The following is a 54,020-nucleotide window of genomic DNA, read 5'->3' on the forward strand; positions in this document are numbered from 1 at the left end:
CGGCGCGATCGAGCGCGGCGGCGCGGGCCGCGCTCGGCATGGCCGCGAGCCGGCGCTGGGCAGTGCGCGCAGCCAGGGCGAGCGCCGTCACCAGCGCGGCGGGATCGGCAGCCTCGGCGGGCGTGAGGGCGGCGGTCATGGCGGTCATCCGCCCGCCCTAGCACCGCGCGGCGCGCGTGTCAGGCCCGCACCCCGATCCGCCCCGCAGGGCAGCGATTCGCCGCAGGGGAACGGGGGATTCGCACCTGCCGCAGGGCGCGTCTTGCAGCGCTTTTGCAAACGTTGATCGATTCGCCGCGATTCCGCATCGGCTCACCTAAGAGAGCAACTTAGGATTCGACCATAGAGGGCCTCCCTGATAGCTCCACCGCCCGGGGCACAACAAAAAAACCGGGGCCGCAATCTTGTCACTCAGAGATACCGCACATGCGTGGGGCGACCGGCTGCGGCATTGGTTCCCCGACCGCGAGTTCTTCATGCGCGCCGACGGGCAGGTGCGCTTCATCAAGGTCTCCTCGCAGCTCCAGATGCGCGTTGCCGGCGGCGTGGTCGTGCTGGCCTTGCTGTGGCTGGTCGCACTGGGCGTGATGGCCTGGGGCCAGTACCGCGCCGAGGCCGATCTTGCCTCCTTCGTCGAAGAGAAAGCCCGGGTCGCCAAGGCGGGCGAGCGGCTCAAGGAATATGGCGGCAATCTCGACAAGGTGGTCGATGATCTCAAGGAGCGGCAGGACTTCCTCGACGAGATGGCCCGGATGCTGCCCGAAGACATGGTCAAGGAAGGCGCGGCAAGCGGCACGATCACGGATTCGACCCGCGAGGCCGGCGAGACGGTCAAGAAGGTCAGCGCGCTGATCCCCGAGGCCCGCGGCCTTGCCGAACTCGAAGCCCGCCAGCTCGCCTATGTCGAGCGCCTCACCCGCTTTGCCGATGCCCGCGCGCGCCGCGCCGAGGCGGCAATGCGCAAGCTCAACCTCGATCCCCAGACCATGGCCCGCCAGGCGCAGGCGGCGATGGGCGGCCCCTTCGAGGCGCTGTCCGCCGCCGATCTCGACCCGCGTTTCGAACGGCTCGGCCTGTCGCTCGCCCGCATGACGGTGTTCGAGCGCGCGCTGGACGGCATCCCGCAGGTCGTGCCCGCCAGCATCCAGTCGATCACCTCGGGCTTCGGTTTCCGTCGCGATCCGTTCAACGGGCGCGGGGCAATGCATGCCGGGATCGACTTCAAGGGCCCGATCGGCTCGCCGATCTTCGCCGCCGCCGATGGCCGCGTGACCTTTGCCGGACGCAAATCGGGCTATGGCAATGCGATCGAGATCACCCACGCTAACGGAATGTTGACCCGCTACGCCCACTTGTCGCGGATCGATGTGCGGGTCGGTCAGGCGGTCGCGGCGGGCACGACGATCGGCGGGCTCGGCTCGACCGGACGCTCGACCGGTCCGCACTTGCATTTCGAAGTCCGCATCAATGACCGCGCGATCAATCCGCGCCCGTTTCTGGAGGCAGCCCCCGATGTTCTCAAGGAAGTCCGCGCAGCCGGATCCGGTTCCCCTGCCACCCGCCGCAGCGCCGCGGCCCGTTAACAGGAGCAGCATGATGGCCTCTGGCTCGACCTTTTCGGTGATCGGTGCGGATGTGACCATCACCGGCAACCTTAGCGCTTCGGCCGATCTGCATATCGACGGCACGGTGCTCGGCGATATCACCTGCGCCAGCCTCGTGCAGGGCGAGAAGAGCACGATCAACGGCGCGGTGGTGGCCGATAGCGCGCGGCTCGCGGGCAAGGTGACCGGGTCGATCACCGCCAAGGAGCTGGTGATCCTCAAGACCGCGCGGATCGAGGGCGATGTGCATTATGACGCGCTGACCATCGAACAGGGCGCCGAGGTCGACGGGCGCTTTGCCCCCAACGGCCGCGCCGCCCCGGCAGCTCCGGTCGCGGCAGCCGCCAAGCCCGTGCTCGAAATGGGCGCCGAAGCGGCGGAATAAGCCTGGCTCGCCCCCTCCCGCAAGCGGAAGAGGGGACCGGAGTCAGAGCACCTCGGCCCTCAGGGTCTTGCGATCCAGCTTGCCGATCATCGTCTTGGGCAGGCTTTCGCGCACCACCACCATGTCGACCCGCTCGTGCTTGCCGATGCGGGCGTTGAGCCAGTGTGCGAGTTCCTCGCCGGTGGCGCCGGCGCCTTCGTTCAGCGTCACATAGGCGCGCGGCACCTCGCCGCGATAGTCCTCGGGAACGCCGATCACCAGCGCCTCCTTCACGGCGGGGTGTTCGAGGATCACGTCCTCGACCACGCTCGGGAAGACCTTGAAGCCGCCCACCGCGATCATGTCCTTGATGCGGTCGACGATCTCGAGGAAGCCCTCGGCATCGATCCGCGCGACATCGCCGGTGCGCAGGTAGCGCTTGGCATCGATGGTGACGAAGGTTTCGGCATCGGTTTCGGGGCGGTTCCAGTAGCCGCGCATCACCTGCGGACCGTGGACTGCCAGCTCCCCGGGCTCGCCTTCCGGGGCAAGCCGCGCGGCGTCCTCCTTGTCGAGCAGCACCACCTGCGTCCCCGGCACCAGCTGGCCGATCGTCCCGCGCTTGCGGATGCCGTCATAGGGATTGGCCGAGACCACGCCCGAACTTTCGGTGAGGCCGTAGCCCTCACAGATGCGCACGCCGGTGACCGCCTCGAATTTTTCATGGACCGGTCCGGGCATCGGCGCGCCGCTGGAGATGCAGACTTTCAGACTGCCGAGATCGGTCTTCGCCAGATCGGGGTGATCGAGGATCGCCTGGAACATCGTCGGCACGCCGGGAAAGCCGGTGCAGCGGTAGCGCTGGATCGTTGCGAGCACTTGGCGGGTCTCGAACCGCGGCACCATCGCGATCGCGGCGCCCGTCACCATCGCGTGATTGAGCAGCGCGGTGTTGGCGAAGACGTGGAAGAACGGCAGCGCGCCCATGAACACCTCGCCCGCCGGATTGCCGAAGGGGTTGAGCGCGGCGACCTGCTGGGCGTTCACCGAAAGCTGGTCATGCCCCAGCATCGCGCCCTTGGGCCGCCCGGTGGTGCAGCCGGTATATTGCAGCAGGGCAAGATCGGCGGGGGTAACCTCGACCGGCACCGGATTGCCCGCCGGGGTCATTTCGGTCCAGCTCTTGATGGTCGGACCGTAAGCCACCGCGGCGATCTGGCTGCGCTTGAGGAGCCGGAGTGCCAGCCCCTTGTACCACGGCAGCTGGTCGGCAAGGCTGCCCACCACCAGCGTCTCGAGCGCCGAGGCGCCCAGCACCTTGCTCGCGGTCTTGTAGAGTTCGGGCACATCGACCGTCACCAGCACCCGGGTGCCGCTGTCGCCGACTTGCCAGCTCAGCTCCTCGACCGAATAGAGCGGCGAGAAGTTCACCACCACCGCGCCCGCCATCATCGCCCCGTAATAGGCGGCGGCGTAGATCGGGACATTGGGCAGGAACAGACCGACGCGGTCGCCCTTCTGGATGCCGATGGTCTGGAGCCCGAGGGCAAAGGCCTTGGCCTGCTTGTGGATCTGGGCGTAGCTGTAGGTCCGCCCGAGGAAATGCAGGAACGGCGCCTGCGGGTTCATCGCCAGCGTGCGTTCGAGCAGTGCGGGCAGGCTCGCGGGCGCGAAGGTCGTCTCGAGCGGGAGCGGGTGATGATAGGCGGTTGCGACGCTACTGACAGTCATGTCAATAATACTGGCGCACAAGCGAAACTGCCCGGGGGGCCTGCGCCAGAGAGCGAAATCCCGTCAGGCCGTGCCCGACACGGGGACCAAGTCAAACGTGAGTGGGACAGAGCAATTTCGGCCCGCCAAAGGACGGGCCGCGAGCGCACGCGCGCGAGCCGCAGGCGCTCAAGCCCGCAGGGCTTGAAACAGCGCCGAGGATGTGCCCGCGGAGGCGGGCACACACACAAGGGCTTCTCAGATAAACCCGCTCTCGGGGTCGATCTTCTCTTCGGCAGCCTCGGCTTCGCGTTTGCGGGCGAGCCAGGCTTCGGCCTCGGCTTCCTGCGCGGCCTGGGCTGCGGCCTTGTGGGTCGCATCGCGCTCGGCGCGCAGTTCCTCGATCAGCTTTTCGCGGTCGTTGCGCACCGGTGCGGCGGCGCCGTCCGCGTCTTCGGTGATCCCGGCGCGTTTGGCGGCCTTGGCAACCATCGCGTCCAGTTCACGCTGGGAACAAAGCCCGAGCGTCACCGGATCCTTGGGCTGGATGTTCTGGATGTTCCAGTGCGAGCGGTCGCGGATCGCGCCGATGGTGTTGCGGGTGGTGCCGATCAGCTTGGAGATCTGCGCATCCGACACCTCGGGGTGGTTGCGCAGGATCCAGGCGATGCCGTCGGGCTTGTCCTGACGCTTCGAGACCGGGGTGTAGCGCGGGCCCTTGGTGCGGGTCACCTCGACGGGCGCCTTGTGCATCTTGAGCGAGTAGGCGGGATCGGCCTGGCCTTTCTCGATCTCGCCTTGCGTCAATTCGCCCGAGTGGACCGGATCGCGGCCGGTATACTTGCTGCCCGCAAGGTCATCGGCCATCGCCTGCACTTCGAGGATGTGGAGGCCGCAGAACTCGGCGATCTGCTCGAAGGAGAGCGCGGTGTTGTCCACCAGCCAGGTCGCGGTGGCATGCGGCATCAGCGGCTTGGGCTGATCCTTGGTCGCCATGGGGGAATCTCCGTTGAAAATGAAAGGGCCGCCCCTTTCGGAGCGGCCGCCTTGCCAGCGCAGATAAGCGAAACCGTGCCAAACGGCAAGAAATGGATTCAGAATACGTCCGGCGTTTGAAGGCTGACAGCCTCGTCCTCTTCGAGCGCCACCAGTCCGGTCAGGAACTGCCGCGTCGCCGCGTCCCAGCTGAAGCTTGCGCCATAGCTCGCGCACAGCTTGCGGTCGCAATAGCGTGCGGCGTCGATCGCGCGGGTCAGGTCCTCGTGCATCGCCCCGACCTCGCTGGTGACGATGTCGAGCGGGCCGGGCACCGGAAAGGCGGCGACCGGCGTGCCGCAGGCGAGCGCCTCGATCATCACGAGACCGAAGGTGTCGGTGCGGCTCGGGAAGACGAACACATCCGCCCCGGCATAGCAGCCGGCGAGTTCCACGCCGCTCTTCTTGCCGAGGAAGCGCGCTTGGGGAAATTTCGCCTCGAGCGCCGCGCGGGCCGGGCCGTCGCCGACCACCACCTTGGTGCCGGGATAGGGGCAGGCGAGGAAGGCCTCGATATTCTTCTCGACCGCGATGCGCCCGACATAGAGCAGGATCGGTCCTTCAAGACCGGCATATTCGGGCGGCGGCGGGGCCTCGGGGGAGAAGCACGAAAGATCGACCCCCCGGCTCCAGTGGGTGAGCTGGGTCAGGCCCTGCTGCCGCAATTGCGCGCGGATCGTCTCGGTGGCGACCATGATGCGCTGCGCGGGGCGGTGGAACCAGCGGATATAGGGCCAGAAGACGCTCGCCGGCAGGCCGGTGCGGCGCGCGAGGTAATCGGGGAACTGGGTGTGGTAGGCGGTGGTGAAGGGCACCTTGCGGCGCAGGCAGTAACGCCTTGCGGCAAAGCCCAGGGGCCCCTCGGTCGCGATATGCACCGCTTCGGGCGCGATCTTCGCGAGCTGCCGCCCGACTGACCCCGGCGCGGTCAGCGCGAGGCGGATTTCGGGATAGGTCGGCGCGGGAACCGAGGGATAGCCCTCGGGGCTGATGACCGTGACCTCATGCCCCCAGGCGCGCAGCACGTCGCAGGTCGTCGAGAGTGTGCGCACCACCCCGTTGGTCTGCGGGTGCCAGGCATCGGTGACGATCGCGATCGATGCGGGGACAAGCCCCGCGGGCGCGATCGATGCGGGCACAAGCCCCGCGGGCGCGATCGATGCCGGGGCGGGAGAGGCACTGTCGGTCGGGATCGTCGCCAGCCGGTTCACGCCGCCTCGCGCGCCGGGCCCGCGACGGGCGCCCCGCCGTCGGCCGGATCGCCCGCACCCTCGGCGCGGCGCTTCATCTCTTCGGGCCAGTGGAGGATTTCCATGCGGCCGTCATGATGTTCGACCAGCGCGTTGCAGCCTTCCACCCAGTCGCCATCGTTCCAGTATTCGATCGCCTTGCCGTTGTGATCGAACATGCGGAATTCGGCGGTGTGGATGTGGCCGCACACCACGCCATCGACGCCGCGCTCGCCGGCGGCGCGGGCGACGACTTCCTCGTACTTGCCGATGAACTCGACCGCGTTCTTGACCTTGTGCTTGGCCGCCTTGCTGAGCGACCAGTAGGGCTTGCCCATCCAGCGCCGCACGGTGTTCACCGCGACGTTGCACTTCATCATGAAGTGGTAGGCATGGTCGCCCACGAAGGCGAGCCAGCGGTGCGAGAGCATCACCGCGTCGAACTCGTCGCCGTGGAGCACCATCAGGCGGCGACCGTCGGCGGTGTCGTGGAAGGCGGCGCGGCGGATTTCGATCCCGCCGAAGTTGAGGCCGGTGAACTGGCGGAACATCTCGTCGTGGTTGCCCGGGATGTAGACCACCCGGGTGCCGCGGCGGGCGCGCTTCATGATGCGCCACACGATGTCGTTGTGCGCGGAAGGCCAGTAAAACTTCTTCTTGAGGCGCCAGCCGTCGATGATGTCGCCGACCAGATACATGGTCTGGCTGTCGGTATGATCGAGGAAGTCGATCAGCATGTCGGCGTTGCAGCCCTTGGTGCCGAGGTGCACGTCGCTGATCCAGATCGTCCGATAGGAACGCCGCGAGTTGCCCTCGGGTTCGGGGATGCGCGGAGCGGCCGTGGGGAAGCTGGCAATATTGTCGCTGATCAGGTCGGAGAGTTCGGCACTGGTCATGGGTAACCCTTGAGTGTCATTTCCCGTCCGATCCCCATGGCAGCCAATTGTTACAGCCGACTCACAGACAAATGACGGTTTCGCGTCATTTTCCGAAAGGTGGACGAGTCAATCGTGACCCATGCAGGCCCATTGCTGACCAGAATATGACTATTGCACGACAAATCAAGGGCCCGCGCGGGCTGTCCGTCGATCGGCCCCGTCAGTCCATCGGGACGAAGCCCGGCAGCGCCCGGACCCGTTCGATCCACGCGGCGACGGCCGGATAATCCGCAAGCGCAAACCCGCCCTCGCCTGCCACATGGGTGTAGGCGAACAGCGTGATATCAGCGAGGCTCGGCGCCGCGCCGCAGAAAAACGTGCGCGGTTCCAGATGTTTGTCCATCACAGCCAGCGCCGCCTCGCCGCCTGCGGTCTTGCCGGGGATGGCGGCCAGCTGTTCGGGCGACAGGTTCGCCTCGCCGATGATCGCCAACCAGAAGCGCAAGGTCGCGATGTTGGGCTCGTGGCTATATTGCTCGAAGCACATCCAGCGCAGGCAATCGGCCTGGGCAAAGCGCTCCGCCGGGATCAGCGACGTCCCCTGCGCGAGGTACCAGCAGGCCGCGTTGCTCTCCGGCAAATACAGCGCGCCCTCGCCCGCGCCGATCTGCAGGACGGGGATTCGCCCGTTGGCATTCACCTGCGACAGGAATGCGGGGGTGCGCGTCTCGCCCCTGGTGATGTCATAGGCCCGCCGCGCCAGCGGCAGGCCGAGCAGCGCGGCGGTCAGCACGATCTTGTAGCAATTCCCGCTGCGGGGGTCTTCGTGAAGGGTGAGGGTATCAGCCACCCGCCACTTCCAGCACGATCTTGCCGATATGCTCGCGCGCTTCCATCCGCGCGTGGGCGGCGGCGGCTTCGGCGAGGGGGAAGCTCATGTCCATCACCGGCGCGATCTCGCCTTCGGCGAAGAGCGGCCAGGCGTTCTCGGCGATCTCGTCGGCGAGCGCGGCCTTGAAGGCGTCAGAGCGCGGGCGCAGGGTCGATCCGGTCAGCGTCAGGCGGCGCATCATCACCTGCGCCATGTTGATCTCGGCCCGCGCGCCGCCCAGCACGGCGATGGTGACGTGGCGGCCATCCTCGGCGAGGCATTTGAGGTTTTTCGCGACATAATCGCCCGAGACCATGTCGAGCACGATGTCGACGCCCTTGCCCCCGGTGTGCGCCATCACCGCTTCGGCATAGTCCTGCTGGCGGTAGTTGATGGCAAGATCGGCGCCGATGCGGGTGGCGGCGGCGCATTTGGCATCGTCGCCGCAAGTGACGATGACCTGCATGTCGAACGCCTTGGCGAGGCTGATCGCCATCGTGCCGATGCCCGAGGTGCCGCCGTGGACCAGCACGGTCTCCCCGTCGCGCGCAAGGCCGCGTTCGAACAGGTTGTGCCACACGGTGAACAGCGTTTCGGGAACCGCCGCCGCCTCGGCGAGCAGCATGCCGTCCGGCACCAGCAGGCAGTGCTGCCAGTGCGCCGCGCAATATTCGGCATAGCCCCCGCCCGGGGTGAGCGCGGCGACACGCTGCCCGATCATCTCGCGCGGGACCTCGGAGCCGACCGCGACGATCTCGCCCGAGACTTCGAGCCCGAGTAGCGGCGAGGCGCCCGGCGGCGGGGGGTAGAGCCCGGCGCGCTGGAGGCAATCGGGGCGGTTGACCCCGGCATAGGCGACCCGGATCAGCACATCATCGGGCCGCAGGCGCGGGACCGGCGCGGTCTGGATGCGCAGCACCTCGGGCCCGCCCGGCGCGTCAAAGCCAATCGATCGCATGGTTTCCGGAAGGCCCGATCCCTCGCTAACCCCCATTTTGTCGTCCCCGAAGTGGCGTATTAACCAATGTAGCTTCGGCGAATAACCGTCTCGCCGATTGACAGCAAGCCGCTTGGGGCGGATGCTGCACGGCAATGGAAGAACCCGATCGCCCAAGGCCTGTCGGAGATGCCGCCTCGAGGCTCGCGTCCGAGGACCTCGGCCCCTACTCGCAGGCCGAGCTGGACGAGCGGATCGCGGTGTTGGAGGCGGAAATCGCGCGGGTTTCAGCCCACCGGGCCAAGGCCGCCGCGCACCGCGCCGCCGCCGACGCGCTGTTCGGGAAGGGGGGTGGATGATCCCCCTTCGCATTTCCCTCGTAACTCGCCTTAGGGATTCGCAATTCCCTCTCCCCCACCCATATTGCGCTCGACCGGCTCTCTCCGCCCCCTCGCCACGGGCATCCACCCGCTGAAAGGCCTCTCCCATGCCCAGCTTCGCCCAGAACCTCGAACGCACGCTGCACAACGCGCTCGGCAACGCGTCCGAACGGCGGCACGAATATGCCACGCTCGAACACCTGCTGCTGGCGCTGATCGACGATGAGGACGCGGCCGCCGTGATGGCCGCCTGCGGGGTCGACTTTGCCGAACTGGGCGAGGTCGTGAAGCAGTATCTCGACCAGGAATACCAGAGCCTCAAGACCGAGGACGGCGCCGATCCGCAGCCCACCGCCGGGTTCCAGCGGGTGATCCAGCGCGCGATCCTGCATGTCCAGTCCTCGGGCAAGGACACCGTCACCGGCGCCAACGTGCTGGTCGCGCTGTTTTCCGAGCGCGATTCCTACGCGGTCTACTTCCTCCAGCAGCAGGACATGAGCCGCCTGGATGCGGTCAGCTACATCAGCCACGGCATCGGCAAGGGCGGCCGGCAGATCGAAAGCAAGACCCCGCAGGGCACCGACAAGGCCGAAGAAGCCGCGCAGACCAAGCAGGAAGGCGGCAACAAGAAGGAAACCGCGCTCGACCAGTTCACCGTCAATCTCAACGCCAAGGCGGAAAGTGGCAAGATCGATCCGCTGATCGGGCGCGGGCCCGAGGTTGACCGGACGATCCAGATCCTGTGCCGCCGCTCGAAGAACAACCCGCTCTACGTGGGCGATCCCGGCGTCGGCAAGACCGCGATCGCCGAGGGTCTCGCGCGCAAGATCGTCGAGGGCGACGTGCCCGAAGTGCTCGCCGAGGCGGTGATCTACTCGCTCGACATGGGCGCGCTGCTCGCCGGCACGCGCTACCGCGGCGACTTCGAGGAGCGGCTGAAGCAGGTCGTCTCCGAGCTCGAGGGCATGCCCCATGCGGCGCTGTTCATCGACGAGATCCACACCGTGATCGGCGCGGGCGCGACCAGCGGGGGGGCGATGGACGCCTCGAACCTGTTGAAGCCTGCCCTGTCGTCGGGCGCGATCCGCTGCATCGGCTCGACCACCTACAAGGAGTTCCGCAACCACTTCGAAAAGGACCGCGCCCTGCTGCGCCGGTTCCAGAAGATCGACGTGAACGAACCCACGATCGAAGACACGATCAAGATCCTGAAGGGCCTCAGGACCGCCTTCGAGGATCACCACAAGGTCAAGTACACCCCCGACGCGATCAAGACCGCGGTCGAGCTGTCGGCGCGCTACATCAATGACCGCAAGCTCCCCGACAAGGCGATCGACGTGATCGACGAGGTCGGCGCGATGCAGATGCTGGTGCCGCCCAGCCGCCGCAAGAAGACCATCACCGCGCGCGAGATCGAACAGGTGATCGCGACGATGGCGCGCATCCCCCCCAAGTCGGTGAGCAAGGACGACAAGAAGGCGCTCGAGAACCTCGAACGCGATCTGAAGCACGTGGTGTTCGGGCAGGACGATGCGATCGTGCGCCTCGCCACCGCCATGAAGCTCAGCCGTGCAGGGCTTCGCGATCCCGACAAGCCGATCGGGAGCTTCCTGTTCTCCGGCCCCACCGGCGTCGGCAAGACCGAAGTCGCGCGCCAGCTCGCCACCATCATGGGGATCGAGCTGAAGCGCTTCGACATGTCGGAATATATGGAGCGCCACTCGGTCTCCCGCCTGATCGGCGCGCCTCCGGGCTATGTCGGCTATGACCAGGGCGGCCTCCTCACCGACGCGGTCGACCAGAACCCGCATTGCGTGCTGCTGCTGGACGAGATCGAGAAGGCCCACCCGGACCTCTACAACATCCTCTTGCAGGTGATGGATAACGGCCGCCTCACCGATCACCACGGCAAGACGGTCGATTTCCGCAATGTGGTCCTGATCATGACCACCAATGCGGGCGCGGCCGATATGGCGCGGCAGGGCATCGGCTTTGGCGACGTATCGAAGGAAGATGCGGGCGACGAGGCGGTGAAGAAGATGTTCACCCCCGAATTCCGCAACCGCCTCGATGCGATCGTGCCCTTCGCCTATCTCGGCAAGAGCATCGTTGCGCGCGTGGTCGACAAGTTCATCCTCCAGCTCGAATTGCAGCTGGCCGAACAGAACGTCCACATCCAGTTCGACAGCGACGCCCGCGCGTGGCTCGCCGACAGGGGCTATGACAAGCTCTACGGCGCCCGCCCGATGGCCCGCCTGATCCAGGAAAAGATCAAGCAGCCGCTCGCCGAGGAACTGCTGTTCGGCAAGCTCTCCGAAGGCGGCGAGGTCCATGTCAGCATCAAGGACGGCAAGCCCGCCTTCGAGATGACCCCGGCCCCGCCCAAGGTGAAGCCGGCCAAGAAGGTCTCGGTCAAGAAGAAGGGCGCTGCGGCCAAGAAGCCCGAGACCGAGACTGACGAAGGCTGATGCGCTCCGGACTGACGTTACTGGCGGCGGCGGGGGTGCTTGTGGGCACCGCCGCCGCTCCCGCATTCGCCCAGCCCGCCGAGCTCGCGCCCGAAGGCATGGCCGCACACCTTGCCGAGGTCGGCAGCTGGCGCTTCGCCACCCGCGAGCGCGACAGCAAGGGCCAGCCGGTCTGCTCGGAAGTGTGGCGCTTCAACGCCGACGGCACCGCGCTGGTCGAAAGCGGGGCGGAGCGCGTCACCAAAAGCTGGCGCACGGCCGAGGACGATGGCGAGCGCTGGCTCTACACCACCTCGCTCGCCACCAACGGCGCGCCCGATTGCACCGGGGGCACGAGCGATCCGGCGCGCTACCCGCGCGCGGAATCGGGCTTCGTGCTGATGTTCTTCAACAGCGGCATCGCGCTCACCTGCGCCCCGCCCGAGGTGGTGCAGGGCCCCGACGGCAAGCCGGTCAAGTTCGTCAGCGACGAAAGCTGCTGGGGCACGCTCGCGCCGCTGCCCAACGGCTGAGCCACTTGCCCACCCCCAACCCCTCCCGCAAGCGGGAGGGGGACTGGTTGGCGCTGATACTCCCCTCCCGCTTGCGGGAGGGGCCGGGGGTGGGAATGTCTCGGAACTCAAATCACCCCATTCCCGTATCCCTCCCATGACCGCCCCGCCCTTCTCCTGGATCCGGCCCGAGCCGTGGGGCATCCACATCGTCCCCGCCGACGCCTGGGTCGATCCCTCGCGGCCCGTGCCCCGCGCGCTGGTCACCCATGGCCACGCGGACCACGCCCGCGGCGGGCACGGCATCACCATCGCCACCCCCGCGACGCTCGCGATCATGGAATTGCGCTACCAGACCCGCGAAGGGGCCTCGCCGGCCGAATATGGCGAGAGCCTCGACATCGGCGGCGGCGTGACGGCGACCTGGCTGCCTGCAGGCCACGTGCTCGGCTCTGCGCAGATCCTGCTCGAGCACGCGGGCGAGCGCGTCATCATCACCGGCGACTACAAGCGCGCCCCCGATCCGACCTGCGAAGCCTTCGCCGTCACCCCCTGCGACATCTTCATCACCGAGGCGACCTTCGGCCTGCCCCTGTTCACCCATCCCCCCATCGGCGAGGAGATCGCCAAGCTGCTCGACGCGCGTGTCGAAAATCCCGATTCCTGCATCCTCGTCGGCGCCTATGCGCTGGGCAAGGCGCAGCGGGTGATCGCGGAACTGCGGGCGGCGGGGCACACCGAGACGATCTGGCTCCACGGCGCGATGGAGGCGATGTGCCGGCTGTATGAAGAACACGGCGTCGTGCTGGGCGATCTGCGTCTGGTCAGCGATGCGCCATCGAAAGACGCGATGCGCGGGCAGATCGTGGTCGCCCCGCCCTCGGCGCTCAATGACCGCTGGAGCCGCCGCCTGCCCGAACCCGTCACCGCGATGGCGTCAGGCTGGATGCGCGTCCGCCAGCGCGCCCGCCAACGCGGGGTCGAACTGCCGCTGGTCATCTCCGACCATGCCGACTGGGGCGAACTGACCCGCACCATCGGCGAGGTCAACCCGGCCGAGACCTGGATCACCCATGGCCGCGAGGAAGCGCTGCTGCGCTGGTGCGAGCTGAACCAGCGCCGCGCCCGCGCGCTGGCGCTGGTGGGATACGAGGACGAGGATGATTGAGGGGGTGGGCAAATCCTCCCCCACCGGGGGAGGGAGACCGCGACCCGCAAGGTCGGGGTGGAGGGGCGAACGCCGCTCGCCCCTCCACCATGCTGCGCATGCTCCCCCTCCCCGTTCCGGGGAGGATGACTTACTTGATCGCGGCCAGATCGGCGGCGATCTTGGTCAGCATCTCGTCGGTGATGAGGCCCTGCGAGAAGGGGGCGAGCGCCTTGAGGCTGAGCGCCTTGAACTGGTCATAGGCCGGGTGCTGGGTGATGTCCTGCCCGCCGAAATTCGCGGTCACCACCGCCTTGGCGCGCTCGTCGGCCATCAGGGATTCGATCGGGATGTCGATGGTGAAGGCCGGGGCCGGCGCGGGGGTCGCGGTGTCTTGCGCCAGCACGGCGGCAGGGGCGGTCACGGCGGCAAGAGCAAGGCCGAGGGCGGCGAGAGGCGCAAACTTCATGAAGCGGTTTCCTTGATGGCAAATGGGCTGACACGAATGTCAGCAACGCGCTCTAGCGGATTTATGTGGCCGCGCAATGAACGGGTGGGGCGTTCAGGGGGCGGGGCCTGATGGAGGAATTCGCCGCCCTGCTCGATGCGCTGGTCTACACCACCAGCCGCAACCGCAAGCTGGCGCTGATCGCGGCCTATCTGCGGCAAGCCCCCGATCCCGACCGCGGCTGGGCGCTCGCCGCGCTGACCGACGGGCTCGATTTTCCGGCGGTGAAGTCCGCGACGATCCGGGGCCTGATGATGGAGCGGGTCGATCCGGTGCTGTGGGCGCTGAGCCGCGATTTCGTCGGCGATACGGCCGAGACCGCGAGCCTCTTGTGGCCGGAACCGCAGGACGCGCAGCCGCAGCCGCCGCTTTCGCTGGTCGCGGTGGTCGAGCGTCTCTCCGCCCTGACCCGCACCAGCGCCCCGCGCGAGTTGCCCGCGCTGTTCGACCGGCTCGACGCGCGGGGCCGCTATGCGCTGATCAAGCTCGCCACCGGAGGGATGCGCGTGGGCGTGTCGGCCCGCCTCGCCAAGACCGCTTTCGCGCAGGCCTTCGGGGTCGCGGTCGAGGAGGTCGAGGAATATTGGCACGCGCTCGCCCCGCCCTATGCCGAGCTCTTCGCCTGGGCGGCAGGCGGCGGCCCTGCCCCCGACCTTGCCCATACCCCGCGCTTCCGCCCCTTCATGCTCGCCCACCCGCTCGAGGACGGAGTGGTCGATCTGGCGGATTACGCCGCCGAGTGGAAGTGGGACGGGATCCGGGTGCAATTGGTCAGGGCCACCAATCACGAAGGGCGCGGGGAGACGCGGGTCTATTCGCGCTCGGGCGACGATATCTCGGCGACCTTCCCCGAACTGCTCGATGTTTTGCCGATGGATGCCGTGCTCGATGGCGAATTGCTGGTGCGCGGCAGCGCGCAGGGGGGCGAGGCGGGCGGCGCGGCCAGCTTCAACGCGCTCCAGCAGCGGCTCGGGAGGAAGACCGTCTCCAAGGCGATGCTGCGCGATTATCCCGCCTTCGTGCGGCTCTATGACGTGCTGCTGCTGGAAGGCGAGGACTGGCGCGAGGCCCCGTGGAAGTCGCGCCGCGCAACTCTCGAAGCCGTGATGCCGCTCCTGCCGGCCAGCCATTTCGACCTGTCGCAACTGGTCGAGGCCGAGAATTTCGAAGCCCTCGCCCGCATCCGCGATAGCGCGCGCGACGAGGCGATCGAGGGCCTGATGCTCAAGCACCGCGACAGCCCCTACATCGCGGGCCGCAAGGTCGCGCTGTGGTACAAGTGGAAGCGCGATCCGCTGCTGGTCGATTGCGTGGTGATGTATGCCCAGCGCGGGAGCGGCAAGCGCTCGAGCTTCTACAGCGATTACACCTTCGGCTGCTGGGACGGCGATCCCGATGCCGGGGCCGAGCTGCTCCCCGTCGGCAAGGCCTATTCGGGCTTCACCGACGAGGAGCTGAAGAAGCTCGACCGTTTCGTGCGGCAGAACACGCTGAACAAGTTCGGCCCGGTGCGCGAAGTGGCGCGCAGCCTCGTGTTCGAGGTCGCCTTCGATTCGGTCCACGCCTCGAAGCGCCACAAGTCCGGTCTTGCGATGCGCTTCCCCCGCATCCACCGCATCCGCTGGGACAAGCCCGCGCACGAGGCGGACCGGATCGCGAGTCTTCGTGCGCTCATCAAGGATTAGCTGATCCTCGGCGCGGGTCTTCCGCCGGACTGTGTCCGGCTCCGGGTGCCTGCGGGCGGGCGGTCGCCCTTGCCGCCCCAGGGGCCGAAATGGGGGCGCTGATCAAGGATTGACGCACGGCCCTGCGGCGCCCATCAAGTTGCAAATAGCAACGGAGAAATGCCCATGTCCTATGCCACCGCCGCGCTTGCCACCTATGCCAACATGCTCGGCACGCTCGATCACCTCGTCACCAAGGCGGAAGGCCACGCGAACGGCGAGGCGCTGCTGCAAGCCCGGCTCGCCGCGGATATGTTCCCGCTCGAAACCCAGATCCGCTTCACGATCGATCAGGTGGTGACCGCGCTGAACCGGCTCGGCAATGCCGGGATCGCCGCCGACAACAGTGACATCACCACCTTCGCCGAGACCCATGCGCGCATCGCCGCCGTGCGTGAGCTGGTGGCGAACACCGATCCCGCCACCTGGCCGGCGAGCGGCGATACGGTGGATTTCACCCTCCCCAACGGCATGGCCTTCGCGATGCAGGCGCACGAATATTGCCGCGACTGGACCACGCCGCAGTTCTACTTCCACCTGATGGCCGCCTATGCGATCCTGCGCGCCGAGGGCGTGCCGCTCGGCAAGATCGATTATGTCGGCTACATGATGCGCTACATGAAGCAGCCCGCGCCCGCCGCCTGAGGAGACCGCCCCGACAATGCACCGCTATGACCCCGCCCGCCAACGCCTCGCGCTCGGTCTTGCGGGGCTGGCGGGGCTGGTCGATGCGACGGGGTTCGTTGTGGCGGGGGGCTATTTCACCTCCTTCATGTCGGGCAACACCACGCGGATGGGGGTCGAACTGGCGCAATCCCCTGCGCTGGCGCTCGCCCCGCTGGAGCTGATCGCGGGGTTCCTGGCCGGCGTGACCGGGGGCGCGCTGGTCGGGCGGCGGGTGCGGGGGCGGCACAAGCGGGTGCTGCTCGGGTTGGTCGCGGTGCTGCTGACGGCGGGCGCAGGACTGCTGGCGGCGGGGCTTGCGGTGCCCTTCCTCGCTCTGGCCGCAATGGCGATGGGCCTCGCCAACAATGTCTTCGTGGGCGATGATGGCGAGGTGACCGTGGGCGTCACCTACATGACCGGGGCGCTGGTGCGCTTCGGGCAGGGGCTCGCGGCCAGACTGGCGGGCGAGCCGGCCGAATCCACCCGCGGCTATGGCCGCTTGTGGAGCGCGCTGGCGCTGGGCGCTGCGGCGGGCGGCGCGCTGTGTCTGGTCGCGCCGCTGTGGTCCGCCGCCCTGGCCGCTTTCGCTGCTCTGGCGCTGTGGGGCCTCGCCTTCGCGGTCGAAGGCTAGAGGTCCACCGCCAGCAGCTTCTCCCGCGAAGTCGCGCCGCGCAACACGCTCACCCGCGAGGGCGCCAGCCCGAGCGCCCGCGCCACCACCTGAAGCACCGCCGCGTTGGCCGCACCCTTGTCGGCAGGGGCGCGCACCTTGACCAGCACGGCATCGGGGGCGAGCGTCACGCTTTCCTCGCGCGCGGCGGGGGTGACCTTCACCGCCAGCCGGCCATCGGCGCCGATCCGCGCCCGCAAGGCCCCGGCATCCGGCAGCACCGCCGGAGCGCGCGCCATCAGGCCAGTGCCGCCGCCACCGCCGCCGCGTGAGCCTTGGCGTTCTCGGCATAATGCGCCGTCCCGATCCGCATCCCCATGATCGCCGCCTCGTCGAGATCGCGCATCTTCCTCGCCGGGCGCCCGCCCCACAGCTCGCGCGGCTCGATCACCTTGCCCTCGGTCAGCATCGCGCCTGCCGCGAGCATCGCGTCGCTGCCGATCACCGCCTTGTTCATCACGATCGCGCCGAGGCCGACAAAGCCGCGGTCATGGATCGTGCAGCCGTGCACCATCGCCATGTGGCCGATCAGCACATCATCGCCGATCACCAGCGGCGAGCCCTCGGGATCGCCCGGGCGCGGCGGGTCGCAGTGAAGGATGCTCCCGTCCTGCACGTTCGTCCGCTTGCCGATGCGGATCGTGAACACGTCGGCGCGCAGCACGCAATTGTACCAGACCGAGGAGCCCTCCCCGATCCCGACATCGCCGATGATCGTGCAGCCGGGAGCGATGAAGGCGCTCTCGTGGATGCGCGGCGTCTTGCCGTGGATCGGGATGATGTTGACGCCGGGTCTATTCATGGGGACTCCCCTCAGTGGAAATTGGTCCAGATCAGATGCGGCAGGATCGAGGCATAGTCGTCGCGCCACACCTCGGCGGCGGGCGACGCGAGCGGGCGCCACTTGCCGTCCGCCGTCAGCGCCCTCAGCAGCGCCGGATCGCGCGACATCGCCACCCAGGTCGATCCGGTCTGGCCCTGCCCGGTGGGGATGTCGATCCGCACCGCGGAGGAAAGCTTGCCCTCCTTCGCCAGCGCCGAGAGCACCGGCTCCAGCCGGATGAAGCGGTTGGAGATGTGCATCAGCAGCAGGCCATCGGGGGCGAGTGTGCGGAAATAGCCCTCCTGCGCCTCGCGCGTCATCAGGTGGAGCGGGATCGCATCGGAGGAGAAGGCGTCGACCACCAGAATGTCGAAACTCGCCGCCGGAAGCTTTTCGAGTTGCAGGCGCGCATCGCCGATGATCGTGGGCGCTTGCGGAGCGCAGCTGTTCATGAAGGTGAACTGCCCGCGGGTCGAATAGGCGAGCACCGCCGGGTCGATCTCGAAGAAGGTCCAGGTCTGGCCCGGCCGCTTGTAGCAGGCGAGCGTGCCGACCCCGAGCCCGACGACGCCGATCCGCGCCTTTTCGCCGAACAACGCCGGCGCTTTCGCCAGCGCCAGGCCGACGCCCGCCTCGCGCCCGTAATAGGTGGTCGGCTCGAGGCGGCCATCGTCATCGAGCCGCTGCACCCCGTGGAGCGTGGTGCCGTGGATCAGCTGCCTGAGGCCGTCGGTCCCGTCGCGCACGGTGTAGATCCCGAAATAGCTGCGGCTGCGCAGCCCGGCGAGGCTGGTCTGCGCCTGCACCATCGCGCCGAGCGCCGCGATCAGCGCGGCGCAGGCGGCAACAAACGCCCAGCGCCGCGCGGCGAGCAGCACCGCGGCAAGGATCAGCGCGGCGAAGATCGCGAGGTCGATGGCGCCCCATTCGTCGTTCAGCATCGAACGGTCGAACAGCCGCAGCGCACCGATGAACAGTGCAAAGAGCAGCGCGATGATCCCGAGGCGCGCGCCCTGCTCGCTCGGGAACAGCCTGGCGAGCAGGCCCGACCAGATGCCGAGCGGCAGCAGCGCGGCGGCGGCGAGGATCAGGATCGGGTGCTCCCACGTCCAGTCGAACACCAGCGGGGCGATCAGCGCGGTGAACAGCCCGCCCAGCACGCCGCCCGCCGACATCACGAGGTAGAACTGGGTGAGGCGCGCAGGCTCGGGCCGGTCCTCGTAGAGCCGGGCGTGGAGCGCCACCGCGACCACGAACAGCAGCGTCAGGCTCGCCGCGACCGCAAGCAGGCTCGGGCGCGAGGAGCCGAGCATCGCCAGCGCGCCGGCGGCCGCGATCACCACCGGGGCGGCCAGGGTCATGATCCGCGCAGCCCCGCGCTTCTCGGCAAAGGCGATCGAGAAGGACAGGAGGTAGAGCCCGAGCGGGATCACCCACAAGAGCGGCATCGCGAAGATATCGGTGGTGAGGTGCGTGGTGGTCGAGAGCATCAGCCCCGAAGGCACCGCCGAAAGCGCCAGCCACAGCGCGATGCGCCTGGCATCGGGGGCGGGTCCGGCCGCGGTCTCGGCAGCAGCCGCGATTGCGGCGGGGGCCGGCGCGGTACGGCGGGCCAGCGCGACCAGCGCCACCAGCAGCACCAGCGCGCCGTAGCCGAAGGCCCAGTAGCGGCTTTGCTCGACCAGCGGCAGCAGCGGCTCGACCAGCAGGGGATAGGCGAGCAGGCCCGCAAAGCTCCCGAGGTTGGAGGCGGCATAGAGCGGATAGGGATCGCCCGCCTTGGGGTGCGCGGCGAACCATTGCTGCATCAGCGGGGCCTGCGCCGAGACGACGAAGAACACCGGACCGATCGTCAGCAGGAACAGCCAGGGCACCCACAGCGCCTCCTGCCCGGCTTCCGGCGGGGCCAGCGCGGGCAGCGCGATGGGCAGCGTGAAGGCGGCGGCGACCAGCAGCGCGAGGTGCACCAGCGCCTGCCGCCCGACCGCGGGGCGCGAGAGCGCGTGGGCATAGGCATAGCCGCCCAGCAGCAGCGCCTGATAGACCAGCATCGCGCTGTTCCAGACATTCGGCGCACCCCCGAGCCGCGGCAGCGCAAGGCGCGCGACCAGCGGCTGGACGAGGAACAGGAGGAAGCTGCCGGTCAGGATCGTCACCGCGAACAGCCAGCGGCGCGGAGACGCGGCAGGCGCGCCGGAAAGGTCGTCAGTCAAAAGCTCGGTCCCCATTGCCCCCGCGTGCCCATTGCGCGCGCGTCAATCCGTATTGGATCGTCGGGTTATACGCGGGTGACATTGCCGGATCGTTGAAATCAAGCGCGGGCGCGCGGCTCATGCCCAGTTTCTCCATCAAGCGCCAGCTGCCGAGGTTGTTTTCGATGGTGAGCGCGACGATCAGCGGCGCGCGGTGGGTGGCAAAGCCCCACGCGATCACCGCGCGCATCGCCTCGTGGGCGTAGCCCCGCCGCCAGCGGTCTTCGCGCACCAGCCAGCCGATCTCGTGGTCCCGGCCCGCATTGGGCGCGAGCGGGTGGGCGACATGGCGCAGCCCGCAATGGCCGACGATTGCGCCGCTCTCGCGCTCGGTCATCAGCATGAAGCCGAAGCCGTGCGCGGCAAAGCTCGCGCGCGAGGCTTCGTGCTTGGCCGCAATCACCTCGCGCGGCTGCACCCCGCCCAGATACCGCATCACCGCCGGGGTGTTGAGCAGGGTCATGTGCGCATCGAGATCGTCCTCGCCGATCTGGCGCAGGATCAGGCGGGGGGTGGCGAGCACGGGCGCCGTCACGCGGGGGCCTCCCACGTATCGCGGGCGATGGCATAGGCGATGATGCGCGGGTTTGCGGGGTCGAATTCGGGGCTGTCGAAATCCAGATCGGCGCGCCGCTCCATCCCCAGCCGCAGCATCAGCCCCCAGCTGGCGGTGTTGCGCTCCACCGTCAGCGCGATCACCTCCCCGGCGCCGAAGCGGGTGAAGGCGAGATCGAGCGCCGCCGCGGCGGCCTCGCGTGCATAGCCCTTGCCCCAGGCATCCTCGCGCAGCCGCCAGCCGACCTCCATCAACCCCTGTAGTCCGCCCGGCTGGTTCGAGCGCTTGAGGCCGCAGAAGCCGAGCAGCGCGCCGTCCGCGCGGCGTTCCACCACCCAGAAGGTGTGGCCGTGACCGGCAAGGTCGCTCTCGATCCGCGCCCGGAGCGCCGCCTGCCCGCTCTCGTCCATCACCCCGCCGAGCCAGCGCATCACCGGCGGCGTGTTGGTGGCGGCAAAGAACACCGGCCAGTCGCCCGGGCGCCAGTCGCGCAGAATGAGGCGGACGGTGTCGTGGCGGAACTCAGGCATGAGGGGCCTCGAGCGACCATACGGTGGTGGGGTTATCCTCTGGCGGATAGTCGGGATCGTCATAGCCAAGTCCGGGCCGGAAGGTGAAGCCGAGGCGCTGCATCATCCGGGTCGATCCGGCGTTGGACTGGCTGGTCTGCGCGAAGATGCGGGGCAAGCCCAATTCCCCGAAGGCGAAGCCGAGGGCCCGCCCGGCCGCCTCGGTCGCATAGCCCTTGCCCCAGTGATCTTGCGCAAAGGTCCAGCCGATCTCGCGCTCGCCCCTGAGGGCGGGCGGGGCGGCGGGGGAGCGGACGTGGAACAGACCGACGCGGCCTGCCCGCGTCAAATCATCACGCAGCCACACCGTCCAGCGCCGGTGCCCGTCAGGCGCGGCAAAGGCGGCGATATCGGCGGCGAGGCCCGCTTCGACCTCCTCCGGAGAGCGCACCCCTGCCAGGTGGCGCATGACGCCCGCGGTGTTGATGGCGGCGAGCAGCCACGGCAGGTCGTCTGCCGCCGGAGGGCGCAGGATCAGGCGCGGCGTCTGAAGCGTCTCCGCCTCAACCATTCAGCAGGCGGGCGGCGTGGGCGGCGTGATAGGTGAGCACCCCGCTGCACCCGGCGCGCTTGAAGGCGAGCAGCGTCTCCAGCACCAGCGCGTCGCGGTCCCCCGCGCCGGCTGCCGCTGCGGCCTCGATCATCGCGTATTCGCCGGACACCTGATAGGCGAACACCGGCACGCCGAATTCGGCCTTCACCCGCGCGGCGATATCGAGATAGGCAAGGCCCGGCTTCACCATCACGCTGTCGGCCCCCTCGGCAAGGTCCATGGCGACTTCGCGCAGCGCCTCCTCGCCGTTGGCGGGGTCCATCTGGTAGGTCTTCTTGTCGCCCTTCAGGAGCCCCCCCGATCCCACCGCGTCGCGGAACGGGCCGTAGAAGGCGCTCGCATATTTGGCGGCATAGCTCATGATCTGGACATTGGCGTGGCCGTTCATCTCCAGCGCGCGGCGGATCGCGCCGATGCGGCCGTCCATCATGTCGCTGGGCGCGATGATGTCCGCCCCGGCGTTGGCCTGATTGACCGCCTGATCGACCAGCGCCGCCACGGTGTCGTCATTGACGACATAGCCCGCGTCATCGACCAGCCCGTCCTGCCCGTGGGAGGTGTAGGGATCGAGCGCCACGTCGGTCAGCACGCCGATGGAATCCCCGCAGGCATCCTTGATGGCGCGGATCGCCCGGCACATCAGGTTGTCGGGGTTGTGCGCCTCGCCCCCGTCATCGCTGCGCAGCTCCCTTGGCGTGTTGGGGAACAGCGCGACCACCGGAATGCCAAGCGCGACGGCCTCCTTCGCGCGGGCGACGATGCCGTCGACCGACCAGCGCGAGACGCCCGGCAGCGTGGCGATCGGCTCCTCGACGCCTTCGCCCGAAGTCACGAACAGCGGCCAGATCAGGTCGGCCGGCGTGACGAGGTTCTCACGGTGCAGCGCGCGGCTCCAGGGCGCGGCGCGGGTACGGCGCAGGCGGGTGTTGGGGAAGTGTCCGGTCATGGCCGCAAGACTTACGCCCAATCCTCGGCTGACGACAAGCGCTCGTTACACGGCTCAGGGCTTGCGGGCCGGAGGCGTGGGCGCGGCGACCTTCTCGATCTCGCGCACCGGAGCCTTGACCTCGCCCTCCGCCGGGGCGAGCGCCTTGAGCGCGGCGCCGACCTCGACCTGCTTCAAGGTGATCAGCCGGCGGCGGAAATCGATCAGATCGGTGCCCGAAAGCAGCGCGCGGTTGACGAACTGAACGCTCGAGGGATTGACCACCCGCCCGCCGCGATACATCTCGTAATGGAGGTGTGCGCCGGTCGACAGCCCGGTCGAGCCGACATAGCCGATCACCTGCCCGCGCCGCACCTGCATGCCGGGCGCCACCGCCATGCGGCTCATGTGGCAATAGCGGGTCGACAGGCCGCCGCCGTGTTCCAGACGCACCGCGATCCCGCAGCCCCCCGCGCGGCCCGCCGAGGCGACCCGCCCGTCGCTGACCGCGACGATCGCCTGGCCGTAGCTGGCCTTGAAGTCGATCCCGGCGTGCATGCGGTTGTAGCCGAGGATCGGGTGGCGGCGCATCCCGAAGTTCGAGGTGACCGCGCCCGGCACCGGCGCCAGCAGCCCGCGGCGCTGTTCGCCCACCCCCGAGGCCTCGTAGAAACGCGCGTCGTTCCCCCAGCGCATCAGCTGGGTGCGAGGGGCGCCGGCGCGGTCGATCCCGGCATAGAGCAGCTGCCCGGCCTGGCGTTCGCCGGTGGCGGCGCGGCGATAGGCGATGATGATGTCGAATTCGTCGGAGGGGCGGACCTCGCGGTCCATGTCGATCTGCGCGTCCAAGGCCTTGAGGTAATCCTGCACCGCGCTCGCCGGGACGCCGGCCTGGCGCATCGAGCGGTAGAGGCTGCTGCCGACCTGCCCGCGCACCCGCAGCGGGGTCTCGTCGACGCGGATGACGTTGCGTTGCAGCGCCAGTGGGCCGGAGGGGACCACCGGGGTGCCGTCGGGATTGCTCTGGCCCACCCCCGGCCGGGTCAGCGCCAGTTCGAGATCGAAGCGCGCACGGAAGGCGAGGCTGTCGAGCGGGCGGGGCTGGCCGGGCGCGGTGCGGCGGCCGAGGATCAGGTCCATCTGCGTGCCCGGCTGGATATCGCCGACCGCCACCGCCTGCCCGACCAGCGCGGCGGCGCGGTCGATATCCTCGCCCGCCACGCCTGCGCGGCGCAGCATCGAGGCGAAGCTGTCACCCGGCGCAAGGGTGACGACCATCTGGATCTGCGGCCGCTCGGGCGCGCTCTTGAGGGGGATCACCGCCTGCGTCGGCCCCATGCGGCGGCCAGAGTCGGCCCCCAGGGCGAGCGGGAGGATCATCTGGCTGCGCATCTCGGCATCGACCGCCGCGCCGCGCGGCATCGCCGGGCGGGCTTCGAGCGGCGTCAGATCGGGCCAGCAGGCGAGCGCAACCGCGCCCAGCGCAACCATCGTCCCCAGCCCGCGCAGCCAGCGGCGGCTGCCAATGTCCTCGGCAAGGTCGGGGGCGATATCGAGCCGGTCGAACCATTGCGAGGCGTCAAGCCGCCACGCCTCGTAGCGCTGCGCATAGGTACCGAGCCGCGCCGCCAGCCGCCGCCGCGCGCGCTTGGCCCGCGAGGGCGGCGCGAGCTTTTCGGCATTGCGCAGATAGGGGAGCAGATCGCGGGCGGCCTCGGCATCGAAGCCTTGTGCAGGCACGGGCGCTGGTGCACGGGCCTCGCCCTCGCCCTCGCCGGAGGGCTCGCCGTCAGTCTCCGGGCCTTCTGCCGGATCGGTCAGTTTGCGCGCATGATCCAACATTCTGCCCCGAAGCGGCGCCTTACCGGCCTGAGATGTGCGGCGCGAGCCTGCCGCGATCACCACGCGGCACCCTTGGCCCAGTTTTCTGCCAGAACAAAGTGAAGTCGCCGTTAACCAGCGACGAGGTGAGGGCCGCGTGCGATAAGGTGTTGTGCGTATCGCCGCGCGGAGCCCGCGCATGGCCTTGCCCGCCCGCAGCAAGCCTGCGATGACCGCCAGGCTGTGCCCCAGTCCCAACCCCCCCGCCCCGGCGATCCCGGGCATGTGCGCGCCGTGCTGGGTCCGACCAACACCGGCAAGACGCACCTCGCGATCGAGCGGATGTGCGGGCATTCCTCGGGGATGATGGGCTTCCCGCTGCGCCTGCTGGCGCGCGAGGTCTATGACCGGGTGCGCGCGATCAAGGGCGACAGGCGGGTCGCGCTCATCACCGGCGAGGAGCGCATCGAGCCGCCGGACGCCCGCTATTTCCTGTGCACCGCCGAGGCCATGCCGCGCACCGCGGGAAGCCATGCCTTCGTCGCTCTCGACGAGGCGCAACTGGGCGCGGACCCGGAACGCGGGCACATCTTCACCGACCGCCTGATGCACATGCGCGGGCGCGAGGAGACGATGATCCTCGGCAGCGCCACATTGGAACCGATGGTCAAGGCGCTGATCCCCGGCGCGGAGGTGACCGGCCGGCCGCGCTTCTCGACGCTCAGCCATGCAGGCGTGTGCAAGCTCTCGCGCCTGCCCAAGCGTTCGGCCGTGGTCGCTTTCAGCGTGGAACAGGTCTACGCCATGGCCGAGGCCTTGCGGCGGTTCAGGGGCGGCGCGGCGGTGGTGATGGGCGCGCTTTCGCCCGAGACCCGCAACAAGCAGGTCGCGATGTTCCAGGCGGGCGAGGTCGATTACATCGTCGCAACCGACGCGATCGGGATGGGATTGAACCTCGATCTCGATCACGTCGCCTTCGCCAGCCTCTCCAAGTTCGACGGGCGGAGGAAGCGCCGCCTCACCCCCTCGGAAATGGCGCAGATCGCCGGGCGCGCCGGGCGGCACCAGCGCGACGGGACCTTCGGGACACTCGCGGGAACGGGCAAGGGCGACGGCGACCCCCTCGAGTTCACCGACGAGGAGGTCTACGCGATCGAGGAACACAAGTTCGCCCCCCTCACCCACCTGTTCTGGCGCGAGGCCGATCCGCGCTTCGATTCGCTGGGCGCGCTGATCGCCGATCTGGAAGCGCGGCCCGACAAGGCGGTGCTGAAGGCGGCGCCCGAGGCCATCGACCTTGCCGTGCTGAAACGCCTCGCGGGCGATTCCATCGCCGACACCGTGCGCGGGGCGGGGGCGGTGCGGCGCTTCTGGGAGGCCTGCTCGCTCCCCGATTTCCGTTCGCTGGGCGTCGAACAGCACGCACGCTTCGTCGCCCGGCTGTGGGACGACCTCAAAGGCGGCTATCTCGGGGCGGATTTCGTCGCCGCACGCATCGCCGAGCTTGACCGGATGCAGGGCGACATCGACACGCTGCAAGGGCGCATCGCTGCGATTCGCAGCTGGGCCTACATCTGCCAGCGGCCCGACTGGGTGCTGGCGCGCGACGAAATGGCCGCACGTGCGCGCGCGGTCGAGGCGAAGCTCTCGGATGCGCTGCACGCGCGGCTGACCGAGCGTTTCGTGAACCGAAGGACGACACTCTTGATGAAATCGCTGGGACAGGATGCCTCTGCGCTGCCCGTCACCCTCGAACCCGATGGCCATCTGACGGTGGAGGGCGAGAGCATCGGCCGCCTCGAAGGCTTCCGCTTCCATGTCGATCCTTCGGCGGGCGTGGCCGACCGGCGGATGCTACTCGCGGCGGGCGAGAAGGCGCTGCCCGCGCTGCTCGCGAGCCGCGCCGAGTGGCTGCTCGCGGATGGCATTGCCGAGCTGGAGATCGCCGGCGGCGCGATCCGCTGGCAAGGACGCGCGCTGGCCGAGATCGCCTTCTCCGGCCATCCCGGTTCGGGCAATTTCGGCACCCCGCGCCTGACCCTCACCCGCGATGTCGCGCTGCTGCCGGACACCGCGAAGGCGAAGCTGGAGGCAGGACTTGCCGCGTGGCTGGAAGTGCAGCTCGAACCGCTCGCCCCCTTGCGCAAGCTCGCCGAGGCCGCGCGCGATCCCGCCGCAGGCTCGCAGGCGCGCGCGCTGGTCATCGCCCTGATCGAGGCGCGCGGGGTCATGGCCCGCGAGGAGGCGGGGCTGGAAAACCTGCCCAAGGAGATGCGGCCCTATCTCAGGAAGCTCGGGATCACCTTCGGCGCGCTCGATATCTTCGATGCGCCGCTCCTGAAGCCGGCGCCGCGCCGCCTGCTCCACGCGCTGGGGCTCGACACCCGCGCCGTGCAGGAAGCGATGCAGCCGGTGCTCGCCGAAGGGAGCTGGGCCAAGGGGCGGCTGCCCGCCGGCTACCGCTATGCCGGGACCCAGGCGATCCGCGTCGATCTGGCCGAGAAGATCTTTCGCGCGGCCTTCGATGCCCGCGCCAAGGTGGTCGCGGCGCATCCCAAGGAGCGCAATCGCCCGTTCCGGCTCGAATTGTCGCTGGCCGTGTCGGTCGGGCTCGAGGCCGAGAACGCCCGCCGCCTGCTCGGCAGCGCCGGCTTCCGCTGCGACAAGGCGCGCGCCCTGCCCGAAGGCGCTCACGGCCCCGCCGCCCCCGACCGCTGGTACTGGCGCCCGCGCCGGCCCGAGGAACGTGACGCCAGAAAGGCCGAGCGCCCGCCGCATCGCAAGGACGCTCGCAAGGACGGGCGGCCCGCCGAGGGCAAGCCGCATGGCGAAAAACGCGATGATCGCCCCAAGGGCGAGCGGCGTGACCGGCGTGACGGCGGCAAGCCCGGCGCGGGCAAGGCGGGGGGCAGGCCGCCGCGCGAAAACCGTCCGCCCCTGCCCAAGCCCGACACCGGCCCGGCCCGCGCCGGCGGGGCCTTCGACAAGCTGGCGGACCTGCTCAAGGGATGAACGGTGCGCAGTCGATCCGGATCGACCGGCTGCTCGTCTACCTGCGCTTCGCCCGCACCCGTTCGGCAGCCGACGCGCTGATCGCCACCCGGGCGGTGCGTTGCAACCGCCAGCATGTCCTGCGCGGTGCCCAGGGCGTGAAGGCGGGCGATGTGCTGACCCTTGCGACCGGGGGCGGCGTGCGTGTGGTCGAGCTTATCGCCCTCCCCCGGCGCCGCGGCTCGCCCGCCGAGGCCGCTACCCATTATCGCGAGGTTGACGGCACGGGGCTTGACCCTAGAGGGCAAAACACAATAGGCGCGTCAGCGCCTGCGCCGGGCGTCCTGTCCGGCGATCCCGAAGACTTGTCGTGAAAGAGCCGCAATGACCTACGTCGTCACCGAAGACTGCATCAAGTGCAAGTACACCGACTGCGTTGAAGTGTGCCCGGTCGACTGTTTCTACGAGGGCGAGAACATGCTGGTGATCAATCCCAGCGAGTGCATCGACTGCGGCGTGTGCGAGCCGGAATGCCCGGCCGAGGCGATTCTCCCCGATACCGAGGACGGGCTGGAGAAATGGCTGGAACTGAACACCAAGTTCTCCGCCGTGTGGCCCAACATCACCAGCCAGAAGGCCCCGCCCGAGGATGCCGACGCCTTCAAGGGCGAAAAGGGCAAGTTCGAGAAGTACTTCACCGACGCGCCGGGTGACGGGGACTGATCGGGGCAGGCGCCCGCACCCCGCCCGCCCTGCTACGGGACAGATGACGCTTCCATACAAACGCCGACTCGCAATTTTGTTGCAGGCGTGCTATATAATCCGCTGACCGCGCCGGGCCCCGCCCGCGCAGGCGCCCAGAAACCAGGAAGGCCCGACACCAGCAACCCCCGAACGGACGTGTCCACCCGGCGCTCGCCCCGTGAGGAGGAGGGTCGCGTCGCCGGGTCTTTCGTTCTCTCTCCCGTTGCCAGGTCGGCCGATTGAAAGGAACGTGCATGGCGAGCACCGCGAACGCATTCACCGTCGGCGATTATGTTGTCTACCCCAAGCACGGCGTGGGCCGGGTGGTCGAGCTCCAGCGCGAGGAAATCGCGGGGATGCAGCTCGAACTCTACGTGTTGCGTTTCGAGAAGGAGCGCATGACCCTGCGCGTGCCGGTCAACAAGGTCGAAGCGATCGGGATGCGCAAGCTTTCCTCGGACAAGACCCTCAAGCAGGCGATGGAAACCCTCAAGGGCAAGCCCAAGGTGAAGCGCACCATGTGGTCGCGCCGCGCGCAGGAATATGAAGCCAAGATCAACTCGGGCGACCTGGTGTCGATCGCCGAAGTGACCCGCGACCTGTTCCGCCCCGAAGACCAGCCCGAGCAGTCCTATTCGGAACGCCAGATCTTCGAAGCGGCCTCCAGCCGCCTCGCCCGCGAGTTGGCGGCGATGGAAGAGACCGATGAACCCACCGCGCTCGGCAAGATCCTCGACGTGCTGCGCGAACACGCCCCGCAATATTACGACACCGCCGAAGAAGCGTAAGCGTCTCTCGCTGCGAGGTTGAAAGGGCCGTCCTTGGGGGCGGCCCTTTTCGTTTGGGCGTCGGCTCAGGCCCACTCCGCTGCGACTAGGCCGCTGCGCGACCAAGTCTCGCTCCCCTCCCGCAGGCGGGAGGGGGATGGTCAGCGCTGATACACCCCTCCCGCTTGCGGGAGGGGCCGGGGGTGGGCCCTCGCGACGCCCCTTGCACCCCGTCCCAAGGTGTATTACATCAGCAATACGCCAACGGGAGAGACACGCTCATGATCCACCCACGCCTCGCGGTGCTGCTCGCCGGAACCGCGGCCCTTGCCGCCTGCGACGGCGCCGATGTCGAGATCAACGGCCAGAAAGGCGTGCCCCTCTCAGAGATCACGCTCGCCGGCGAGGCGCCCCCCAAGGTCTTCCTCGCCTCGGGCGACAATGTGATCGTCACCGAGGGCAACACCTTCGCGATCAAGGTCGAGGGGCAGGACACCGATTCCCTGCGTTTCGTGCGCGACAAGGAAGTGATCGGCATCACCCGCGTCGAGGGCTGGAACGGCAACACCGCCGCCACCATCCGCATCACCATGCCCCCGCCGAAGGAAATCATCATCGGCGGCGCGGGCACGGTCAAGGCGCAGGGCCTTGCCAGCGAGGCGGCGATCAATATCGGCGGCAGCGGCACGGTGGAGTTCGAGACATTCAACGGCCAGTCGCTCGACATCAATATCGGCGGCAGCGGCACGGTGCGCGGCAGCGGCACCGCGAAGGAGCTTGAGGTGCTGATCGGCGGGGCGGGCGAGATCGCCATGCCCGGCCTCAAGGCCGACAAGGCGGACGTCACGATCGGCGGCAGCGGCGACGTTGCCTTCGCCTCGGACGGGACCGTCGAGGCGACCATCGGCGGCGCGGGCGACATCAAGGTGTCGGGCAGCGCCAAGTGCACCGTCAACGCCTTCGGCTCGGGCACACTGACCTGTTCGCCCGGCAGCGGCAGCGCGGCGCCGGCCCAACCTGCTTCTCCGGCCCAACCTGCTTCTCCGGCCAAGCCCGCAGAATAGCATTTGCCAGATCGCAAGGCTTGGGCGAGGATAGCGGGATGATGTCAAGGTTCCCCCTCCTCCTCGCCCTCGGGCTTGCCGCGCTCGGCCTTCAGGGCTGCGTCGCCCGGACCGTCGCCAGTGTGGTCACCGCGCCGGTGCGGGTGGTGAGCAAGGGCGTCGACCTCGCCACCACCAGCCAGTCCGAAGCCGACGAGGCGCGAGGCCGCGAAATCCGCCGCCGCGAGGCACGCATGGGCGAGCTCGAACGCGAATACGGCAAGGCCATGGACCGCTGCGATGACGGCGACGACGACGCCTGCGAAAGCGCAAAGGCGATCCGCGCCGAGATGAAGGTGCTGGCACGGGGCATTCCGGTCGATCCCGAGGACGATTGAGGTTCCACCCTGCCCCCCCGCAGGTGGGGAGGGCGACTGATCGCGCCACTCTACTCCCCTCCCGCTTGCGGGGGGGGGTGGGGGTGGGCCTGTCCGGCCTCTAAGCCGCCGCCCTTCGCAGCCGGTCGTTGATCGCGCGGCCCACGCCTTCCTCGGGCACGGGCGCGACCGCGATGCGTGGCGCAGCCGCGCGGGCGGCCTCGTGCAGGGCCGCATAGAGGCGCGCGGCCGCCTCGGTCAGATCGCCGCTGGCGGACAGCGTCACATCGCCCGCTACTTGGCCGAACCCGATCAGGAACTCGCCCGCCTCCGCCGCCAGCGCGTTCAGCCGCACCGGCTTGCCCGGCGCATAGTGGCTGGCGAGCTGGCCCGGAGCCTCGATATGCGCTTCGATCCCCTTCGCCCCGCCCGGCGTGCCCACAGCGATCGGCCCCGGCCGCAATTCCTCGACGCTCCCGTCGGCGCGCACCGCGACGATGGTCGATTCCACCCCCGCCTGGGTCGCCCCGCCGTCAAGCACCATCCCGATCCGCCCGCCCAGCGAGGCGAGCACATGCGCAGGCGTGGTCGGGCTGATGAACCCGCTGCGGTTGGCCGAGGGCGCGGCGAGCGGGAAGCCGCACCGCTCCAGCAGCGCCTGCATCACCGGATGCGCGGGTGCGCGCAGCGCGATGGTGGGGAGCCCCGCGGTCACCGCCGCTGCCAGCCCCGCGTCGGCGCGGCGCGGCAACACCAGCGTCAGCGGTCCCGGCCAGTGGGCTGCGGCAAGCGCGCGGGCCTCGGCGGAGAACTCGGCATAGCGCTCGGCCTGCGCGAGCCCCGCGACATGCACGATCAGCGGGTTGAAGTCCGGACGGCCCTTGGCGGCGTAGATCCGCGCCACCGCCTCGGCGCTGTCAGCGCGCGCGGCGAGGCCGTAGACCGTTTCGGTCGGCACCGCCACCAGCCCGCCCGATTCGAGGATCCGCGCCGCCGCCGCGATCCCTTCGGCATCCGCCAGCCGCACTTGTGTAACCTTCTTGCCGCTCATGGCCTGGCGCTATATTCGTTTGCCCGCCCTGCCAAGGCCGGGCGCAATTTCCCACCTTGAGGACGACCCCCCAGTGACCCCCTTCACCCCGCCGACCGCCGACCAGCTGCTCGCCATCCGCGTCAATGCCGGGATCGGCGAATTGGCCACGAGCGAACGCTTCGCCCATGCCGAGCCGGACCTTGTCGAAGCCATCGTGGAAGGCGTCGGCCAGTTCGCGGCCGGAGAATTCGCGCCCTTGAACCGCAAGGGCGATCTGGAGGGCGCGAAGCTCGAAAACGGCGTGGTGCGCCTTCCGCAAGGCTTCGAGGCTGCCTACCACGCCTATGTCGAACAGGGCTGGAACGCCATCGCCAGCCCTGCCGCGCACGGCGGTCAGGGCCTGCCCTTTACCCTCGCCTGCAACGTCCTTGAAAACCTCGGCGCGGCCAATATGGCCTTCTCCCTCCTCCCGATGCTGAGCGTCGGGGCGATCGAGGCGCTGGAGCACCACGGCTCCACCGCCCAGCAGGCGATGTATCTGCCCAGGCTGGTGAGCGGCGAGTGGTCGGGCACCATGAACCTCACCGAGCCCGCCGCGGGAAGCGATGTCGGCGCGCTGCGCTCCACCGCCGAGCCGATCGAGGACGGGGAGCACGCGGGCAAATACAGGGTCACCGGCCAGAAGATCTATATTACGTGGGGCGAGCATGATCTCGCCAAAAACATCATCCATCTGGTGCTGGCGAGGCTGCCCGGCGCGCCGGAAGGCTCGCGCGGGATCAGCCTGTTCGTGGTGCCCAAGTATCATGTGAACGCCGACGGCAGCCTCGGCCCGAAGAACGACCTGCGCTGCGTCAGCCTCGAACACAAGCTCGGCATCAACGCCTCGCCCACCTGCGTCATGTCCTACGGCGACAATGGGACATGCATCGGCGAGCTGGTCGGCGCGCCCAACAAGGGGCTCGCGGCGATGTTCACGATGATGAACAATGCGCGCATCAATGTCGGCAACCAGGGCGCGCAGATCGCCGAGCGCGCGACCCAGCAGGCGCTCGCCTATGCGGCCGGCCGGGTGCAATCGGCGCGCGCCGGATCGCCCGACAAGACCCCGGTGGCGATCATCGAACATCCCGACGTGCGGCGCATGATCCTTCGCATGAAGGCCCTGACAGAGGGCGTTCGCGCGCTGCTCTATTACTGCGCGGGGCAGGTCGATCGGGGCAATCTCGGCGACGCGGCGGCCGGGACCCGTGCGGAACTGCTGGTCCCGATGCTCAAGGCGTGGGGCACCGATGTCGGTGTCGAGGTCTCAGGCCTCGGCATCCAGATCCATGGCGGGATGGGCTTCGTCGAGGAGACCGGCGCTGCCCAGCACTGGCGCGATTCGCGGATCGCGCCGATCTATGAAGGGACCAACGGCATCCAGGCCGCCGACCTCGTCACCCGCAAGCTGGGGCTCGGCGGCGGCGAGGCGCTGGTCGCGCTGTTCGATCAGATCGCGCGCGAGGCGGCCGCAGACTATGCCCTCGCCGCGCTCGCCATGGACTGCGCGAGCGTCGCGCGGTGGATGCGCGACGATGCGAGCCTCGATGACAGGCTGGCAGGCAGCGTCCCGTTCTGCACCATGGCCGCGGTCTGCGTCGCCGGGTGGCAGCTGTCGAGGCAGGCTCAGGCCGTCGCCGCGGGGGTAGCTCCCGAACTGGCAGCAACCAAGCCGGTGACGGTGCGCTTCTTCCTTGAACGGATCGTGCCCGAGGCCGCGGGATTGAAGGCAGGGGCGGTGGCGGGGGCGGACCTGCTCTATGCCCTCCCCGCCGAAGCGCTGGTCGCCTGATGTCCGAGGCCCGGGGGGGCGACGCGCTGGAGCGGATCGCCGCCGCTTTGGAGCGCCTCGCGCCTGCGCCGCTGCCGCCGACTGACTGGCTGGCCCACCCCGCTTATGTCTGGGAGGGGGTGGCCGCGCGGGCGGTGCCGGTGCTCGATGCCCTGCCGCTCGACGGGCTCCACGGGATCGAGGCGCAGAAAGTTGGCTTGCGCAACAATTGCGCGCGGCTCGCGGCGCGCGCGGCGGCGCATGACGCGCTGCTGTGGGGCGCGCGGGGCATGGGCAAGTCGGCGCTGGTGCGGGCCTGTGTCGCCGATGTGCAGCGCGAGGCCCCGGGCGCGCTGGCGCTGGTGCAGCTCGCCCCGGGCACGCTCCCGACCTTCCCCGCGCTGGTCACAGCGCTTGGCGAAGTGCCCCGCGCCTTCCTGCTGTTCATCGACGATCTCGGCTTCGGTGCCGACGGGCGGGCGGAGATGCTCGCGCTGCGCAGCCTGCTCGAAGGCGGCATCGCCCCGCGCCCGGCGCATCTGCGCCTGGTCGTCACCGCCAACCGCCGCGGGATCGTCGAGCGGCTGGACACCTCCGGCGCGGTCCACGAGCGCGACGAGCGCGACGATGCCCTCGCCCTTGCCGACCGTTTCGGCCTCAGTCTCGGGTTCCACCCGGCGGACAAGGACACCTATCTCGCCATTCTGGAAGGCTACACCGCCCCGCTCGGCCTCGCCTTCGACGCGGAAGAGGCGATGGCCTTCGCTCTCACGCGCGGCAACCGGTCGGGCCGCACCGCGCTGCAATTTGCCACCGAACTGGCCGGGCGGGCGGGGGTGAGGCTCTAGTTGATCTTCTGCCCGGCCTGCTGGCGCAGGTAATCGGCCTCGAAGGCGGCGCGCGGATCGGTCAGCTCCTTGGGCGGGAGCGGCTTGCCGACCAGCCGCGCGATCCCCGGAGCAGGCGCGGCGGTGGGCGAGCGCACGCGCCAGATGATCCCCGCCGTATCGTCCGACACCAGCAGCGCGCCATCGCCGCCCCACGTCACCCAGGTCGGCCGCCCGTGGGTCTTGCCCTCGGCGGTGAGGAAGCCGGTCAGCACCGGCTTCGGCTTGCCGACCGGATTGCCGCGATCGTCGAAGTCGACAAACACCACGTCATAGCCCGAAGCGGGCTTGCGGTTCCACGAACCGTGCCGCGCGATGAAGGCACCGCTGGCGAACCCCGGCCCCATCCGGTCGCCCTCCTTCGAGAACACGAGGCCCAGCGCCGCCACATGGGGGCCGAGCGCATATTCGGGCTTCCGCACATATTCCATCAGGAAGCGCGGCATCGGCGCATCGACGCGGCGGTCGCGGTTGGTGCGGTAATAGACCCAGGGCCAGCCATATTGCGCGCCCACCGGCACGTTGGTGAGATAGTCGGGCACCAGATCGCTGCCGAGCATGTCGCGCTCGTTCACCGTGGTCCACAGCTCGCCGCTCCAGGGCGAGAAATCGAGCCCGTTGGGGTTGCGCAAACCGGCTGCAAACTGGCGCTGGCGCCGGCTCGCGAAATCATATTCCCAGATCAGCGCGCGGCCTTCTTCCAGCGTCATGCCGTTCTCGCCGATATTGCTGACCGATCCGACCGCGACATACAGCCGCTTGCCATCGGGCGAGAGCTTGAGGTTGCGCATCCAGTGCCCGCCGCCCGGGGCAAGGTCCATGATCTTCCTGCCCGGCCCGCTCACCGCATCGGCCCCCAGCGCATAGGGGAAGGCGACCACCGCATTGTGGTTGCCCACATAAAGCGTCCCGTCCGCCCACGCGAGGCCCGAGGGCGAATCGAGCCCTTCGGCAGCGATCACCTTTCGGGTTTCCGCCGTGCCGTTGCCATCGGCATCGCGCAGCAGCACGATCCGGTTGGGGGATTTGCCGGTCGCCCCGGCCTTGGTGAGCAGGCTGTCGGCGATCCAGCCCTTGATCGTGTCCATGATCCCGCCGCCCGCATTCTCCACCTGCGGAGCGCGGGTCAGGCTGACGAGGACGTCGCCATTGGGGAGGGTATAGAGCGTGCGCGGATGTTCGAGCCCCTCGGCAAAGCGGGCGACCTCGAGCCCTTCGGCCGGCTTGGGCGCCTCGTTCGCGGCCCAGCCCACAGGCTCCGCAACGAGCACGGTGGGGAAGGTCTGGGGATCGGCCTTTTGCAGCACCGGATCCTTGCCCGCGACCTCCTCGACGGAAAGATCGGCGGTATCGCCGCGGCTGACGAACCACAGCCCACCAGCAGTGACGACGACGAAGACAGCAAGAGCGATTGCGATTTTGCGGAAGAATGCCATGTGGCACGGATAAAGCCGCGCCGCCTCTGCGGCAACCAGCGAAAGCGTCGGGCCGGAAAGTGGGGACCGGTTTTCGGCTCCACCCGGCGCGCAAACGAACAGCCTGACGAAAGACCGGACCCGCGATGTACGATTTCAAGCCCGCCGAACCGCTCGCCGCCGACGCGCTCTACCGCGAGCTCCTCGCCGCTGCGGGCGCCCTGACCGATGGCGAGCCCGACGGCGTCGCCAACATGGCCAATGTCGCCGCGCTCCTGTGGGAGTTTCTGCCCGATCTGAACTGGGCGGGGTTCTACCGTGTCGCGCCTGCCAAGGGCGGCGGAGCCGAGGAGCTGGTGCTCGGGCCCTTCACCGGGCGGCCGGCCTGCATCCGCATCCCCTTCGGCAGCGGCGTATGCGGCGCGGCGGCGCAGGCCCGCGCGACGCAGCTGGTCGAGGACGTCCACGCCTTCCCCGGCCACATCGCCTGCGACGCCGCCAGCGCGAGCGAGCTGGTGGTACCGGTGCTGCGTGACGGGCGGGTGATCGCGGTGATCGACCTCGACAGTCCCGCCCCCGCCCGCTTCACCCGGGCCGACGCCGCAGGCATCGAGGCGCTTGCCGCGCTGCTTGCAGACCGCATCTGATCCTTCCCGAAACGGGACAAGTGGCACGCCCCGCTTGGGCGTATCCCCCTCACGGTGTTAGTCTTTTGCTAACCATCAGCTTGCCTGCTGATTGAGGGGGATTCGCCCATGTCCAAGACCAATTGTGCCCTTCCGCTCGCCGCTCTCGCGCTGCTGGCGGTGCCCGCCGGCGCGCGGGCGCAGAATTACAGCGATCTGCCGCCGCTCGCCCCGATGGGCCAGAACGAGCTGCGCGAGCTGCCGGCCGACATGCGCGCCGCGCCCAGTGCCGCGCCCGTCACCGCGATCCGCCCGACCGAGACGCTGACGATCGAGAACGGGGTCGAGACGGTCACCCGCACCCGTTACATCAATGCGCCGGGCGCGATGCCCCCGCCCCCGCCGCACCAGGGCTACGCCCCGCAAGGCTACGGCTACGGCTATGCCGCGGCCCCCGCGGTGTTCGAGCGCGGGCAGTGGCTCGACGAATGCCGCCGCCGCACCCGCGGGCAGAACCGCGACAACACCGGCCTCATCATCGGCGGGTTGCTCGGCGCGATCGGCGGGGGGCTGATCGGCGGCCTGATCGGCAGCCTGTTCGACGATGACGACGATGACCGCTACGATTGCGACGCGGCGCTCGATGCCTACCTGTCGCACTACGGCACCCCGGGCGCGAGCCGCCAGATCGGCGGCTATGGCGACAACTATGGCTACGCCTATCCGCAGTCCTATGCCTATGCCTACGCCCAGCAGATGGTGATGGTGCCGGTGCGCACCGAGGTGCAGCAGCAGGTGGTGGTGCGCGAGACGATCCGCGAGGAGACCTACACCGTCCCCGGCAGCACCCGGATCATCACCGATCCGGCCCCGCGCCCCGCGCCGGGCCCGCGTCCGACCAAGAAGATGCTCCGCCAGCGCTGAGTTTCACATGGAACACCGGCCCCTCACAGGGGGGGCGGACAGAAAGGCCCCGCAAGACCAGGCGATCTTGCGGGGCTTTTTCGTGCCTGAAGCGGCTTTATCCTAGATTTCTCCGCCGGTCAGCCGCTGGCAGAGCAGATCGAGCTGGTCGAGCGTCGTGTAGCGGATCGTGATCGTGCCCTTGCGCGGGTCGCTCTCGGGCTTGATCTTCACCGACAGCCCGAGGAACTCCTCGAGATGCTGCTGCACCGCGACGATATCGGCGCTTTCGGTGGTGAGGTAGGGCGGCTCGGCCGGGCCGGGTTCGGGGCGCCGGGCGGGCTTCTTGGTGAGGCTCTCGATATCGCGCACCGAAAGCCCTTCGGCCACCGCGATCGCCGCCAGCTCGCGGGCATCGTCACGGCCGATCAGCGGCCGCGCGTGGCCCATGGTCAGCTTGCCTTCCTGGATCAGGTCGAGCACATCGTCAGGCAGCGTCACCAGCCGCATCATGTTGGCGACATGGCTGCGCGACTTTTCGACCATCTTGGCGATGTCGACCTGGATCATCCCCTCCTCTTCGGCGAGGCGGTGATAGGCGCGCGCTTCCTCGACCGGATTGAGGTCCTCGCGCTGGAGGTTCTCGATCAGCGCGAGCGCCATGACCTCGCGGTCCGACAGGGCGCGGACCAGCGCCGGGATCTCGTGCAGCCGCGCCTTCTGCGCCGCGCGCCAGCGCCGCTCGCCGGCGACCAGCTGGTAGCCATCGCCTTCGGGATGCGGGCGGACGATGATCGGCTGGATCACCCCGCGCGTGGCGATCGAGGCGGCGAGCTCTTCCAGCGCGGCCTCGTCGAAGACCTTGCGCGGGTTGCCCGGGAGCGGCTTGATGCTGGCAAGCGGGAGCATCCGCAAGGGCGAGGCGCCCGGCAGCGGAGCCTCGGCAGGCGCGCCGGCGCCTGAGGTAGGCGCCGAGGCGATCTCCTCGCGGCGGACGAGCGGCTCCTCGCGGCGGGTCTCGCCGAGCAAGGCGCCCAACCCCTTGCCCAGGCGACGCGGCCTTTCCGCTCCGTTCGCGCGCGAAAGTGCAGCGATTTCAGAAGTTTGATCAATATTCTCGGTCATGCCGCCTGTCTTTCTGCGGGAAATCGCCCGATCAGCTCGCGCGCCAGCGCCATATAGGCGCGGCTGCCGGTGCAGTGCTGGTCATAGATCAGCGCGGGCAGGCCGTGGCTCGGCGCCTCGGACAGGCGCACGTTGCGCGGGATCACCGTTTCGAACACCAGCTTGCCGAGGCAGTCGCGCACGTCGTCGGAGACCTGGTCGGTCAGCCGGTTGCGCTTGTCATACATGGTCAGCGCAACGCCGATGATGCCGAGCTGCGGGTTGAACCGCTGCTGCACCTGGTCGACGGTCTGGAGCAGCTGGCTGAGGCCTTCAAGGGCGAAGAACTCGCATTGCAGCGGCACCAGCAGCGTATCGGCGGCGCACAGGGCGTTCAGCGTCAGCAAGCCGAGCGAGGGCGGGCAATCGATGAAGCAGATCTCGTGGCCGGTATAGCCGGCGAGCGCGCGGTGCAGCCGGTGGGTGCGCCCCTCGACCGCAACCAGCTCGACCTCGGCGCCCGACAGGTCGACCGTGGCAGGCACGATGTCGAGCCGCGGGATCGCGGTCGGCACGATCGCCTCGCCCAGCGCCAACTCGTCGACCAGCAGGTCATAGCTCGAAATTTCGCGCGCGGCGGCGTCCACCCCGAGGCCGGTCGAGGCATTGCCCTGCGGATCGAGGTCGATCAGCAGCGTGCGCCATCCGGTCGCGGCCATGGCGGTGGCGATGTTGATGGCGGTGGTGGTCTTGCCCACTCCGCCCTTCTGATTGGCAATCGCGATGGTCAGCATGGTGGTTCCTGTCCTCTTCGCGCGCCGATTCATGGTGAATCCGCACAGCTTTCGCGCATCAGGCCTTCACGATGATCCCCGCCTCGGGATCGGTCAACGAATGTTTCACGTGAAACATTGCGCGAATCGAAGGCTTGAGCGCCTCCAATTCCTGCGCTGCCGACCGTCCCTTGGGCAACACGTATCGGGTGGCCCTTGTGGAGAAGGGTGCGGATAGATCGAGAAGTCTGGGGAGAGGCGCAAAGGCGCGTGCCGAAATGGCGCGCGCGGCGAAGGGCGTGACCTTCTCCAGACGCTGCCCTTCGACTCGGCATTTGGGAAGATCGAGCGCTTCGATGGCCCTGTTCAGGAACTCCACCCGCCGCGCACGCGATTCGACCAGCACCACCGGCATGTTGGGGTGAAGCGCGGCTATGACGAGGCCCGGAAAGCCCGGCCCGCTCCCGAGATCGAGCCACGGGCCGCCCGCGTTCGCTCCAAAAGTTTCTGCTTTGAGCAGAGCTTCGCTTCCACGTGAAACATCCACGAGCTGCGCCGAATCGGCGATGTGGCGCTGCCAGATATGCGGCTCGGTCGCCTTGGCGATGAGGTTCTGGCGGCTGTTCTCCGCCAGCACCAGCGCCGCGAAGGCCTCCAGCCGCGCCATGCCCGCTGCGTCGGTCAGCCCGGCGACATAGGCGCGGGCCTGCTCCTCCGTCGCAATCATGCGGCACACCTGCGCCGCGCATGGACCAGCAGCGCCGAGAGCGCCGCCGGCGTCACCCCCGGCACCCGTCCCGCCGCCGCAAGAGTCCCCGGCGCGGCCTTGGACAAGCGCTCGACCATCTCGTTGGAGAGGCCCGGCACTTCGCCATAGGGAAAGTCGGCCGGCAGCGGCAGCGCCTCACTCGCGCGCAGATCGCGCAACTCGGCGTCCTGCCGCGCGAGATAGGGCGCATAGGCGGCGTCCTCGGCCATCTCCCCGGCGAGCAGCGGGTCGAGCGCCGTCACCTCGCCCAGCCAGGGGGCGAGCGCTTCGGGGGTGACGCCATCATAGCGCAGCCACTCGGCGATGGTCTTTTCCCCATGGTCGCGGCGGACAGGCAGGCCATGATCGGCGAGGGCGCGCGCGTGGACCTTCTCCGAATGTTTCACGTGAAACATTTCGCGCACCTCTTCACGCCGCTCCCACCAGCGACGACGCTCCTCGCCGATGCACCCCGCTTCGATCCCGAGCCCCGTCAGGCGCGTCGCGGCGTTGTTGGCGCGCAGGCGCAAGCGGTATTCGGCGCGGGCGGTGAGCATCCGGTAGGGCTCCGAGACGCCCTGCAAGGTGAGATCGTCAACCATCACCGCGATGTAGGAATTGGCACGATCGAGCCCGGGCGCCGCCTTGCCGAGCGCGGCAGCCGCCGCCTCCAGCCCCGCGACCAAACCCTGCGCGGCGGCTTCCTCGTAGCCCGTCGTCCCGTTGATCTGCCCTGCGCAATAGAGCCCGGGGATCGCGCGGAGCTGCAAGTCCGGCGTCAGCGCGCGCGGATCGATGTGGTCATATTCCACCGCATAGCCCGGCTGCACGATCCGCGCCCGCCCGCACCCCGGCATGGTCCGCACCACCTCTTCCTGCACATCCACCGGAAGCGAGGTGCTGATGCCGTTGGGGTAAACGAGATGGCTGTCCAGCCCCTCGGGCTCGAGGAACACCTGGTGCCCCTCGCGGTCACCGAAGCGGTGGATCTTGTCCTCGATCGAGGGGCAATAGCGCGGCCCCGCCGCCGCAATCGCCCCCGAAAACAGCGGCGAGCGGTGGAGGTTGGCGCGGATCGCGTCGTGCCCGGCCTGGGTGGTGCGGGTAATCGCGCAGAACACCTGCGGGTTCACACGGCGCGGGGTGAGCGGCGACATCGTCCAGCCTTCCCCGTCCGAGGGCTGTTCCTCGAGCACCGCCCAGTCGATGGTGCGGCCATCCAGACGCGGCGGCGTGCCGGTCTTGAGGCGGGCCATCGGCAGGTCGGCCCCGCGCAGCTGCCGGGCGAGGCGGTGCGCGGCATTCTCGCCGATCCGCCCGCCTTCAAAGCGCTCCTCGCCGCGAAACAGGATGCCGCCAAGGAAGGTGCCGGTGCACAGCACGCAATGTTTCACGTGAAACATTGTGCCGTCGGCGAGCTCCAGCCCCGCCACGCGCCCGCCTTCGAGCACCAGCGCGGCGGCCTCGCCCTGGACCAGCGTGAGGTTCGCCTGCGCGCGCACCATCGCCTGCACCGCCGCCTTGAAGCGCACCCGGTCGGCCTGCACCCGCGGGCCCCAAACGGCGCTGCCCTTGGAGCGGTTGAGCATCCGGTAGTGGATCGCTCCCGCATCCGCCGCGCGGGCGATGACACCGTCAAGCGCATCGACCTCGCGCACCAGATGCCCCTTGCCGAGGCCCCCGATCGCCGGATTGCAGCTCATCGCGCCAATCGCGCCGAGGTCGAAACTCACCAGCGCCGTGCGCGCACCCATCCGCGCCGCCGCGCAGGCAGCCTCCACCCCGGCGTGACCGCCGCCGATGACGAGGACATCGAAGTTGTGCATGGGCGGGCAGATAGGGTCTGCCGGGCGAATCGTCAAAGTGGATTCGCTGGCGAAGCGGGTCGAAAATGTTTCACGTGGAACATTGCCGGGCACCTGGTGCGCTGCCTCTTCGGGCGCACACAAAGACACATTGAGGGTCGTTCTGAGACGCGGCATCGCCCGTCCTCCTGGGGCCTTTGTGTGCTTTTGTGAGAAGCTGCGGCCTAACCTGCAGGCAATGTTTCACGTGAAACATTTTCGACCGGTGGCTCACTTCCCGACGCAGAAGCGTCCGAACAGGGTGTCGAGCATGTCTTCGGTGGTCGCGCGGCCGATCAGGCGGTCGAAGGCGAGGCGCGCGCGGCGCAGTTCCTCGGCGACCAGCAGGGGGTCGGGCAGGACCGTCGCGGCACGCAGCGCCTCCTCGGCTTCGGCAAGCCGCGCATGCTGGCGCGCGTTGAGAGTCGCCTCGCCCGGCTTGGGCAAAGCCCCGCGCGCAGCCTCGACCAGCGCCTGCTTCAAGGCCCCTACCCCCGCGCCCGTCACCGCCGAAAGCGTGAAGCGCGCACCCGGCTTCGCGGGGAGGCCTTCGCGGTCGGCCTGGGCGGCGGTCTCCCACGCGCCCGCTGGCCCTTCGCCCTCCGGCCCCAGCCACAGCACCGCGTCGGCGCGCGCCAGCGCATCCAGCGCCCGCTCGATTCCGATCGCTTCGATCGCGTCCGGAGAGCCCTCCCGCAGCCCCGCCGTGTCGACGAAGGTGAAGGGCACGCCGCCGATCGCGACCGAGCGCTCGATCACATCGCGCGTCGTCCCCGCGATGGGCGAGGTGATGGCCGCCTCGCTTTCCACCAGCGCGTTGAACAAGGTCGATTTGCCCGCATTGGGCGGTCCGGCGAGCACCACGCGGAAACCCTCCCCCAGCCTCTCGGAACGCGGGCGGGCAAGCCAATCGGCGAGTTCATCGGCCAGCGCGGCAATGTTCCACGTGAAACATTCGGGCAGATCGGCGCTGTCCTCCTCGTCCGAGAAGTCGAGCACACCTTCGACTTCGGCCGATAGCCCGAGCAGCCGGTCGCGCCAGCCCTCGACCTGCCGCGACAACGCCCCGCCCGCATTGGCGAGGGCAGCGGCGCGCTGCAATTCGGTCTCGGCGGAAAGGAGGTCGGCAAGGCCCTCCGCCTCGGCGAGATCGATCCGGCCATTGGCAAAGGCGCGGCGGGTGAACTCACCCGGCTCGGCGCGCCGGGTCCCGCGAAGCGCAGCGAGCGCCCCCTCCACCGCCGCCACCACCGCGCGGCCGCCGTGACAGTGAAATTCGGCAAGGTCCTCGCCGGTCGCCGTGTTCGGCCCGGGGAACCACAGCACCAGCGCCTCGTCGAGCAGTGCGCCGTCGCCAGCGCGCAGCCGTGCCAGCGAGGCACGGCGGGGCTCGGGCGCCCTGCCCGCCAGCGCCAGCAAGGCCCCCCGCGCCGCCGGGCCCGAGACGCGGATCACCCCCACGCCCGCCGGCGGCGCGCCGCTCGACAGCGCAAAGATCGTATCCGCAGCGCTCACAGCGTCAGTCGGAGGACTTTTTCGATCCCGCAGCACCCGCCGCCGCCTTCATCGAGCCTTCGACAAAATTCTGGAAGAGCTTCATCCCCATCTGCCCCATCGGCGCCAGCGCACTGGCATATTGCTGGAGCTGGTCCGGGCTCGAGACACCCTGCATCGCCTTGGTGAGGTTCTCGACATAGACGTTGTTGGCCGCGCTCACATCGGGCAGGCCCATGAAGCTGCGCGCCTCTTCCGGGGTGCAGTCGATTTCGATGGTGATCTTCACAGGCGCTGTCTTCCCCTCGTCATCCCTGCTTCATTTGCGCTTGGCAGGGCTGCAAGGCAAGAGATAGACCGGCGCTGCGAAGGAGAGACCCCGATGAGCCTCAATGCCACCATCCCCACGCTTGAAGGTGACGCAAGCTTCGGCGCCTATGTCGCGCAGCCCCAGGGCATCGCGCGGGCGGCGATCATCGTCATCCAGGAAATCTTCGGGGTGAACCCCGGCATCCGCCAGAAGTGCGACAAGCTGGCGGCCGAGGGCTATCTTGCGGTCGCGCCCGATCTGTTCTGGCGGATCGAACCGGGCATCACGCTCGATCCCGATGTCGAGCCGGAATTTGGCCGAGCCCTCGGCCTGTTCGGCGAGTTCGACCAGGACGCCGGGATCCGCGATATCGAGGCGACCATCCACCACATCCGCCGCACCCTCGGCGTCGCCAAGGTCGGCTGCGTCGGCTACTGCCTCGGCGGGCGGCTCGCGTTCATGACCGCGGCGCGCACCGATATCGACGCGAGCGTCGGCTATTACGGCGTCGGCATCGACGCGCTGCTCGGCGAGAAGCACGCGATCGCCCACCCGCTGATGCTCCATATCCCCACCAATGACGGCTTTGTTCCACGTGAAACACAGGCGGCGATGCACGCGGGGCTTGGCGATCACCCCAGGGTCAGCTTGCACGATTACGAAGGCCTCGACCACGGTTTTGCCACCGAACACGGCAAGCGCCGCAACGAGGAAGCCGCGAACCTTGCCGATGGGCGGACGGCGGCGTTCTTTGCGGAACACCTCGGGTGAAGACTTTCGCGCCGGCCTTCACGGCGGCGGTTCACGCGGTACACAATGAATACCCGCAAGCCCTCGCCAGCGCCGGTTTCAACGGGGACGGGCCAGGGTATCCGGACGCAATGTGAGGGAGGGAATGATGGGGAACGCACAGGCAGGCCTCGCCAAATGGCACGCCTATATGGAGCACGGCGGCGATCCCGCGCTGCTTTCCGAGCTGCTGGCTGATGACGCGGTGTTCCACTCGCCCGTGGTGCACACGCCGCAGGTCGGCAAGCCCATCGTCATGGCCTATCTGGTCGCCGCCAGCCACACGCTGGGGAACGACAGCTTCCACTATGTCCGCGAGCTGGTGGATGGGGACGAAATGATGCTCGAATTCGTCACCGAGATGGAGGGCATCACCGTCAACGGGGTCGACATCATCCGCTTCAATGCGGAGGGAAAGATCAGTGATTTCAAAGTTATGGTCCGCCCCTTGAAAGCGATCAACAAGGTTTGGGAAATGATGGGCGCGCAGCTTCAGGCGGCGAAGGCTTGAGCGTTTGGTGGGCGGCGAACCCGTGCACGAAGAAATCGCGCACCGCCTCCGCGATTGCCGGGCACATCCGCTCGCCCGCCTCCTCGTGCATCAGCGTCAGCGCCTTGCCGATGTGGTGGTCGTCGAAATAGCGCATCGGCCAGTGGGGGAAAGTGGCCTCGGGAATCGAGCGCTCGAACAGCACCTCGACCCCGCTGTGACGCATATCGCGGCGGATCGTCTCGAAGGTGGCAAACAGCTTCCAGGTCGGCCCTTCGAGGATCTGGAGCAGATGCTGCCCGGCCTGGAGCAACACCCCCGTCAGCCCCTTCGCCTCGTTGGCGACCCGCGCGTGATAGACCAGCCGGAACATCTCGGCCTTGTCGAGCCCGGGTGTGGCGATGCTGCGATAGATGATGCGGCGCATCACGCTCCCCCTGTTGGTCCGGGGGAGAGAATACCGCATGCAGCTCTGCCAGCCGCTTGCCCGCGATTAGGGGTTTTACACTAGTTCAGGACCGCGAAGTTGACGATCATCTTGCGCACTTCGGGGTCGAGCGCCCGGGGCAGATCGCGCTCGAGCATCTCGCGGCGGGCTTCGATGCTTTCGGCGATCAGCACGCGTTTCATCGCCCAGTCGGGGCAGGCGCGCGCAGGGATGGTGCGGCGGTCGATCACCGAGACCCCGGCGTGGCGCGGGTCGGCGGTGATCGTGTCCATCAGCGCGGCAACCTCGGCCTCCTCGCCTTCGAGCAGTTGCAGGAAGTTGCGGCCGTTGAACAGGAGCAGCCCGGTGATGCCGCGCGCAGGGTTGTTGCGCGCGCTCGCGGCGAGGATGGCGTCCACCTCCTCGCGCGGCAGGGTCGGCGCGGTGCTGATGTAGAGATACTGGCTAAGCACGTATTCCCGTCCGTCCGTTGGCGGCCCGACCCCTCGGCCCTTTGCTTACTGGTTCATCGTTGCGAAGAAATCTTCGTTGGTCTTGGAATCCTTCATCTTGTCGAGCAGGAATTCCATCGCGTCTACGGTGCCCATCTGCATCAGGATGCGGCGCAGCACCCACATCTTGGAGAGATTGTCCTTCTGGACCAGCAGCTCTTCCTTGCGCGTGCCGGACTTGCCGACATCCAATGCGGGGAAGATGCGCTTGTCCGAAACCTTGCGGTCGAGCACGATTTCGGAGTTGCCGGTGCCCTTGAACTCTTCGAAGATCACCTCGTCCATGCGGCTGCCGGTGTCGATCAGCGCGGTGGCGATGATCGACAGCGAGCCGCCTTCCTCGATATTGCGCGCGGCGCCGAAGAAGCGCTTGGGCCGCTGCAATGCATTGGCGTCGACACCGCCGGTCAGCACCTTGCCCGAAGAGGGCACCACGGTGTTGTAGGCACGGCCCAGGCGCGTGATCGAATCGAGCAGGATCACCACGTCATGCTTGTGTTCGACAAGGCGCTTGGCCTTCTCGATCACCATTTCGGCGACCTGCACGTGGCGGTTGGCGGGCTCGTCGAAGGTCGAGGAGATGACCTCGCCCTTCACGCTGCGCTGCATGTCGGTGACTTCCTCGGGGCGTTCGTCGACCAGGAGGACGATCAGGAACACCTCGGGGTGGTTGTCGGTGATCGCCTTGGCGATGTTCTGGAGCAGCACGGTCTTGCCGGTGCGCGGCGGGGCGACGATCAGCGCGCGCTGACCCTTGCCCTGCGGCGCGATGATGTCGATCACCCGTGCGCTCTTGTCCTTCACCGTCGGATCGAGCGTGTCGAGCGTCAGCTTCTGGTCGGGGTAGAGCGGGGTGAGGTTGTCGAAATTGGTGCGCAGGCGGACCGCGTCGGGATCGTCGAAATTGACCTTGGCAAGGCTGGTCAGCGCGAAATAGCGCTCGCCATCACGCGGCGCGCGGATCTCGCCTTCGACCGTGTCGCCGGTGCGCAGGCCCCAGCGGCGGACCTGGTTGGGCGAGACATAGATGTCGTCCGGCCCGGCGAGGTAGTTGGCTTCGGGCGAGCGAAGGAAGCCGAAGCCGTCCTGCAACACCTCGATGGTGCCGATCCCCATGATCTTCTCTTCATATTCCTCGTCCTCGGCAAGCTCGCGCAGGATCGAGAAGAGCAGATCCTGCCGGCGCATGGTCGAGGCGCCCTCGACGCCCAATTCCTCCGCCATCGCGACCAGTTCGGCCGGGGTCTTTCGCTTGAGGTCTTTCAAATGCATTTTTGTGGTGTTCCGAAAGTCTTGAAGTGGCCGGTGGGTCAGTACCGCCCCTGGCGAGCGGTGCCCCTTGATGGAGGGGGCTGGGCTTGGAGAAAGCAGACCATAAGGGAGCGCGGGTTGGCGCTCCGATACCGGATAGGTGATCGGGAAATAGAAGCGCGCGCCGCCGAGGTCAATCGGCGAATGCGCGCCCGCGATTCCCGGCTCAGAAGGGCTTGAGGTAGACCAGCAGCACGATCAGGATCAGCAGCACGCCCGGCACCTCGCCGATCATGCGCAGGGTCTTCTCCGAGAGCGGCCTCTGCCCACGCGCCATCTTCTTGGTCTGGCCGACCAGCCAGCCATGATAGCCGGTCAGCGCCACCACCAGCGTCAGCTTGGCGTGGAGCCAGCCCGAGGAAAGCCAGCCGCCGCCATAGGCCATCGAGAGCCCCAGCACCCAGACGATGACCAGCGACGGGGTGAGGATGATTTTGCGCAGCTTCCCCATCCGCTCGGCCCACTTGGCTTCGCCTAGCGAACCGGGCGCATGGTCGAGCATGTAGATGCACTGGCGCGGCAGCATGAACAGCCCCGCCATCCAGAACACCATGAAGATCACGTGCCCCGACTTGAGGAACAGGTAGATCGACAAGATCAGTTCCTGCATCGCGTCAGCCCCTTAGCGCTGCAAGCAATTCCTCGACATGCGAAATCGGGGTGAACTGCCCGATCCCGTGGCCGAGGTTGAAGACGTGCGGACGATCCTCGAAGGCGGCGATGATGGTTTTCACCCGCGCCGCCAAAGCCGGGCCTCCGGCCTCCAGCAGCAGCGGATCGAAATTGCCCTGCACCGGCATCCCCTCGGGCAGCGACTGGTGCGCCCAGACCGGATCGAGCGTCTCGTCGAGCCCGACCGCGTCCACCCCGGTCTCGCGGGCATAGGCGGGAAGCTTGGCACCCGCGCCCTTGGGAAAGCCGATCACCGGGGTATCGGGGTGCGATTGCTTGAGCTTGGCGGTGATTGCGGCATTGGGCGCAATCACCCACTTCTCGAACTGGTCCGGGGCAAGGCTGCCCGCCCACGAATCGAACAGCTGCACGGCTTCCGCCCCCGCATCGATCTGGCCGCGCAGATACGTGACCGAGACCTCGACGATCGCGTCGATGATCGCCTGCATCCGCGCAGGGTCGCGATAGGCGAGCAGGCGCGCCGGGCCGTGATCCTTGGAGCCCTCGCCCGCGATCATGTAGGTCGCCACCGTCCAGGGGCTCCCCGCAAAGCCGAGCATGGTCACTTCCCGCCCGATCATGCTGCGGGTCAGGCGCACGGTCTCGTAAACCGGCTCGAACCGCTCGAAGGCGGGGGTGAAGCTGTCCAGCTCCACCTCCAGCAGCGTCGGCGCAAGATGCGGACCCTCGCCTGCGGCAAAGGTCAGCCCCTGCCCCATCGCGTGCGGCACGATCAGGATGTCGGAGAACAGGATCGCCCCGTCGAATCCGAAGCGCCGGATCGGCTGGACGGTGATTTCCGCGGCGGCCGCACTGTCATATACGAGCTCGAGAAAGCCGCCCTTCTCTGCGCGCAACTCCCTGTATTCCGGCAGATAGCGCCCCGCCTGACGCATGAGCCACACGGGGGCGACATCCTGGCGGACACCTTTGAGCGTATCGAGAAGCGGACCTGGCATAGGGTTCCTTAGAGCAAATCAATTCAATTTTAAAAAGGATGGATGGAGTCTGTTGGCCCTGTGGATAGCGGGAATTACCGGCCTCTGCCGCCTTGCCCCCACATGGCCCACCGGATTCATGCCCCCATCGAATCCGCACGGATTGGACGTCAAGCCAGCTTTATCCTCAGTCTTCACAGCCTGTCGACAAAACTTGTCCCGTGTGCGCAAATCGCCAGAGGAAATGCCTGCGAGCGGGCATGAAAATCCCTCCCCTGCTTGTCCGCCAGTCCCTCCCGTGGTTTATGCGGCGATCTGTTCACAGGGCCAATGTCGAACCGGGGCGCGCATGAACCGACTCAATCTCCACCTCGTATCGGATTCGACCGGCGAGACGCTGGAAATGATCGCCAAGGCGGCGCTCGCGCAGTTCGACAACCCGAGCGTGAACCGCCATTTCTGGCCGATGGTCCGCTCGCTCCAGCATATGGACCGGATCGTCCCCGATCTCGCCGCGCATCCCGGCCTGGTGCTCTACACGCTGGTCAACCCAGAGACCAGGAAGCGGCTCGAGGAGCATTGCCGCCACCTTGGCCTCCCCGCCGTGCCGGTGCTCGACCAGGTGACCGCAGCGCTGGAAAGCCAATTGGGCCAGGAAGCCCATGGCCGCCCGGGCCGCCAGCACATGATGGACGAGAACTACTTCCGCCGCGTCGAGGCGATCCAGTACACGATCGCCCACGATGACGGCCTCGCCCACGAGGAGTGGGAGCAGGCCGATATCGTGCTCGTCGGCGTGTCGCGTTCATCCAAGACGCCGACCAGCATCTATCTCGCCAATCGCGGTTTCAAGGTCGCCAATATTCCGCTGGTGGTCGAAAGCCCCCCGCCCGCCACGCTCTACCGGCTGCGGCACCCGCTGGTGGTGGGGCTGACGACCAGCCCCGAACGGCTGATCCAGATCCGCCGCAACCGGCTCCTCTCCTTGAACGAGGCGACCGAGACGGCCTATGTCGACAATGACCGGGTCAAGGCCGAGCTGCAATTCGCCCGGCGCATGTTCGGCGACAATGGCTGGCCGGTGATCGACGTCACCCGCCGCTCGATCGAGGAGACCGCGGCGGCGATCATCCGGCTGGTGCAGGAACGTGACCGCAAGCCGGCGAGCGAGGGCGGGACGGGCAAGCCGATATGACTCTGATTCTCGCCAGCAAATCAGCCTCCCGCCGAGCGATGCTCGATGCCGCAGGCGTCGCCTATCACAGCATCCCCGCCGATATCGACGAGCGCGCGGTCGAGGCGGGCCTTGCGGGTGCGGCTCCCTCCGAGGTCGCCGAGGCTCTGGCGGTGGCCAAGGCGGCGGCGGTCGCCGCGCTTCATCCGGGCGCGCTGGTGCTGGGGAGCGATTCGCTGGTCGTCTGCAAGGGCCGCCGTTTCGACAAGCCGAAGAGCCGCGATGAGGCTGCCGAGCACCTGCGGTTCTTCTCCGGCGCGGTGATGGAGCTGCACTCCGCCGCGGCGCTGGTCAAGGATGGCGGGTGCGAATGGAGCCACGCCGCCCTCGCCCGGCTGCATGTGCGCGAATTGTCGGCGGATTTCATCGAACATTACCTCGACCTCGAATGGCCCGCAATCGGCCACACCGTCGGCGCGTTCCGCATCGAGGGGCCGGGGGTGCAGCTGTTCACCGAGATCGAGGGCGACCAGTTCACGGTGCTCGGGATGCCGCTGCTGCCGCTGCTCGGCGCGCTGCGCGAGGAAGGGGTGCTGCTGGCATGACCCGGCCCCCCGAAACCCCCTATGCCGAGGTGATCGGCGATCCGATTGCGCAGTCCAAATCGCCCAAGATCCACGGGTTCTGGCTGGAAAAACTCGGGATCGAGGCCGCTTACCGCGCCTGCCACGTGACGCCCGATGCCCTGACCGACTACCTTGCCGAACGCCGCGAAGACCCGCTCTGGCGCGGCTGCAATGTCACCATGCCGCACAAGCAGGCGGTGATGCCGCTGCTGGACCGCATCGATTCCCCCGCCGACGCGATCGGCGCGGTCAACACGGTTCTGCCGTCGGGCAAGGGCGTTCTGGCAGGCACCAACACCGATGCGGCAGGCTTCCTCGAACCGCTGGCGAAGGATCTCGCCGAGGCGCATTATTTCCGCATGGCGCGCATCATCGGCACCGGCGGCGCGGCGCGGGCGATCATCAGCGCGCTGGCGGGCCACGGCTTCACACTGGTCGTCGCGGGCCGCGATCCGGCCAAGGCGTGCGCGCTGCTCGATGAACTCGCGCCCGGGGGCGAACACTACGCCATCGATCTGGCACATTTCTCTGATCCCACCGACTTCGCCTTCGACGACCGCGAGGGGTGCCTCGATCTCATCGTCAACGCCTCCAGCCTCGGGATGGCGGGCCAGCCCCCCCTGCCCCTCGACTGGAGCCACGCCCCGCCGCGCGCCATCGCCTATGACATCGTCACCGCCCCGCTCGTCACCCCGCTGCTCGAAACCGCCAGGGCAGGCGGCCATCGCACCATCGACGGGCTGTCGATGCTGATCGGCCAGGCGGCGACCGCTTTCGAACGATTTTTCGGCGAGGCCCCGCCGCGCGAACACGATGCCGAATTGCGAGCTCTCCTGACCCAATGACCTCACCACAAAAAATCATCGGCCTCACCGGAAGCATCGGCATGGGCAAGTCGACCGTCGCAGGCATGTTCGCCGAGGCGGGGATCCCGGTGTTCGACGCCGATGCCGAGGTGCGCGCGATGCAGGGACCGGGGGGCGAACTCCTTGCGCCCATCGAAGCCGCCTTCCCCGGATCGACCGGCCCCGCAGGCGTCGACCGCGACCGGCTGGGCCATCAGGTCTTCGCCGACAAGCCCGCCCTCGCCCGGCTCGAAGCCATCGTTCACCCCGCGGTGGCCGCAAAACGCGCCGCCTTCCTCAAGGCCAATGCCGACAAGCCCGCGGTGGTCTTCGACATCCCGCTGCTGTTCGAACGCGGCGGGCACGAGGCGGTCGATCTGGTGGTCGTGGTCTCCGCCCCCGAGGCCGTCCAGCGCGCCCGCGTCCTCGCCCGCCCGGGGATGACCCCGCAGAAGTTCGAGCACATCTTCGGCCTGCAACTCCACGACACCGAGAAACGCGCCCGCGCCGACCATGTCATCGACACCGGCACCAGCCTTGCCGAAACCCGCGCCCAGGTGGCCGCGCTGATTGCTTCACTTTGACGACAAAGCGTGCTTGCAAGACTCGGAAACTGGGAGGATAGTCCTGCAAATGCGTGAGGTCATCTTCGATACCGAAACCACCGGGCTCGATCCCAAGACCGGGGACCGCATGGTGGAAATCGGCTGCGTCGAAATGGTCGGCCGGGTCGAGACGGGGCGCACCTTCCACGCCTATTTCAACCCCGATCGCGACATGCCGGCCGAGGCAGAGCGGGTCCACGGCCTTTCCGCCGCCTTTCTTTCGGCCAAGCCGCGGTTTGCCGAAACGGCGGACGAACTGCTCGCGTTCCTCGGCGATTCCAACCTTGTCGCGCATGATGCCGGCTTCGATTTCGGCTTTCTCAATAACGAGCTCGAACGCGCAGGGCTGGCACCGATCAGCTACGACCGGATGGTCGATACCGTCGCCATCGCGCGCAAGAAACACCCCGGCGCCAAGCTCAGCTTGGATGCGCTGTGCACCCGCTACGGGATCGACCGGAGCCACCGCGTCAAGCACGGCGCACTGCTCGATGCCGAGCTGCTCGCGCAGGTCTATGTCGAACTGACCGGCGGGCGGCAGATCGGCCTCGGGCTGGCCGATGCCGCGCCCGATGCGCCCGCCCTCGCCGCGTTCACCCCCGATGCGCCGTGGCACCGTCCGTCTGTGGACCGGACCCGGCGCGAACCCCGCCCCCATGTTGCCAGCCCGGAGGAGCTGGAACGCCACCGCGCATTCATCGCGCAGATCAAGGACGCAATCTGGGTTGGTTGAAGCCCGGCGCGCCGCGGGTATCGCTGGCCCGCAACCCCCCTGGGATCCTCACTCTTGGACGGAGGAACACACTGCATGGACATTCGGATTTCCGGCCACCAGATGGCAACCGGCGCGGCGCTTCAGGAGCACGCCTCGGACCGGCTCGGCGCGATCGTCGACAAGTATTTCGAGCGCGCGCTGTCGAGCCACGTGACCTTCGCCAAGGCGCCCGCGGGGTCCTTTACCTGCGATATCGTCACCCATGTGATGCAGGGCCTGATCCTCAAGGCGCAAGGGTCGGCGCATGATGTCCATGTCGCGCTCGATGATGCAGTCGGCAAGATCGAGACGCAGCTGCGGCGCTACAAGCGCCGGCTCACCTCGCGCCACGAACAGGCGAGCTATGCCCGCAGCGAGGAAGAGGCCGCCTACACCATCTTCGCCGTCGAGGAAGACGAGGAGGAAGAGGTCACCGCCGATGCCCCGCTGGTGATCGCCGAAACCCGCGTCGACATCCCCACCGCAAGCGTTGCCGACGCGGTGATGCTGATGGACCTGCGGAACACCGGCGCGCTGTTTTTCAAAAATGCTGGCACCGGACGCCATAATATGGTCTACAGGCGCGCCGATGGCTCGATCGGATGGGTCGAGCCTAGATAGGGCCAATGCTCGCCTTGCCGTTACGGCAAGGCCTGCTTTCGAAGGTCCAGGCGGTCGCAGGAGGGGGCACCGCCCCGGCCCGGCACGCTCCGCCATGCGGACGTGGACAGGCCGGACCTTCGCCGTAGCAAGGCGCACAGTTTCGGGATCATTCGTGTAATGGACGTCAACCTCGCTCTTTCCCCGCAGGCGATCGCATTCGCCCGGCTTGATACCAAGCCGAAGATTCTCGCCCGTGCGGCGCAGCTGCTCAGCGCGGCCTATGGCCTTGACGAGGACGAGGTGCTCGAAAACCTCGAAGCGCGCGAGGCACTGGGCAGCACCGGTTTCGGGCGCGGCGTGGCGATCCCGCATTGCCGCAGCAAGGACGTGCGCCGCCCCAGCCTCGCGCTGATCCGCCTCGAGGCGCCGATCGATTTCGCCGCTGCCGATGCGCGTCCCGTGACGCTGGTGTGCTGCCTGGTCTCGCCCGAGAACGCCGGCGCGACCCACCTCCACGCGCTCGCCGCGATCTCGCGCCTGACGCGGGACGAGACGATGCTGCAAATGCTCGCCGATGCGCCCGATACCGAGGCGGTCTATGCGCTGCTCACCAACCAGTTCCTGCGCGACGCGGCCTGATCCGCCCCTGATCCACCATGCCGGCCAGTGACGAGACCCTCGCCGCGAGCGGTGCTGAGCAGCATTACCGGGCATTGGAGCGGCTCTATGCCTCCGCGCCGGTCAACGCCAAGTTCGCGAGCACGCTGCACATCCCGGGCGAGGGCCGTTCGCAGCTGACCTTCACCGTCAGCCCTGAGGATTACCACGCGGCCGGCGCGGCCCACGGGACGATCTACTTCAAGATGCTCGACGATGCGGCCTTCTACGCCTGCAATTCGCTGGTGACCGACCGCTTCCTTTTGACCACCAGCTTCAACCTGTTCTTCTCCAAGCCCGTGCGCGCCGGGCAGGTCACCGCCGAAGGCCACTGGGTGAGCGGCCGCCGCCGTGTGTTCGTCGCCGAGGCGCGGCTGGTCGATGCCGAGGGCGAGGAGATCGGCCGCGGCACCGGCACCTTCATGCGCAGCCGCATCGCGCTCTCGAGCCTGCCGGGCTATGCCGCGGGCGGTCCCTCGGGGCTCTAGCGGTGGACGCGAGGCTGCCTGCGCACCTCGAAGCCGGCGCCATCATGCGCCTTGCCGAAAGCGAGGGGGGGTTCGC

General features: G+C 68.3%; 58 protein-coding genes (1 of these 58 running past the window's edge). 30 read left to right on the forward strand and 28 right to left on the reverse strand.

Annotated features, from left to right (window positions below):
- Positions 1 to 476 precede the first annotated feature (476 nt).
- Complete coding sequence (locus D620_RS0100035) at positions 477 to 1,583, forward strand: M23 family metallopeptidase (RefSeq protein ID WP_017663729.1); 1,107 nt, start codon at positions 477 to 479, stop codon at positions 1,581 to 1,583.
- A 10-nt stretch (positions 1,584 to 1,593) separates the two neighbouring features.
- Positions 1,594 to 1,989, forward strand: coding sequence for a polymer-forming cytoskeletal protein (locus D620_RS0100040; RefSeq protein ID WP_017663730.1), 396 nt, complete (start codon positions 1,594 to 1,596; stop codon positions 1,987 to 1,989).
- A gap of 42 nt (positions 1,990 to 2,031) precedes the next feature.
- Here the strand turns inward: D620_RS0100040 and D620_RS0100045 are convergent, their stop codons facing one another.
- The 6 genes from D620_RS0100045 to D620_RS0100070 all read right to left on the reverse strand — a co-directional run bounded on the left by D620_RS0100045 (position 2,032) and on the right by D620_RS0100070 (position 8,649).
- Positions 2,032 to 3,699, reverse strand: coding sequence for an AMP-binding protein (locus D620_RS0100045; protein WP_017663731.1), 1,668 nt, complete (start codon positions 3,697 to 3,699; stop codon positions 2,032 to 2,034).
- 237 nt (positions 3,700 to 3,936) lie between these two features.
- The gene (locus tag D620_RS0100050) at positions 3,937 to 4,674 is read right to left on the reverse strand and encodes a DUF1013 domain-containing protein (RefSeq protein ID WP_017663732.1); all 738 of its coding nucleotides are present in this window, start codon (positions 4,672 to 4,674) and stop codon (positions 3,937 to 3,939) included.
- A gap of 98 nt (positions 4,675 to 4,772) precedes the next feature.
- Positions 4,773 to 5,870 carry a glycosyltransferase family 4 protein gene (locus tag D620_RS0100055; protein ID WP_420705274.1) on the reverse strand — a complete coding sequence of 366 codons (1,098 nt, stop codon included), beginning with the start codon at positions 5,868 to 5,870 and terminating at the stop codon, positions 4,773 to 4,775.
- Positions 5,871 to 5,920: 50 nt separating this feature from the next.
- Complete coding sequence (locus tag D620_RS0100060; protein ID WP_017663734.1) at positions 5,921 to 6,838, reverse strand: UDP-2,3-diacylglucosamine diphosphatase; 918 nt, start codon at positions 6,836 to 6,838, stop codon at positions 5,921 to 5,923.
- Between the two features lie 202 nt (positions 6,839 to 7,040).
- Complete coding sequence (locus tag D620_RS0100065; RefSeq protein WP_017663735.1) at positions 7,041 to 7,670, reverse strand: glutathione S-transferase family protein; 630 nt, start codon at positions 7,668 to 7,670, stop codon at positions 7,041 to 7,043.
- Positions 7,663 to 8,649, reverse strand: a complete 987-nt coding sequence (locus D620_RS0100070; RefSeq protein ID WP_017663736.1) for an NAD(P)H-quinone oxidoreductase — start codon at positions 8,647 to 8,649, stop codon at positions 7,663 to 7,665. The genes D620_RS0100065 and D620_RS0100070 overlap by 8 nt, the downstream gene beginning before the upstream one ends.
- Positions 8,650 to 8,783: 134 nt before the next feature.
- Between D620_RS0100070 and D620_RS0100075 the strand changes: the two genes are divergently transcribed.
- The 4 genes from D620_RS0100075 (at position 8,784) to D620_RS0100090 (ending at position 13,135) form a co-directional block, all read left to right on the forward strand.
- On the forward strand, positions 8,784 to 8,987 hold the full coding sequence (locus D620_RS0100075; RefSeq protein ID WP_017663737.1) for a DUF1192 domain-containing protein: 204 nt from the start codon (positions 8,784 to 8,786) through the stop codon (positions 8,985 to 8,987).
- Positions 8,988 to 9,115: 128 nt separating this feature from the next.
- Positions 9,116 to 11,476 (forward strand): ATP-dependent Clp protease ATP-binding subunit ClpA, encoded by a 2,361-nt coding sequence (gene clpA, locus D620_RS0100080; protein ID WP_017663738.1) that lies wholly within the window; start codon positions 9,116 to 9,118, stop codon positions 11,474 to 11,476.
- Positions 11,476 to 11,988, forward strand: coding sequence for a hypothetical protein (locus D620_RS0100085; protein WP_155799895.1), 513 nt, complete (start codon positions 11,476 to 11,478; stop codon positions 11,986 to 11,988). The genes clpA and D620_RS0100085 overlap by 1 nt, the downstream gene beginning before the upstream one ends.
- Positions 11,989 to 12,124: 136 nt before the next feature.
- Positions 12,125 to 13,135: a ligase-associated DNA damage response exonuclease gene (locus tag D620_RS0100090; RefSeq protein ID WP_017663740.1), complete on the forward strand. Its 1,011-nt coding sequence runs from the start codon at positions 12,125 to 12,127 to the stop codon at positions 13,133 to 13,135.
- 130 nt (positions 13,136 to 13,265) lie between these two features.
- Here the strand turns inward: D620_RS0100090 and D620_RS0100095 are convergent, their stop codons facing one another.
- Positions 13,266 to 13,583 (reverse strand): hypothetical protein, encoded by a 318-nt coding sequence (locus D620_RS0100095; RefSeq protein WP_017663741.1) that lies wholly within the window; start codon positions 13,581 to 13,583, stop codon positions 13,266 to 13,268.
- A gap of 110 nt (positions 13,584 to 13,693) precedes the next feature.
- On the opposite strand from D620_RS0100095, the gene D620_RS0100100 reads away from it, so the two are divergent.
- From D620_RS0100100 to D620_RS0100110, 3 genes are all read left to right on the forward strand, one after another.
- Complete coding sequence (locus D620_RS0100100; protein WP_017663742.1) at positions 13,694 to 15,307, forward strand: cisplatin damage response ATP-dependent DNA ligase; 1,614 nt, start codon at positions 13,694 to 13,696, stop codon at positions 15,305 to 15,307.
- A gap of 165 nt (positions 15,308 to 15,472) precedes the next feature.
- Positions 15,473 to 15,991, forward strand: coding sequence for a DUF1993 domain-containing protein (locus tag D620_RS0100105; protein WP_017663743.1), 519 nt, complete (start codon positions 15,473 to 15,475; stop codon positions 15,989 to 15,991).
- Positions 15,992 to 16,007: 16 nt separating this feature from the next.
- The gene (locus D620_RS0100110; RefSeq protein ID WP_017663744.1) at positions 16,008 to 16,643 is read left to right on the forward strand and encodes a DUF1275 family protein; all 636 of its coding nucleotides are present in this window, start codon (positions 16,008 to 16,010) and stop codon (positions 16,641 to 16,643) included.
- Here D620_RS0100110 and D620_RS0100115 read toward each other — a convergent pair.
- The 8 genes from D620_RS0100115 to D620_RS0100150 are packed head-to-tail and all read right to left on the reverse strand — an operon-like array spanning position 16,640 to position 24,202.
- Positions 16,640 to 16,921, reverse strand: a complete 282-nt coding sequence (locus tag D620_RS0100115; protein WP_017663745.1) for a DUF167 domain-containing protein — start codon at positions 16,919 to 16,921, stop codon at positions 16,640 to 16,642. The genes D620_RS0100110 and D620_RS0100115 overlap by 4 nt on opposite strands.
- On the reverse strand, positions 16,921 to 17,484 hold the full coding sequence (locus D620_RS0100120) for a gamma carbonic anhydrase family protein (RefSeq protein ID WP_017663746.1): 564 nt from the start codon (positions 17,482 to 17,484) through the stop codon (positions 16,921 to 16,923). The genes D620_RS0100115 and D620_RS0100120 overlap by 1 nt, the downstream gene beginning before the upstream one ends.
- A gap of 11 nt (positions 17,485 to 17,495) precedes the next feature.
- Positions 17,496 to 19,733, reverse strand: coding sequence for a spermidine synthase (locus D620_RS0100125; protein WP_017663747.1), 2,238 nt, complete (start codon positions 19,731 to 19,733; stop codon positions 17,496 to 17,498).
- Positions 19,711 to 20,292: a GNAT family N-acetyltransferase gene (locus D620_RS0100130; RefSeq protein ID WP_017663748.1), complete on the reverse strand. Its 582-nt coding sequence runs from the start codon at positions 20,290 to 20,292 to the stop codon at positions 19,711 to 19,713. Before D620_RS0100130 ends, D620_RS0100125 begins: the two co-directional genes overlap by 23 nt.
- Positions 20,289 to 20,843 (reverse strand): GNAT family N-acetyltransferase, encoded by a 555-nt coding sequence (locus D620_RS0100135; RefSeq protein ID WP_017663749.1) that lies wholly within the window; start codon positions 20,841 to 20,843, stop codon positions 20,289 to 20,291. The genes D620_RS0100130 and D620_RS0100135 overlap by 4 nt, the downstream gene beginning before the upstream one ends.
- Positions 20,836 to 21,393 carry a GNAT family N-acetyltransferase gene (locus D620_RS0100140; protein WP_017663750.1) on the reverse strand — a complete coding sequence of 186 codons (558 nt, stop codon included), beginning with the start codon at positions 21,391 to 21,393 and terminating at the stop codon, positions 20,836 to 20,838. The genes D620_RS0100135 and D620_RS0100140 overlap by 8 nt, the downstream gene beginning before the upstream one ends.
- On the reverse strand, positions 21,386 to 22,381 hold the full coding sequence (gene hemB / locus D620_RS0100145; RefSeq protein ID WP_017663751.1) for a porphobilinogen synthase: 996 nt from the start codon (positions 22,379 to 22,381) through the stop codon (positions 21,386 to 21,388). Before hemB ends, D620_RS0100140 begins: the two co-directional genes overlap by 8 nt.
- Positions 22,382 to 22,435: 54 nt before the next feature.
- The gene (locus D620_RS0100150; RefSeq protein WP_017663752.1) at positions 22,436 to 24,202 is read right to left on the reverse strand and encodes a peptidoglycan DD-metalloendopeptidase family protein; all 1,767 of its coding nucleotides are present in this window, start codon (positions 24,200 to 24,202) and stop codon (positions 22,436 to 22,438) included.
- 222 nt (positions 24,203 to 24,424) lie between these two features.
- On the opposite strand from D620_RS0100150, the gene D620_RS0100155 reads away from it, so the two are divergent.
- The 6 genes from D620_RS0100155 to D620_RS0100185 all read left to right on the forward strand — a co-directional run bounded on the left by D620_RS0100155 (position 24,425) and on the right by D620_RS0100185 (position 30,124).
- Positions 24,425 to 27,193, forward strand: coding sequence for a helicase-related protein (locus tag D620_RS0100155; RefSeq protein ID WP_017663753.1), 2,769 nt, complete (start codon positions 24,425 to 24,427; stop codon positions 27,191 to 27,193).
- Positions 27,190 to 27,546 (forward strand): S4 domain-containing protein, encoded by a 357-nt coding sequence (locus D620_RS14285; RefSeq protein ID WP_017663754.1) that lies wholly within the window; start codon positions 27,190 to 27,192, stop codon positions 27,544 to 27,546. The genes D620_RS0100155 and D620_RS14285 overlap by 4 nt, the downstream gene beginning before the upstream one ends.
- A gap of 10 nt (positions 27,547 to 27,556) precedes the next feature.
- The gene (fdxA, locus tag D620_RS0100165) at positions 27,557 to 27,895 is read left to right on the forward strand and encodes a ferredoxin FdxA (RefSeq protein ID WP_017663755.1); all 339 of its coding nucleotides are present in this window, start codon (positions 27,557 to 27,559) and stop codon (positions 27,893 to 27,895) included.
- 275 nt (positions 27,896 to 28,170) lie between these two features.
- Positions 28,171 to 28,704, forward strand: a complete 534-nt coding sequence (locus D620_RS0100170; protein WP_017663756.1) for a CarD family transcriptional regulator — start codon at positions 28,171 to 28,173, stop codon at positions 28,702 to 28,704.
- Positions 28,705 to 28,964: 260 nt separating this feature from the next.
- A complete protein-coding gene (locus D620_RS14290; RefSeq protein ID WP_017663757.1) occupies positions 28,965 to 29,747 on the forward strand; it encodes a GIN domain-containing protein in 783 nt (260 codons plus the stop codon).
- Between the two features lie 38 nt (positions 29,748 to 29,785).
- Positions 29,786 to 30,124 (forward strand): hypothetical protein, encoded by a 339-nt coding sequence (locus tag D620_RS0100185; protein ID WP_017663758.1) that lies wholly within the window; start codon positions 29,786 to 29,788, stop codon positions 30,122 to 30,124.
- Positions 30,125 to 30,224: 100 nt separating this feature from the next.
- Here the strand turns inward: D620_RS0100185 and D620_RS0100190 are convergent, their stop codons facing one another.
- Positions 30,225 to 31,154 carry an L-threonylcarbamoyladenylate synthase gene (locus tag D620_RS0100190; protein ID WP_017663759.1) on the reverse strand — a complete coding sequence of 310 codons (930 nt, stop codon included), beginning with the start codon at positions 31,152 to 31,154 and terminating at the stop codon, positions 30,225 to 30,227.
- Between the two features lie 73 nt (positions 31,155 to 31,227).
- Here D620_RS0100190 and D620_RS0100195 point away from each other — a divergent pair, with 73 nt between their 5' ends.
- The gene (locus D620_RS0100195; protein ID WP_017663760.1) at positions 31,228 to 32,970 is read left to right on the forward strand and encodes an acyl-CoA dehydrogenase; all 1,743 of its coding nucleotides are present in this window, start codon (positions 31,228 to 31,230) and stop codon (positions 32,968 to 32,970) included.
- Positions 32,970 to 33,797, forward strand: a complete 828-nt coding sequence (locus D620_RS0100200; RefSeq protein WP_017663761.1) for a DUF815 domain-containing protein — start codon at positions 32,970 to 32,972, stop codon at positions 33,795 to 33,797. The genes D620_RS0100195 and D620_RS0100200 overlap by 1 nt, the downstream gene beginning before the upstream one ends.
- Here the strand turns inward: D620_RS0100200 and D620_RS0100205 are convergent.
- Positions 33,794 to 35,272 carry a PQQ-dependent sugar dehydrogenase gene (locus D620_RS0100205; protein ID WP_017663762.1) on the reverse strand — a complete coding sequence of 493 codons (1,479 nt, stop codon included), beginning with the start codon at positions 35,270 to 35,272 and terminating at the stop codon, positions 33,794 to 33,796. The genes D620_RS0100200 and D620_RS0100205 overlap by 4 nt on opposite strands.
- A gap of 125 nt (positions 35,273 to 35,397) precedes the next feature.
- Between D620_RS0100205 and D620_RS0100210 the strand changes: the two genes are divergently transcribed.
- Positions 35,398 to 35,898, forward strand: a complete 501-nt coding sequence (locus D620_RS0100210; protein ID WP_017663763.1) for a GAF domain-containing protein — start codon at positions 35,398 to 35,400, stop codon at positions 35,896 to 35,898.
- A gap of 108 nt (positions 35,899 to 36,006) precedes the next feature.
- The gene (locus D620_RS0100215; protein ID WP_017663764.1) at positions 36,007 to 36,801 is read left to right on the forward strand and encodes a hypothetical protein; all 795 of its coding nucleotides are present in this window, start codon (positions 36,007 to 36,009) and stop codon (positions 36,799 to 36,801) included.
- Between the two features lie 102 nt (positions 36,802 to 36,903).
- On the opposite strand, the gene D620_RS0100220 is transcribed toward D620_RS0100215, so the two are convergent.
- The 6 genes from D620_RS0100220 to D620_RS0100245 form a co-directional block, all read right to left on the reverse strand.
- Positions 36,904 to 37,905, reverse strand: a complete 1,002-nt coding sequence (locus D620_RS0100220) for a ParB/RepB/Spo0J family partition protein (protein WP_017663765.1) — start codon at positions 37,903 to 37,905, stop codon at positions 36,904 to 36,906.
- Complete coding sequence (locus tag D620_RS0100225) at positions 37,902 to 38,678, reverse strand: ParA family protein (RefSeq protein ID WP_017663766.1); 777 nt, start codon at positions 38,676 to 38,678, stop codon at positions 37,902 to 37,904. The genes D620_RS0100220 and D620_RS0100225 overlap by 4 nt, the downstream gene beginning before the upstream one ends.
- 58 nt (positions 38,679 to 38,736) lie before the next feature.
- Entirely contained in the window at positions 38,737 to 39,384 is a 648-nt protein-coding gene (gene rsmG, locus D620_RS0100230; protein WP_017663767.1) for a 16S rRNA (guanine(527)-N(7))-methyltransferase RsmG, read from the reverse strand.
- Positions 39,381 to 41,231, reverse strand: coding sequence for a tRNA uridine-5-carboxymethylaminomethyl(34) synthesis enzyme MnmG (gene mnmG, locus D620_RS0100235; RefSeq protein WP_017663768.1), 1,851 nt, complete (start codon positions 41,229 to 41,231; stop codon positions 39,381 to 39,383). The genes rsmG and mnmG overlap by 4 nt, the downstream gene beginning before the upstream one ends.
- A gap of 249 nt (positions 41,232 to 41,480) precedes the next feature.
- The gene (gene mnmE / locus D620_RS0100240; RefSeq protein ID WP_017663769.1) at positions 41,481 to 42,764 is read right to left on the reverse strand and encodes a tRNA uridine-5-carboxymethylaminomethyl(34) synthesis GTPase MnmE; all 1,284 of its coding nucleotides are present in this window, start codon (positions 42,762 to 42,764) and stop codon (positions 41,481 to 41,483) included.
- Positions 42,765 to 42,768: 4 nt separating this feature from the next.
- A complete protein-coding gene (locus D620_RS0100245; RefSeq protein ID WP_017663770.1) occupies positions 42,769 to 43,032 on the reverse strand; it encodes a DUF6489 family protein in 264 nt (87 codons plus the stop codon).
- A gap of 93 nt (positions 43,033 to 43,125) precedes the next feature.
- Here D620_RS0100245 and D620_RS0100250 point away from each other — a divergent pair, with 93 nt between their 5' ends.
- Together D620_RS0100250 and D620_RS0100255 are read left to right on the forward strand one after the other, a co-directional pair.
- Positions 43,126 to 43,824 carry a dienelactone hydrolase family protein gene (locus D620_RS0100250; protein WP_017663771.1) on the forward strand — a complete coding sequence of 233 codons (699 nt, stop codon included), beginning with the start codon at positions 43,126 to 43,128 and terminating at the stop codon, positions 43,822 to 43,824.
- Positions 43,825 to 43,951: 127 nt separating this feature from the next.
- Positions 43,952 to 44,353 carry a nuclear transport factor 2 family protein gene (locus D620_RS0100255; protein WP_026091831.1) on the forward strand — a complete coding sequence of 134 codons (402 nt, stop codon included), beginning with the start codon at positions 43,952 to 43,954 and terminating at the stop codon, positions 44,351 to 44,353.
- On the opposite strand, the gene D620_RS15575 is transcribed toward D620_RS0100255, so the two are convergent.
- The 5 genes from D620_RS15575 to hemE all read right to left on the reverse strand — a co-directional run bounded on the left by D620_RS15575 (position 44,301) and on the right by hemE (position 48,213).
- Positions 44,301 to 44,759, reverse strand: coding sequence for a BLUF domain-containing protein (locus D620_RS15575; protein WP_017663773.1), 459 nt, complete (start codon positions 44,757 to 44,759; stop codon positions 44,301 to 44,303). The genes D620_RS0100255 and D620_RS15575 overlap by 53 nt on opposite strands.
- Before the next feature lie 80 nt (positions 44,760 to 44,839).
- Positions 44,840 to 45,232 (reverse strand): BLUF domain-containing protein, encoded by a 393-nt coding sequence (locus tag D620_RS15580; protein WP_017663774.1) that lies wholly within the window; start codon positions 45,230 to 45,232, stop codon positions 44,840 to 44,842.
- A gap of 45 nt (positions 45,233 to 45,277) precedes the next feature.
- Complete coding sequence (gene rho, locus D620_RS0100270; RefSeq protein ID WP_017663775.1) at positions 45,278 to 46,543, reverse strand: transcription termination factor Rho; 1,266 nt, start codon at positions 46,541 to 46,543, stop codon at positions 45,278 to 45,280.
- 205 nt (positions 46,544 to 46,748) lie between these two features.
- Positions 46,749 to 47,192, reverse strand: coding sequence for a CopD family protein (locus tag D620_RS0100275; RefSeq protein ID WP_017663776.1), 444 nt, complete (start codon positions 47,190 to 47,192; stop codon positions 46,749 to 46,751).
- 4 nt (positions 47,193 to 47,196) lie between these two features.
- Positions 47,197 to 48,213, reverse strand: coding sequence for a uroporphyrinogen decarboxylase (hemE, locus tag D620_RS0100280; RefSeq protein ID WP_017663777.1), 1,017 nt, complete (start codon positions 48,211 to 48,213; stop codon positions 47,197 to 47,199).
- 328 nt (positions 48,214 to 48,541) lie between these two features.
- On the opposite strand from hemE, the gene D620_RS0100285 reads away from it, so the two are divergent.
- The 9 genes from D620_RS0100285 to D620_RS0100325 all read left to right on the forward strand — a co-directional run.
- Positions 48,542 to 49,387 (forward strand): pyruvate, water dikinase regulatory protein, encoded by an 846-nt coding sequence (locus D620_RS0100285; protein WP_017663778.1) that lies wholly within the window; start codon positions 48,542 to 48,544, stop codon positions 49,385 to 49,387.
- Positions 49,384 to 49,971, forward strand: a complete 588-nt coding sequence (locus D620_RS0100290) for a Maf family protein (RefSeq protein WP_033375720.1) — start codon at positions 49,384 to 49,386, stop codon at positions 49,969 to 49,971. Before D620_RS0100285 ends, D620_RS0100290 begins: the two co-directional genes overlap by 4 nt.
- A complete protein-coding gene (locus D620_RS0100295) occupies positions 49,968 to 50,837 on the forward strand; it encodes a shikimate dehydrogenase family protein (protein ID WP_017663780.1) in 870 nt (289 codons plus the stop codon). The genes D620_RS0100290 and D620_RS0100295 overlap by 4 nt, the downstream gene beginning before the upstream one ends.
- The gene (gene coaE, locus D620_RS0100300; RefSeq protein WP_017663781.1) at positions 50,834 to 51,421 is read left to right on the forward strand and encodes a dephospho-CoA kinase; all 588 of its coding nucleotides are present in this window, start codon (positions 50,834 to 50,836) and stop codon (positions 51,419 to 51,421) included. The genes D620_RS0100295 and coaE overlap by 4 nt, the downstream gene beginning before the upstream one ends.
- 49 nt (positions 51,422 to 51,470) lie before the next feature.
- Entirely contained in the window at positions 51,471 to 52,175 is a 705-nt protein-coding gene (gene dnaQ, locus D620_RS0100305) for a DNA polymerase III subunit epsilon (protein WP_017663782.1), read from the forward strand.
- Between the two features lie 75 nt (positions 52,176 to 52,250).
- Positions 52,251 to 52,817 carry a ribosome hibernation-promoting factor, HPF/YfiA family gene (gene hpf / locus D620_RS0100310; RefSeq protein ID WP_026091833.1) on the forward strand — a complete coding sequence of 189 codons (567 nt, stop codon included), beginning with the start codon at positions 52,251 to 52,253 and terminating at the stop codon, positions 52,815 to 52,817.
- Positions 52,818 to 52,976: 159 nt separating this feature from the next.
- On the forward strand, positions 52,977 to 53,438 hold the full coding sequence (locus D620_RS0100315; protein WP_017663784.1) for a PTS sugar transporter subunit IIA: 462 nt from the start codon (positions 52,977 to 52,979) through the stop codon (positions 53,436 to 53,438).
- 17 nt (positions 53,439 to 53,455) lie between these two features.
- Positions 53,456 to 53,944 carry a PaaI family thioesterase gene (locus tag D620_RS0100320; protein ID WP_026091834.1) on the forward strand — a complete coding sequence of 163 codons (489 nt, stop codon included), beginning with the start codon at positions 53,456 to 53,458 and terminating at the stop codon, positions 53,942 to 53,944.
- A 2-nt stretch (positions 53,945 to 53,946) separates the two neighbouring features.
- On the forward strand, positions 53,947 to 54,020 hold the 5' end (the start) of the coding sequence (locus D620_RS0100325; RefSeq protein ID WP_017663786.1) for a DUF1491 family protein. It continues 268 nt past the right edge of the window; only the first 74 of its 342 coding nucleotides appear in the window; its start codon is at positions 53,947 to 53,949; the stop codon falls past the right edge of the window.

The sequence above is a fragment of the Porphyrobacter sp. AAP82 genome, from assembly GCF_000331285.1.
In the GTDB taxonomy this organism is placed as follows: Bacteria; Pseudomonadota; Alphaproteobacteria; order Sphingomonadales; family Sphingomonadaceae; genus Erythrobacter.

Coding starts and splice junctions, on each gene's coding strand:
- D620_RS0100035 (WP_017663729.1), top strand. CDS start 477: ATGCGCGCCGACGGGCAGGTGCGCTTCATCAAGGTCTCCTCGCAGCTC.
- D620_RS0100040 (WP_017663730.1), top strand. CDS start 1,594: ATGATGGCCTCTGGCTCGACCTTTTCGGTGATCGGTGCGGATGTGACC.
- D620_RS0100045 (WP_017663731.1), bottom strand. CDS start 3,699: ATGACTGTCAGTAGCGTCGCAACCGCCTATCATCACCCGCTCCCGCTC.
- D620_RS0100050 (WP_017663732.1), bottom strand. CDS start 4,674: ATGGCGACCAAGGATCAGCCCAAGCCGCTGATGCCGCATGCCACCGCG.
- D620_RS0100060 (WP_017663734.1), bottom strand. CDS start 6,838: ATGACCAGTGCCGAACTCTCCGACCTGATCAGCGACAATATTGCCAGC.
- D620_RS0100070 (WP_017663736.1), bottom strand. CDS start 8,649: ATGCGATCGATTGGCTTTGACGCGCCGGGCGGGCCCGAGGTGCTGCGC.
- D620_RS0100075 (WP_017663737.1), top strand. CDS start 8,784: ATGGAAGAACCCGATCGCCCAAGGCCTGTCGGAGATGCCGCCTCGAGG.
- clpA (WP_017663738.1), top strand. CDS start 9,116: ATGCCCAGCTTCGCCCAGAACCTCGAACGCACGCTGCACAACGCGCTC.
- D620_RS0100085 (WP_155799895.1), top strand. CDS start 11,476: ATGCGCTCCGGACTGACGTTACTGGCGGCGGCGGGGGTGCTTGTGGGC.
- D620_RS0100090 (WP_017663740.1), top strand. CDS start 12,125: ATGACCGCCCCGCCCTTCTCCTGGATCCGGCCCGAGCCGTGGGGCATC.
- D620_RS0100095 (WP_017663741.1), bottom strand. CDS start 13,583: ATGAAGTTTGCGCCTCTCGCCGCCCTCGGCCTTGCTCTTGCCGCCGTG.
- D620_RS0100100 (WP_017663742.1), top strand. CDS start 13,694: ATGGAGGAATTCGCCGCCCTGCTCGATGCGCTGGTCTACACCACCAGC.
- D620_RS0100105 (WP_017663743.1), top strand. CDS start 15,473: ATGTCCTATGCCACCGCCGCGCTTGCCACCTATGCCAACATGCTCGGC.
- D620_RS0100110 (WP_017663744.1), top strand. CDS start 16,008: ATGCACCGCTATGACCCCGCCCGCCAACGCCTCGCGCTCGGTCTTGCG.
- D620_RS0100115 (WP_017663745.1), bottom strand. CDS start 16,921: ATGGCGCGCGCTCCGGCGGTGCTGCCGGATGCCGGGGCCTTGCGGGCG.
- D620_RS0100120 (WP_017663746.1), bottom strand. CDS start 17,484: ATGAATAGACCCGGCGTCAACATCATCCCGATCCACGGCAAGACGCCG.
- D620_RS0100125 (WP_017663747.1), bottom strand. CDS start 19,733: ATGGGGACCGAGCTTTTGACTGACGACCTTTCCGGCGCGCCTGCCGCG.
- D620_RS0100135 (WP_017663749.1), bottom strand. CDS start 20,843: ATGCCTGAGTTCCGCCACGACACCGTCCGCCTCATTCTGCGCGACTGG.
- D620_RS0100140 (WP_017663750.1), bottom strand. CDS start 21,393: ATGGTTGAGGCGGAGACGCTTCAGACGCCGCGCCTGATCCTGCGCCCT.
- hemB (WP_017663751.1), bottom strand. CDS start 22,381: ATGACCGGACACTTCCCCAACACCCGCCTGCGCCGTACCCGCGCCGCG.
- D620_RS0100150 (WP_017663752.1), bottom strand. CDS start 24,202: ATGTTGGATCATGCGCGCAAACTGACCGATCCGGCAGAAGGCCCGGAG.
- D620_RS14285 (WP_017663754.1), top strand. CDS start 27,190: ATGAACGGTGCGCAGTCGATCCGGATCGACCGGCTGCTCGTCTACCTG.
- fdxA (WP_017663755.1), top strand. CDS start 27,557: ATGACCTACGTCGTCACCGAAGACTGCATCAAGTGCAAGTACACCGAC.
- D620_RS0100170 (WP_017663756.1), top strand. CDS start 28,171: ATGGCGAGCACCGCGAACGCATTCACCGTCGGCGATTATGTTGTCTAC.
- D620_RS14290 (WP_017663757.1), top strand. CDS start 28,965: ATGATCCACCCACGCCTCGCGGTGCTGCTCGCCGGAACCGCGGCCCTT.
- D620_RS0100185 (WP_017663758.1), top strand. CDS start 29,786: ATGATGTCAAGGTTCCCCCTCCTCCTCGCCCTCGGGCTTGCCGCGCTC.
- D620_RS0100190 (WP_017663759.1), bottom strand. CDS start 31,154: ATGAGCGGCAAGAAGGTTACACAAGTGCGGCTGGCGGATGCCGAAGGG.
- D620_RS0100200 (WP_017663761.1), top strand. CDS start 32,970: ATGTCCGAGGCCCGGGGGGGCGACGCGCTGGAGCGGATCGCCGCCGCT.
- D620_RS0100205 (WP_017663762.1), bottom strand. CDS start 35,272: ATGGCATTCTTCCGCAAAATCGCAATCGCTCTTGCTGTCTTCGTCGTC.
- D620_RS0100210 (WP_017663763.1), top strand. CDS start 35,398: ATGTACGATTTCAAGCCCGCCGAACCGCTCGCCGCCGACGCGCTCTAC.
- D620_RS0100215 (WP_017663764.1), top strand. CDS start 36,007: ATGTCCAAGACCAATTGTGCCCTTCCGCTCGCCGCTCTCGCGCTGCTG.
- D620_RS0100220 (WP_017663765.1), bottom strand. CDS start 37,905: ATGACCGAGAATATTGATCAAACTTCTGAAATCGCTGCACTTTCGCGC.
- D620_RS0100225 (WP_017663766.1), bottom strand. CDS start 38,678: ATGCTGACCATCGCGATTGCCAATCAGAAGGGCGGAGTGGGCAAGACC.
- rsmG (WP_017663767.1), bottom strand. CDS start 39,384: ATGATTGCGACGGAGGAGCAGGCCCGCGCCTATGTCGCCGGGCTGACC.
- mnmG (WP_017663768.1), bottom strand. CDS start 41,231: ATGCACAACTTCGATGTCCTCGTCATCGGCGGCGGTCACGCCGGGGTG.
- D620_RS0100250 (WP_017663771.1), top strand. CDS start 43,126: ATGAGCCTCAATGCCACCATCCCCACGCTTGAAGGTGACGCAAGCTTC.
- D620_RS0100255 (WP_026091831.1), top strand. CDS start 43,952: ATGGGGAACGCACAGGCAGGCCTCGCCAAATGGCACGCCTATATGGAG.
- D620_RS15575 (WP_017663773.1), bottom strand. CDS start 44,759: ATGCGCCGCATCATCTATCGCAGCATCGCCACACCCGGGCTCGACAAG.
- rho (WP_017663775.1), bottom strand. CDS start 46,543: ATGCATTTGAAAGACCTCAAGCGAAAGACCCCGGCCGAACTGGTCGCG.
- D620_RS0100275 (WP_017663776.1), bottom strand. CDS start 47,192: ATGCAGGAACTGATCTTGTCGATCTACCTGTTCCTCAAGTCGGGGCAC.
- hemE (WP_017663777.1), bottom strand. CDS start 48,213: ATGCCAGGTCCGCTTCTCGATACGCTCAAAGGTGTCCGCCAGGATGTC.
- D620_RS0100285 (WP_017663778.1), top strand. CDS start 48,542: ATGAACCGACTCAATCTCCACCTCGTATCGGATTCGACCGGCGAGACG.
- D620_RS0100290 (WP_033375720.1), top strand. CDS start 49,384: ATGACTCTGATTCTCGCCAGCAAATCAGCCTCCCGCCGAGCGATGCTC.
- D620_RS0100295 (WP_017663780.1), top strand. CDS start 49,968: ATGACCCGGCCCCCCGAAACCCCCTATGCCGAGGTGATCGGCGATCCG.
- coaE (WP_017663781.1), top strand. CDS start 50,834: ATGACCTCACCACAAAAAATCATCGGCCTCACCGGAAGCATCGGCATG.
- dnaQ (WP_017663782.1), top strand. CDS start 51,471: ATGCGTGAGGTCATCTTCGATACCGAAACCACCGGGCTCGATCCCAAG.
- hpf (WP_026091833.1), top strand. CDS start 52,251: ATGGACATTCGGATTTCCGGCCACCAGATGGCAACCGGCGCGGCGCTT.
- D620_RS0100315 (WP_017663784.1), top strand. CDS start 52,977: ATGGACGTCAACCTCGCTCTTTCCCCGCAGGCGATCGCATTCGCCCGG.
- D620_RS0100320 (WP_026091834.1), top strand. CDS start 53,456: ATGCCGGCCAGTGACGAGACCCTCGCCGCGAGCGGTGCTGAGCAGCAT.